Origin of the sequence: Streptomyces turgidiscabies Car8 (assembly GCF_000331005.1) — a bacterium.
GTDB lineage: Bacteria > Actinomycetota > Actinomycetes > Streptomycetales > Streptomycetaceae > Streptomyces > Streptomyces turgidiscabies.
Window position 1 is genome coordinate 1 of the sequence record NZ_AEJB01000106.1, and the last position, 53,635, is coordinate 53,635.

General features: G+C 69.5%; 48 protein-coding genes and 2 pseudogenes. 19 read left to right on the plus strand and 31 right to left on the minus strand.

The window, feature by feature from the left end; genetic code table 11:
• Window positions 1-20 precede the first annotated feature (20 nt).
• The 4 genes from STRTUCAR8_RS06055 to STRTUCAR8_RS06070 all read right to left on the minus strand — a co-directional run bounded on the left by STRTUCAR8_RS06055 (window position 21) and on the right by STRTUCAR8_RS06070 (window position 2,950).
• Window positions 21-791 carry an intradiol ring-cleavage dioxygenase gene (locus STRTUCAR8_RS06055; RefSeq protein WP_044471710.1) on the minus strand — a complete coding sequence of 257 codons (771 nt, stop codon included), beginning with the start codon at window positions 789-791 and terminating at the stop codon, window positions 21-23.
• Window positions 792-890: 99 nt separating this feature from the next.
• On the minus strand, window positions 891-1,814 hold the full coding sequence (locus tag STRTUCAR8_RS06060; protein ID WP_006374611.1) for a hypothetical protein: 924 nt from the start codon (window positions 1,812-1,814) through the stop codon (window positions 891-893).
• A 78-nt stretch (window positions 1,815-1,892) separates the two neighbouring features.
• Window positions 1,893-2,081 (minus strand): DUF397 domain-containing protein, encoded by a 189-nt coding sequence (locus STRTUCAR8_RS06065; protein WP_006374652.1) that lies wholly within the window; start codon window positions 2,079-2,081, stop codon window positions 1,893-1,895.
• The gene (locus STRTUCAR8_RS06070) at window positions 2,078-2,950 is read right to left on the minus strand and encodes a helix-turn-helix domain-containing protein (RefSeq protein ID WP_044471711.1); all 873 of its coding nucleotides are present in this window, start codon (window positions 2,948-2,950) and stop codon (window positions 2,078-2,080) included. Before STRTUCAR8_RS06070 ends, STRTUCAR8_RS06065 begins: the two co-directional genes overlap by 4 nt.
• A gap of 138 nt (window positions 2,951-3,088) precedes the next feature.
• Here STRTUCAR8_RS06070 and STRTUCAR8_RS06075 point away from each other — a divergent pair, with 138 nt between their 5' ends.
• Window positions 3,089-3,577: an ATP-binding protein gene (locus STRTUCAR8_RS06075; RefSeq protein WP_044471712.1), complete on the plus strand. Its 489-nt coding sequence runs from the start codon at window positions 3,089-3,091 to the stop codon at window positions 3,575-3,577.
• 59 nt (window positions 3,578-3,636) lie between these two features.
• Window positions 3,637-4,044: a hypothetical protein gene (locus STRTUCAR8_RS52345; RefSeq protein ID WP_143666495.1), complete on the plus strand. Its 408-nt coding sequence runs from the start codon at window positions 3,637-3,639 to the stop codon at window positions 4,042-4,044.
• Between the two features lie 232 nt (window positions 4,045-4,276).
• On the opposite strand, the gene STRTUCAR8_RS06080 is transcribed toward STRTUCAR8_RS52345, so the two are convergent.
• From STRTUCAR8_RS06080 to STRTUCAR8_RS06115, 8 genes are all read right to left on the minus strand, one after another.
• Window positions 4,277-6,028: a pyridoxal phosphate-dependent aminotransferase gene (locus STRTUCAR8_RS06080; RefSeq protein WP_006374638.1), complete on the minus strand. Its 1,752-nt coding sequence runs from the start codon at window positions 6,026-6,028 to the stop codon at window positions 4,277-4,279.
• A 183-nt stretch (window positions 6,029-6,211) separates the two neighbouring features.
• Window positions 6,212-7,330, minus strand: coding sequence for an aldose epimerase family protein (locus STRTUCAR8_RS06085; RefSeq protein ID WP_044471713.1), 1,119 nt, complete (start codon window positions 7,328-7,330; stop codon window positions 6,212-6,214).
• A 27-nt stretch (window positions 7,331-7,357) separates the two neighbouring features.
• The gene (mmsB, locus tag STRTUCAR8_RS06090; protein WP_044471714.1) at window positions 7,358-8,602 is read right to left on the minus strand and encodes a multiple monosaccharide ABC transporter permease; all 1,245 of its coding nucleotides are present in this window, start codon (window positions 8,600-8,602) and stop codon (window positions 7,358-7,360) included.
• The gene (gene mmsA, locus STRTUCAR8_RS06095; RefSeq protein ID WP_006374631.1) at window positions 8,599-10,149 is read right to left on the minus strand and encodes a multiple monosaccharide ABC transporter ATP-binding protein; all 1,551 of its coding nucleotides are present in this window, start codon (window positions 10,147-10,149) and stop codon (window positions 8,599-8,601) included. Before mmsA ends, mmsB begins: the two co-directional genes overlap by 4 nt.
• 32 nt (window positions 10,150-10,181) lie before the next feature.
• Window positions 10,182-11,288: a multiple monosaccharide ABC transporter substrate-binding protein gene (gene chvE / locus STRTUCAR8_RS06100; RefSeq protein ID WP_006374609.1), complete on the minus strand. Its 1,107-nt coding sequence runs from the start codon at window positions 11,286-11,288 to the stop codon at window positions 10,182-10,184.
• A 163-nt stretch (window positions 11,289-11,451) separates the two neighbouring features.
• Window positions 11,452-12,420 (minus strand): hypothetical protein, encoded by a 969-nt coding sequence (locus STRTUCAR8_RS06105; protein WP_006374649.1) that lies wholly within the window; start codon window positions 12,418-12,420, stop codon window positions 11,452-11,454.
• A gap of 166 nt (window positions 12,421-12,586) precedes the next feature.
• A complete protein-coding gene (locus STRTUCAR8_RS06110; RefSeq protein ID WP_044471715.1) occupies window positions 12,587-13,591 on the minus strand; it encodes a zinc-dependent alcohol dehydrogenase in 1,005 nt (334 codons plus the stop codon).
• Window positions 13,588-14,745, minus strand: a complete 1,158-nt coding sequence (locus STRTUCAR8_RS06115) for a mandelate racemase/muconate lactonizing enzyme family protein (protein ID WP_006374641.1) — start codon at window positions 14,743-14,745, stop codon at window positions 13,588-13,590. The genes STRTUCAR8_RS06110 and STRTUCAR8_RS06115 overlap by 4 nt, the downstream gene beginning before the upstream one ends.
• A 513-nt stretch (window positions 14,746-15,258) precedes the next feature.
• On the opposite strand from STRTUCAR8_RS06115, the gene STRTUCAR8_RS06120 reads away from it, so the two are divergent.
• From STRTUCAR8_RS06120 to STRTUCAR8_RS48685, 6 genes and pseudogenes are all read left to right on the plus strand, one after another.
• A complete protein-coding gene (locus tag STRTUCAR8_RS06120; RefSeq protein WP_044471723.1) occupies window positions 15,259-16,275 on the plus strand; it encodes a LacI family DNA-binding transcriptional regulator in 1,017 nt (338 codons plus the stop codon).
• A 237-nt stretch (window positions 16,276-16,512) separates the two neighbouring features.
• Window positions 16,513-17,513, plus strand: a pseudogene (locus STRTUCAR8_RS06125) (ABC transporter substrate-binding protein).
• A 143-nt stretch (window positions 17,514-17,656) separates the two neighbouring features.
• Window positions 17,657-19,195 carry a sugar ABC transporter ATP-binding protein gene (locus STRTUCAR8_RS06130; RefSeq protein WP_006374636.1) on the plus strand — a complete coding sequence of 513 codons (1,539 nt, stop codon included), beginning with the start codon at window positions 17,657-17,659 and terminating at the stop codon, window positions 19,193-19,195.
• A complete protein-coding gene (locus tag STRTUCAR8_RS06135; protein WP_006374650.1) occupies window positions 19,192-20,325 on the plus strand; it encodes an ABC transporter permease in 1,134 nt (377 codons plus the stop codon). The genes STRTUCAR8_RS06130 and STRTUCAR8_RS06135 overlap by 4 nt, the downstream gene beginning before the upstream one ends.
• Window positions 20,325-21,365, plus strand: a complete 1,041-nt coding sequence (yjfF, locus tag STRTUCAR8_RS06140) for a galactofuranose ABC transporter, permease protein YjfF (protein WP_044471716.1) — start codon at window positions 20,325-20,327, stop codon at window positions 21,363-21,365. Before STRTUCAR8_RS06135 ends, yjfF begins: the two co-directional genes overlap by 1 nt.
• 200 nt (window positions 21,366-21,565) lie before the next feature.
• Window positions 21,566-22,372, plus strand: coding sequence for an SCO2400 family protein (locus STRTUCAR8_RS48685; protein WP_006374648.1), 807 nt, complete (start codon window positions 21,566-21,568; stop codon window positions 22,370-22,372).
• A 104-nt stretch (window positions 22,373-22,476) separates the two neighbouring features.
• On the opposite strand, the gene STRTUCAR8_RS06150 is transcribed toward STRTUCAR8_RS48685, so the two are convergent.
• On the minus strand, window positions 22,477-24,102 hold the full coding sequence (locus STRTUCAR8_RS06150; protein ID WP_006374647.1) for a subtype B tannase: 1,626 nt from the start codon (window positions 24,100-24,102) through the stop codon (window positions 22,477-22,479).
• Window positions 24,103-24,275: 173 nt separating this feature from the next.
• Entirely contained in the window at window positions 24,276-24,713 is a 438-nt protein-coding gene (locus STRTUCAR8_RS06155) for a MarR family winged helix-turn-helix transcriptional regulator (RefSeq protein WP_006374645.1), read from the minus strand.
• A gap of 128 nt (window positions 24,714-24,841) precedes the next feature.
• On the opposite strand from STRTUCAR8_RS06155, the gene STRTUCAR8_RS06160 reads away from it, so the two are divergent.
• On the plus strand, window positions 24,842-25,870 hold the full coding sequence (locus tag STRTUCAR8_RS06160) for an NADP-dependent oxidoreductase (protein ID WP_006374614.1): 1,029 nt from the start codon (window positions 24,842-24,844) through the stop codon (window positions 25,868-25,870).
• Window positions 25,871-25,951: 81 nt separating this feature from the next.
• Here the strand turns inward: STRTUCAR8_RS06160 and STRTUCAR8_RS55580 are convergent.
• Together STRTUCAR8_RS55580 and STRTUCAR8_RS06170 are read right to left on the minus strand one after the other, a co-directional pair.
• A pseudogene (locus STRTUCAR8_RS55580) lies at window positions 25,952-27,087 on the minus strand (serine hydrolase domain-containing protein).
• Window positions 27,084-29,687 carry a M14 family zinc carboxypeptidase gene (locus STRTUCAR8_RS06170; protein ID WP_006374622.1) on the minus strand — a complete coding sequence of 868 codons (2,604 nt, stop codon included), beginning with the start codon at window positions 29,685-29,687 and terminating at the stop codon, window positions 27,084-27,086. Before STRTUCAR8_RS06170 ends, STRTUCAR8_RS55580 begins: the two are co-directional and overlap by 4 nt.
• Window positions 29,688-29,876: 189 nt before the next feature.
• Between STRTUCAR8_RS06170 and STRTUCAR8_RS06175 the strand changes: the two genes are divergently transcribed.
• Entirely contained in the window at window positions 29,877-30,677 is an 801-nt protein-coding gene (locus STRTUCAR8_RS06175) for an EI24 domain-containing protein (RefSeq protein WP_006374620.1), read from the plus strand.
• Here STRTUCAR8_RS06175 and STRTUCAR8_RS06180 read toward each other — a convergent pair.
• Complete coding sequence (locus STRTUCAR8_RS06180) at window positions 30,650-31,969, minus strand: pyroglutamyl-peptidase I (RefSeq protein ID WP_006374633.1); 1,320 nt, start codon at window positions 31,967-31,969, stop codon at window positions 30,650-30,652. The genes STRTUCAR8_RS06175 and STRTUCAR8_RS06180 overlap by 28 nt on opposite strands.
• A 120-nt stretch (window positions 31,970-32,089) precedes the next feature.
• Window positions 32,090-32,668 carry a TetR/AcrR family transcriptional regulator gene (locus STRTUCAR8_RS06185; protein ID WP_044471717.1) on the minus strand — a complete coding sequence of 193 codons (579 nt, stop codon included), beginning with the start codon at window positions 32,666-32,668 and terminating at the stop codon, window positions 32,090-32,092.
• Between the two features lie 100 nt (window positions 32,669-32,768).
• Here STRTUCAR8_RS06185 and STRTUCAR8_RS06190 point away from each other — a divergent pair, with 100 nt between their 5' ends.
• Window positions 32,769-35,249 (plus strand): beta-glucosidase, encoded by a 2,481-nt coding sequence (locus tag STRTUCAR8_RS06190; protein ID WP_006374615.1) that lies wholly within the window; start codon window positions 32,769-32,771, stop codon window positions 35,247-35,249.
• Window positions 35,250-35,326: 77 nt separating this feature from the next.
• On the opposite strand, the gene STRTUCAR8_RS06195 is transcribed toward STRTUCAR8_RS06190, so the two are convergent.
• Both STRTUCAR8_RS06195 and STRTUCAR8_RS06200 read right to left on the minus strand, forming a co-directional pair.
• Window positions 35,327-36,313: an aldose epimerase family protein gene (locus tag STRTUCAR8_RS06195; RefSeq protein ID WP_006374621.1), complete on the minus strand. Its 987-nt coding sequence runs from the start codon at window positions 36,311-36,313 to the stop codon at window positions 35,327-35,329.
• Window positions 36,314-36,323: 10 nt separating this feature from the next.
• A complete protein-coding gene (locus tag STRTUCAR8_RS06200; protein WP_006374624.1) occupies window positions 36,324-37,226 on the minus strand; it encodes an SGNH/GDSL hydrolase family protein in 903 nt (300 codons plus the stop codon).
• Between the two features lie 271 nt (window positions 37,227-37,497).
• Between STRTUCAR8_RS06200 and STRTUCAR8_RS06205 the strand changes: the two genes are divergently transcribed.
• Window positions 37,498-37,992 (plus strand): DUF3145 domain-containing protein, encoded by a 495-nt coding sequence (locus STRTUCAR8_RS06205; RefSeq protein ID WP_006374635.1) that lies wholly within the window; start codon window positions 37,498-37,500, stop codon window positions 37,990-37,992.
• Window positions 37,993-38,128: 136 nt separating this feature from the next.
• Here STRTUCAR8_RS06205 and fabF read toward each other — a convergent pair whose 3' ends face one another.
• From fabF to STRTUCAR8_RS06230, 5 genes are all read right to left on the minus strand, one after another.
• On the minus strand, window positions 38,129-39,400 hold the full coding sequence (fabF, locus tag STRTUCAR8_RS06210) for a beta-ketoacyl-ACP synthase II (RefSeq protein WP_006374606.1): 1,272 nt from the start codon (window positions 39,398-39,400) through the stop codon (window positions 38,129-38,131).
• 139 nt (window positions 39,401-39,539) lie between these two features.
• Window positions 39,540-39,788, minus strand: coding sequence for an acyl carrier protein (locus STRTUCAR8_RS06215; protein WP_006374616.1), 249 nt, complete (start codon window positions 39,786-39,788; stop codon window positions 39,540-39,542).
• A gap of 83 nt (window positions 39,789-39,871) precedes the next feature.
• Window positions 39,872-40,867, minus strand: a complete 996-nt coding sequence (locus tag STRTUCAR8_RS06220; protein WP_006374654.1) for a ketoacyl-ACP synthase III — start codon at window positions 40,865-40,867, stop codon at window positions 39,872-39,874.
• 15 nt (window positions 40,868-40,882) lie between these two features.
• Window positions 40,883-41,839 (minus strand): ACP S-malonyltransferase, encoded by a 957-nt coding sequence (locus STRTUCAR8_RS06225; RefSeq protein ID WP_006374612.1) that lies wholly within the window; start codon window positions 41,837-41,839, stop codon window positions 40,883-40,885.
• A gap of 89 nt (window positions 41,840-41,928) precedes the next feature.
• Complete coding sequence (locus STRTUCAR8_RS06230; protein ID WP_006374618.1) at window positions 41,929-43,134, minus strand: PucR family transcriptional regulator; 1,206 nt, start codon at window positions 43,132-43,134, stop codon at window positions 41,929-41,931.
• A 60-nt stretch (window positions 43,135-43,194) separates the two neighbouring features.
• Between STRTUCAR8_RS06230 and STRTUCAR8_RS06235 the strand changes: the two genes are divergently transcribed.
• Window positions 43,195-43,872 carry a pirin family protein gene (locus STRTUCAR8_RS06235; protein ID WP_086025724.1) on the plus strand — a complete coding sequence of 226 codons (678 nt, stop codon included), beginning with the start codon at window positions 43,195-43,197 and terminating at the stop codon, window positions 43,870-43,872.
• A gap of 98 nt (window positions 43,873-43,970) precedes the next feature.
• On the opposite strand, the gene STRTUCAR8_RS06240 is transcribed toward STRTUCAR8_RS06235, so the two are convergent.
• Window positions 43,971-44,801: a serine hydrolase domain-containing protein gene (locus STRTUCAR8_RS06240; protein WP_006374627.1), complete on the minus strand. Its 831-nt coding sequence runs from the start codon at window positions 44,799-44,801 to the stop codon at window positions 43,971-43,973.
• Window positions 44,802-44,819: 18 nt separating this feature from the next.
• The gene (locus STRTUCAR8_RS06245; RefSeq protein WP_044471724.1) at window positions 44,820-45,290 is read right to left on the minus strand and encodes a GNAT family N-acetyltransferase; all 471 of its coding nucleotides are present in this window, start codon (window positions 45,288-45,290) and stop codon (window positions 44,820-44,822) included.
• Between the two features lie 95 nt (window positions 45,291-45,385).
• Here STRTUCAR8_RS06245 and STRTUCAR8_RS06250 point away from each other — a divergent pair, with 95 nt between their 5' ends.
• Together STRTUCAR8_RS06250 and STRTUCAR8_RS06255 are read left to right on the plus strand one after the other, a co-directional pair.
• Window positions 45,386-45,919, plus strand: a complete 534-nt coding sequence (locus STRTUCAR8_RS06250; RefSeq protein WP_044471718.1) for a MerR family transcriptional regulator — start codon at window positions 45,386-45,388, stop codon at window positions 45,917-45,919.
• The gene (locus STRTUCAR8_RS06255; protein WP_006374625.1) at window positions 45,916-46,938 is read left to right on the plus strand and encodes an aldo/keto reductase; all 1,023 of its coding nucleotides are present in this window, start codon (window positions 45,916-45,918) and stop codon (window positions 46,936-46,938) included. The genes STRTUCAR8_RS06250 and STRTUCAR8_RS06255 overlap by 4 nt, the downstream gene beginning before the upstream one ends.
• 145 nt (window positions 46,939-47,083) lie before the next feature.
• Here STRTUCAR8_RS06255 and STRTUCAR8_RS06260 read toward each other — a convergent pair whose 3' ends face one another.
• The 3 genes from STRTUCAR8_RS06260 to STRTUCAR8_RS06270 form a co-directional block, all read right to left on the minus strand.
• A complete protein-coding gene (locus tag STRTUCAR8_RS06260) occupies window positions 47,084-47,941 on the minus strand; it encodes a DUF4429 domain-containing protein (protein WP_044471719.1) in 858 nt (285 codons plus the stop codon).
• A gap of 58 nt (window positions 47,942-47,999) precedes the next feature.
• Window positions 48,000-49,244 carry an alpha/beta hydrolase gene (locus tag STRTUCAR8_RS06265; protein WP_006374608.1) on the minus strand — a complete coding sequence of 415 codons (1,245 nt, stop codon included), beginning with the start codon at window positions 49,242-49,244 and terminating at the stop codon, window positions 48,000-48,002.
• A gap of 112 nt (window positions 49,245-49,356) precedes the next feature.
• A complete protein-coding gene (locus STRTUCAR8_RS06270) occupies window positions 49,357-50,025 on the minus strand; it encodes a TetR family transcriptional regulator (protein WP_044471725.1) in 669 nt (222 codons plus the stop codon).
• Between the two features lie 122 nt (window positions 50,026-50,147).
• On the opposite strand from STRTUCAR8_RS06270, the gene STRTUCAR8_RS06275 reads away from it, so the two are divergent.
• On the plus strand, window positions 50,148-51,767 hold the full coding sequence (locus tag STRTUCAR8_RS06275; RefSeq protein ID WP_044471720.1) for an MFS transporter: 1,620 nt from the start codon (window positions 50,148-50,150) through the stop codon (window positions 51,765-51,767).
• Between the two features lie 302 nt (window positions 51,768-52,069).
• The gene (locus STRTUCAR8_RS06280) at window positions 52,070-52,381 is read left to right on the plus strand and encodes a hypothetical protein (protein ID WP_006374613.1); all 312 of its coding nucleotides are present in this window, start codon (window positions 52,070-52,072) and stop codon (window positions 52,379-52,381) included.
• A 39-nt stretch (window positions 52,382-52,420) separates the two neighbouring features.
• On the opposite strand, the gene STRTUCAR8_RS06285 is transcribed toward STRTUCAR8_RS06280, so the two are convergent.
• Entirely contained in the window at window positions 52,421-53,176 is a 756-nt protein-coding gene (locus tag STRTUCAR8_RS06285) for a potassium channel family protein (RefSeq protein ID WP_044471726.1), read from the minus strand.
• Window positions 53,177-53,205: 29 nt separating this feature from the next.
• Here STRTUCAR8_RS06285 and STRTUCAR8_RS55075 point away from each other — a divergent pair, with 29 nt between their 5' ends.
• Together STRTUCAR8_RS55075 and STRTUCAR8_RS06290 are read left to right on the plus strand one after the other, a co-directional pair.
• Complete coding sequence (locus STRTUCAR8_RS55075; RefSeq protein WP_277814646.1) at window positions 53,206-53,334, plus strand: hypothetical protein; 129 nt, start codon at window positions 53,206-53,208, stop codon at window positions 53,332-53,334.
• A partial coding sequence (locus STRTUCAR8_RS06290) for a transcriptional regulator (RefSeq protein ID WP_044471722.1) occupies window positions 53,331-53,635 on the plus strand: 305 nt, incomplete at its 3' end. The genes STRTUCAR8_RS55075 and STRTUCAR8_RS06290, both read left to right, overlap by 4 nt.

The following is a 53,635-nucleotide window of genomic DNA, read 5'->3' on the forward strand; positions in this document are numbered from 1 at the left end:
TTACGCCGGTGAGGCCGGCGTCAGCTGCTTTCCACGCCCACGGTCAGTGTTCCCGCGTACCCCGCCGAGGTCGAACTCCCCAGCGCGGTAAGGGTGAGAAGGCCGGAGGCGGCGCCGCCCTCGTCGTAGATCGAGTCCTGGGCGAGGGTGGTGCGGGTGACCGTGTTGGCCGCGTAGGTCGAGAGCGCGGCGACCTTCGCGGTGATCGTCTCGTTGAAGAACAGCTGGCCGGTGTGGAGTTCCTGGCCGCCGGTGAACGAGCCGTCGGACGTGAGCGTGACGTTCGTGTGCACCTTGAGGTGGATGTGGACGCAGCGGCCCCGGTACCAACCGGGGTACACCGTGGTGATGTTGGCGACGCCGCTGGAGTTGGTCAGCACGCCGCCGCGCAGGAAGGTGCCGTTGTCCGGTTCGGAGTGGCCGTTGTTGCCGACGAAGCCGGAGTACTCGCCGAGGGCGTCGCAGTGCCAGATCTCCACGAGCGCGTTGCTCAGCGGCGCGCAGGTGTCGTCGTCGACGACGGTGAGGGCGAGCTTGAGCGGGATGCCGGTCTTCGTCTCGTGGATGTCGGCGCGGACGTACTGGCCGTCCAGGTAGTAGGGGCCTTCGGTCATCTCCTTCGTGAGGGTGCAGACGGCCGCTGCGGCGACGGGGGTGGTCGTGTCCGCGGTAGGGGCGGCGGATCCGGGCACGGCGGCGGCCACAGCCAGGGTGGCGGCGGTGGCGCCGGTCGCGATCAGTACGGTGCGGCGGCCGACCGAGGTGGGGGGAGTTTCCGAAATCTCTGTCATGGACACGGCAATCTAAAGAGGCTTGCTGTCCATGAGCTAGGGATTCGGCAAAGTGACGCTCCGTCAAGTCTGTTGTGAGACACAGAGCTTGCGCGGAGTTCAGCTCCAGCTCGCTGACGGCCAGCTCTGCTTGCCGAACGGCACCGGCCTTCCCATGTAGGCGTCCAGGACGATCCGGTCGCCCAGCGGCCGGTCCAGCGTGACCTTCACCTTCTTTTCGAGCATGACGGCGGCGCAGGCCCCCTCGTAGTCCCCGCCCGCGACGGTCGCGGAGAGCACCACGCTGCCGTCCGTCTCCAGAGCTTCCACACGCGGGCCGTCGTCGCAGGTCCCGTGATGCGCCACTACGGTGACGGTCCGCCCGTCCTCGGACACGTCCACCATCCTCTGGAGTTCGTAGAGTTCGGTGGGCGACTCCCCGAGCTGCCCGATCGGAGACTTCGGGAGCTTCGACGGTTCGACGGCGGCACGCTTCAGCGGCTCGTCGTACCCCTCCAGCGTGAACAGCCAGGCGGGTACGGTCGCCGGGCCACGACCGGTGGCCATGGTCATCTCCCCCAACTTGGCGCCGGTGACGGTGAGATGAGGCCCGTCGGAGCTGCCGTTGCGGCCCAGGGCGGTGTATGTCCGCCGCGCGTCCAGCAGGGGGAAGGTGAGCGAGCCGCCGCCCTCCCACTTCACCTGGCCCTTCTCCGGTGCGGTGGTGGGGAGTTGGCCGCTCAGTACGTAGTTCTTCAGGCCGAAGGCATGCTTGTCGGCGTCGCTGTGGAAGCCGTTGCCGGGAGCCTGGGCCGGTTCGCCCATCGGGTGGTAGCCGCTGCGCCACGCCTTGGCGGCCTCGGAACCGTCCCAGGCGCCGGCGACGTCCAGGGCGCGGCCCGCCGGCGGGGAGGGGCTGTCCGTGAAGTCGGGCGCGGTGCTGGTGTCCGCCTTCTCGCTGCCGCAACCGGCCGCGAACAGGGCGGTGGTGAGGGTGAGAACGAGGGCGAGTCGGGTCGTGGTGCGGGTGGTGTACGTACGCATGGGTCCCCCCGAAGCTGATGCTGTCGGGACTGTGACGCCTCGGGCCCGGGTTACGTTCGGTTGCGCGGTGAGACTGTCTCAGACCCTGACGGCGTACCCGACGAAGTCGGCCCAAGCGGCGGGGGAGAGGGCGAGTCGGGGACCGGCCTTGTCCTTGGAGTCCCGGATGTGGATGACGCCGGGGCAGGTGGCGACCTCTATGCAGTCGCCCTGGCTGCCGCTGCTGTAGCTGGACTTGAACCAGGTCAGGCTGGCCGACGTGCTCATAGTGATCCTCGCATTCGCTTCAGCAGGCCCCGCGAGTCCTCGGGGGTGAGTGCCTGCGAACGCAGTTTTGCATACCGATGGTGGAGGAGGCTGATCTCTTTCGAGTCGGAGATCAGGCGGCCGTTATTCTGCCCCTCCGAGTAGGCGAACCACTGGTTCTCCGGGGTCTCCAGGAGCTGCAACGGGCCGTCCAGGCCCGCGTGTACGGGCTGTCGCAGCGGCATGATCTGCACCTCCACGTTCCAGTGCCGGTCGATCATGTCGAGCAGGTGGTCGAGGAGTTCGCGCGTGACCTCCTCGCCGCCCGTCTGCCGCTCCAGCACCGACTGCTCGACGATGAAGCTGAACGCGCACATCGGCTTGCGCCGCGTCGACAGCAGCTCCTGGCGAGCCAGCCGTGCCGCGATCCGCTCGTTCAGCTCCTCCTCGTCCGGAATCGGCGGCACACTCAGCGACACGGCTCGCGAGTACGCCTCGGTCTGCAACAGGCCCGGCACCACCCGGCATTCATACGTGTACAGACTGATCGCCACCGCCTCCAGCCGCGCCCACTGCCTGAACCAGGCCGCCAGGCCCGGCTGCCGAGCCAGATGTGCCGCCGCCTTCCGCAACGCCCCCGTGTTGCCGAGGACCTCCTCCGCCCGCTCCACGAACACGGGATCCGGCATCCGACGCCCCTGCTCGATCGACGCCACCGTGTGCTTGGAGAACCGCACCAGTTCCGCGAACTCCTCCCTGCTCAGGCCGGCGTGCTCGCGCAGTGCCTGGACCACCGCCCCGAACGTCCGCAGGCTGTCCGACACCTCCGGCTCGCCGCCGCCGAACGTCCCCACCGTGCTGTCAGCCACCGTCGACCACCTCCCGCACATCCGCCCCGCCGGACCCACCCGATCCCTCCATGGTCACGTGCGGTGACGAGTACTGTCCAGTCCGTGACCGCGTACGCTGCCCCGGCGTACGCGGCTCCGACCTGGTGAAGTGGCCTTCCCGCCCGGCACATTGGGCCCATGAGCGCACCTTCGGCCCCTCAACACCCGGTTACCGTACGTATGTTCAGGCAGCGGCTGAGTGCCACCCCGCGTGGCGCCCGCCTCGCCCGGCACCTCGCGGTGGGTCAGCTGCACGCCTGGGGCATCCCGTACGGCTCGGACGTCTCCGAGGCCGTCGCGGTGATCGTCGCCGAGCTGGCCGCGAACGCCGTGACCCATGGACGCGTCCCCGGGCGGGACTTCGAGTTGCGGCTCGGGCTTGTCACGGGGAGCGTGCGCGTCGAGGTCACCGACAGCCGCAGCGGGCCGCGTCCGCCGGGCCCGAGGGACGTACGGGCCGCGCCGCCCCTGGCGGAGTTTGGGCATGGGCTGGTCGTCGTCGACGCGGTGGCGGACCGGTGGGAGGTGCTGGACCGGGATTCGCCGCCGGGGAAGACGGTGCTGGCCGAGGTGGACGTACCGGGGTGGCTGTCGCTCGTGAGGCGGCGGGTGCCGGAAGAGGGGTAGAGGGTGGCTCTCGTCGGCTGGATGATGGTGATCCATATCCGAGGGCGGAAGTTGGTGGGGTGGGGACGCTGGTCGAATTTGTCTTACTCGGGATTGGCGCGTGCGGAACACAGGTGCTGGCCCGTGCCGCGATCCGCAGACTGGCCGACAGTCGCCGCGCCGTATTGGCCGCATCAGGCACGGTCGGATTCCCGTGCCGTGTTTCCTGGGAGGCCGGCACCGGGAGGAAAGCGTTCGTGTACGGCAAGGTGGTGGCCAGCGCGGGCGCCGACGGCGAAATGGCCTTCTCCCGGCGGTGGAAGAAACCGGTGAAACTGCCCCGAAGTCAATGGGTCCATCGGGATGCGAGTTGGCGAGCCGGGCTGGTCAATCTGCGCTATGCCGCTCCGGGTAGGGGAGATGTCCGGATCCTGCTCGCCGAGCGGGACGCCGACACCCTTGAGGGCCTTCTGCGCGGTGCTGGATGACCGTCAACGGCGAGGCGACCGAGTTGGGGGCTCACCGGCCGTCACCGGCGAGCCCCCTGGCTGTTCCGGGCGGAGTTGAGGTAAAGGCGGGGCAGGTGATCTTTTCGTCCGCAATGGGAGGGACCGGGCGGCTGTGCTCGCCGACTCGCTTGGCGGCCGGGCGATCGAGCCCACCTGGATAACGATCACTGGCGTACGGCCTCGGCCCCGGACTGCTCCCCGAGGCGAGTGCTCAGCCCGCCTGCCCCATCCCCGCCGCGTTCGGCCAGCTCTGGGCGGCCGGCCAGCCCGTCGCGGGGGCCGGGGTGAGGCCCGGGCCGGTGGTGCCGCGGACCTGGGCGGCCGTGAGTCCGTTGCGGGCCGGGACGCCGGACGGGGTGGGCGGCTGCGGGACCATCGGTTGCTGGCCCATCGGCTGCTGAGGCTGCTGGGGTTGCTGCATCTGAGGCGGCTGCTGCTGCATCTGCATCTGCGGCTGGGGGATCTGGGGCTGCGGGACCGGCTGCGGTTGCTGCGGCTGCATGGGCGTCTGCATCTGCATGCCCTGGCCGCCGTAGCTCTGAGCGCCCCCGCCGCCGTAGCTCTGCTGCGCGGACATCGCCGCCGACATCTGCATGCCCGCGCCACCGGACTGCATGGCGGCCGGCATCTGCATGGGAGTCGGCATCTGCATCGGCGCGGCCATGGGGGTCGGCATGCCGGTACCGGCTGCCGCGGCGGCTGCGAAACCGCCGGGCATACCGGTACCGAGGGCCTGAGCGGCTAGGCCCGGCATACCGCCCCCGTTGGTGGCACTGACCAGCCTGTCCACCGCCGCCGTGCCCGAGCTGTAGTTGGTCCCTGCACTCAGCTCGGGTACGGCGGCTCCCTTCCTGGTCCCGTAGAGCACCTGTTCCAGGCCGGACACCAGGCGACGTACGTCCACCTGGGGGCGCACCACGAGGCGCAGGAAGCGACTGGACGAGCCGATCTTGTTGCCGCACTCGCGGACCAGGATGCGATGCTCGGTGAGCATCCGGTCCCGGACCACGGTGCCCTCGGCGCCGACGGGAAGGCGCACGAAGAGGAAGTTGCCCTGGGACGGGTAGACCGTCAGGCCGGGCAGGGAGGAGAGCTGGCTCGCCATGTCGAGGCGGTCACGGCGCACCTGGTGGAGGCTCTGCATGTACTCCTGGCCGTGCTCCTTGAGCATGAACACCACGTACTCGGCGAAGGCGTTGAGGTTCCACTTCGGCAGCATCGAACGGACGCGGCCCGCGAGCGACGGGTTGGCGACCATGTAGCCGAAGCGGATGCCGTGCAGACCGAAGTTCTTGCCGAGGCTGCGCAGGACGATCACGTTGGGGCGGATCATCGCCTCCTGCACGACGCTCGGTTCGGCCTCCGCGTCGGCGAACTCCAGGAACGACTCGTCGATGATGATCAGGTCGAGGTCGGCCATCGCGTCCATGAACTGCACCAGCGCGTGCTTGTGCAGGAAGCCGCCGTCGGGGTTGTTCGGGTTGCAGATGACGGCGACCCGGGTGCCGCGCGCCCGGATGAACTCGGCGTACTGGGCGAGGTCGAGGTTGAATCCGCTGGACTCCTGGAGCGGGAACATGTCGACCCGCTTGCCGGTCTCCATGGGCTGGTCGGTCCAGCGGCCGAAGGTGGGGACGGGGACGGCGAGGGACTCACGGACCAGCAAGTGGTCGATCCACGTGATCAGTTCGGTCGAGCCGTTGCCCATCGCCACTGCCTGCGGCGGCAGTTGGAGCAGATTGCACAGCTCGGCGGTGATCGTGTCGGCGCTGCTCGGGTAGTACGTGATGATGTCACGCAGCCGCGCCGACATGGTGTCCATCATGGCCGGAGTGGGGAAGTAGGGGTTACACGGGATACAGAAGTCGACCGGGCCGGTCCCGTCGCTCTCTCGCGCGAGCGCAGCCATCGAGGGGCTGTGCGCCGCCGTGCTGCGAAAGAGCGAGGTGACGTTGTCGGCCATGGAACCTCCGTATGTGGCGGACCCGTTGGGGAGGACGGGTCCTCCAGTTCTGGGTGGCCCGCGCGGGGGAGCACGGGCCACACCTGAATACGGATGGCTGTGAGGCGCTGTTCAACCGCTGTGGTTTCCACAGAAAATTGTGAAGCTCCTGTGAAACCGATCACTCGGGACGGGCTCGATCGGTCAGCTGCCGAACGAGTGGACCGTCGTCGTGCGGTAGGTCTCGCCCGGGCGCAGCACCGTGGACGGGAAGTCCGGCCGGTTCGGTGAGTCCGGGTGGTGCTGGGTCTCCAGGCACAGCGCGTCGCCCTGGCGGTGGACGGTGCCGCCGGTGCCGACGAGGGTGGCGTCGAGGAAGTTGCCCGAGTAGAACTGCAGGCCCGGTTCGGTGGTCGCGATCCGCAACGTGCGGCCGGACACCGGGTCCCTGAGGGTGGCGACGTGCTCGGGCTCCGCGGTGACGCCCTTGTCGAGCACCCAGTTGTGGTCGAACCCCTTGGCGTACAGCAACTGTCGGTCGGCCGTACGGAGGTCGGCGCCGACCGTCTTGGGCGTCCGGAAGTCGAAGGGCGTGCCCGCGACCTCGGCCAACTCGCCGGTGGGGATGAGGCCGGCGTCGACGGGGGTGTAGCGGGCGGCGGCGATCTCCAGCTCGTGGCCGCCGACCGAGCCGGCGCTCTCTCCGGCCAGGTTCCAGTAGACGTGACTGGTGAGGTTGACGACGGTGACCTTGTCGGTGGTGGCCTCGTAGTCGATGCGCCAGTCGCCGTGCTCGGTGAGGGTGTAGGTGACCTTCGTCCGCAGGGTGCCGGGGAAGCCCATCTCGCCGTCGGCGCCGGCGAGTCGGAGGACCAGGCCCACGTCGGACCCGTCGGTGAAGGGCTCGATGTCCCACACCTGCTTGTCGAAGCCCTCGGCGCCCCCGTGCAGGCTGTTCTCGCCGTCGTTGACCGACAGTTGGTGGACCGTGCCGTCCAGCGTGAACCGGCCCTTGCCGATGCGGTTGCCGTACCGGCCGATCAGGGCGCCGAAGTAGGGGCTGCCGGCGACGTAGTCCTCGATGGTGCCGAAGCCGAGGGAGACGTTGGCGTACCGGCCCTCGCTGTCCGGGATCTCCAGGGACTGCACGGTCCCGCCGTACGACAGGACCTTCAGACGGGTGCCGCCGTTCTCCAGCGACCAGCGGTGGACCGCCGTCCCGTCGGAGAGTTTGCCGAAGAGTTCCTTCACCGGGTGCTTCACCGGGTTCCTGCCTCTCGTGCTCGTGCTCGTGCGAAAAGCCGAAGGGCCCCGCGGACGCAGTGTCCGCGAGGCCCCCTCAGGACCTGCTTACGAACCGACCTTGCGCTTGTTCCACACGTCGAACCCGACCGCGGCCAGCAGGGCGAGGCCCTTGATGACCTGCTGCCAGTCGGTGCCGACGCTGAGGAGGTTCATACCGTTGTTCAGTACGCCGAGGACGAGACCACCGATGATCGCGCCGAGGACGGTGCCGACACCGCCGCTCATGGACGCGCCGCCGATGAACGACGAGGCGATCGCCTCGAGTTCGAAGTTGAGGCCCGCCTTCGGAGACGCGGCGTTCAGACGGGCGGCGACCACCAGACCCGCCAGGGCGGCGAGCACACCCATGTTCAGGAAGACGAGGAAGGTGACCTTCTTGTCCTTGACGCCGGACAGCTTCGCGGCCGGCAGGTTGCCGCCGATCGCGTAGATGTGACGGCCGAAGACCGCGTTGCGCATGACGTAGCCGTAGCCGACCACCAGTACGGCCAGGACGATCAGGATGATCGGCGCGCCCTTGTAGCTGGCGAGCAGCATCGTGACCGTGAGGATCGCGGCGACGATGGCGACGAGCTTGAGTATGAAGAGGTTCCTGGGCGCCACTTCGAGCGCGAACTCCTGCTGCCGCTTGCGGTCGCGGATCTCCTGGATGACCGAGAAGGCGATCAGCGTGAAGCCCAGCAGCAGCGTGAGGTTGTGGTAGTTGGTGTCCGGGCCGACCTCAGGCAGGAAGCCGTTGCCCATCTTCTGGAGACCGTCCGGGAACGGGCCGAGCGTCTGCCCCTTCAGGAGCATCTCCGTCAGACCGCGGAAGATCAGCATGCCCGCGAGGGTGACGATGAAGGAGGGGATGCCGAAGTACGCGATGAGGAAGCCCTGCGCCGCGCCGGCCGCCGCGCCGATGGCCAGGCACAGCAGCAGCGCGAGAGGCCACGCCATGTCGTGCTGCACCATCAGCACGGCCGCGAAGGAGCCGGTGAACGCCGTGAGGGAGCCGACCGACAGGTCGATGTGACCCGCGATGATCACCAGCATCATGCCGATCGCGAGGATCAGGATGTAGCTGTTCTGGAGCACCAGGTTGGAGACGTTGCGCGGCAGCAGCAGGTCGCCGTCGGTCCACACCTGGAACAGGACCACTATCAGGCCGAGGGCGAGCAGCATGCCGTACTGGCGCATGTTGCGGCGCAGGCCGTCCAGCACCAGCCGGAACAGTCCGCCGCCGGAGGCGGACCCGCCGCTCTTGCCGGGCGGCGCGTCGGCCGGGCTCTTGGTCACATCGGTGCTCATCGCGTTACCTCTTTGTCCTTCGTCATCTGACGCATCAGCACTTCCTGCGTGGCCTCGGCACGCGAGAACTCGCCCGTGAGCCGTCCGGCGGCCATGGTGTAGATGCGGTCGCACATACCGAGCAGTTCGGGCAGCTCGGAGGAAATGAAGACGACCGCCTTGCCCTCGGCGGCCAGTTGGTCGATGACCGTGTAGATCTCGTACTTGGCGCCGACGTCGATACCGCGCGTCGGCTCGTCCAGGATCAGCACGTCAGGACCCGCGAAGATCCACTTGCTGAGGACGACCTTCTGCTGGTTGCCGCCGGAGAGCTTGCCGACCCGCTCGAACACGGTCGGGGCCTTGATGTTCATGGACTTGCGGAAGCTTTCGGCGACCTTCCGCTCCTCCTGCTCGTCGACGATGCCGCGCTTGGCCACCTTGCCCAGTGCGGTGAGCGAGATGTTGCGGTTGATCGTGTCGATGAGGTTGAGGCCGTAGTGCTTGCGGTCCTCCGTGACGTAGGCGATACCGTTGTCGACCGCCTCCGCGACGGACTTCGTCCGGATCTCCTTGCCGTCCTTGAGGACCGTGCCGCCCGCGTACCGGCCGTAGGAGCGCCCGAAGACGCTCATCGCGAGCTCGGTGCGGCCGGCGCCCATCAGGCCCGCGATGCCGACGATCTCCCCGCGCCGCACCTGGATGGACACGTCGTCGACGACCTTGCGCTGCTGGTCGATCGGGTGGTGCACGGTCCAGTCGCGGATCTCCAGGGCCGGGGCCGCGCCCTCCTCCGGGTGGTGCGGAGTGCGCTCCGGGAAGCGGTGGTCGAGATCGCGGCCCACCATGCCGCTGATGATCCGGTCCTCGGTCGTCTCCGCCGATTTCACGTCGAGCGTCTCGATGGAGTGCCCGTCGCGGATGATCGTCACCGAGTCCGCCACCTTGCGGATCTCGTTGAGCTTGTGGGAGATGATGATCGAGGTGATGCCCTGATCCTTCAACTCCAGGATCAGATCGAGGAGTTTGTCGCTGTCCTCGTCGTTCAGGGCCGCCGTCGGCTCGTCGAGGATGAGGAGCTTCACCTTCTTCGACAGCGCCTTCGCGATCTCCACGAGCTGCTGCTTGCCCACACCGATGTCGGCGACGCGGGTCTCCGGGTGGTCGCTCAGACCCACCCGGCGCAGCAGTTCCGTGGCATGCCCGAGGGTCTGCCGCCAGTCGATGAACCCGCCCTTGGCGTGCTCGTTGCCGAGGAAGATGTTCTCCGCGAGGGAGAGGTACGGCGACAGCGCCAGCTCCTGGTGGATGATGACGATGCCGTGCTGCTCGCTCGCCCGGATGTCCTTGAAGGAGCAGATCTCTCCCTCGAAAAGGATGTCCCCCTCGTAGCTGCCGTGCGGATGGACGCCGGAGAGCACCTTCATCAAGGTGGACTTTCCGGCGCCGTTCTCACCGCAGATGGCGTGGACCTCGCCCTGCCGGACGGTCAGTGAGACGTCCGACAGCGCTTTGACACCGGGAAAGGTCTTGACGATCGAGCGCATTTCCAGGACGGGTCCCGCCATGGTCTTGCCTTCCAATCCTTAAGGTTCGACGCTTACTTGAGCTGGTCGGCCGTGTAGTAACCGTCGTCGACGAGTTCCTTCTCGTAGTTCGACTTGTCGACGCTGACCGGCTGCAGCAGGTAGGCGGGGACGACCTTGGTGCCGTTGTCGTACGACTTGGTGTCGTTGATCTCGGGCTTCTTGCCGTTGAGCGTGTCGTCGACCATGTCCGTCGCGACCTGGGCGAGCTTGCGCAGGTCCTTGTAGACCGTCATCGACTGCTGGCCGGCGATGATCGACTTCACCGAGGCCAGCTCGGCGTCCTGGCCGGAGATGACCGGCAGGGGCTTGGCCTTGGTGCCGTAGCCGTCCGACTTCAGCGCGGCGATGATGCCGATGGAGATGCCGTCGTAGGGCGAGAGGACCGCGTCGACCCGGCCGCTCGTGTACGTCGAGGTGAGCAGGTCCTCCATGCGCTTCTGGGCGGTGGCACCGTCCCAGCGCAGCGTGGTGACCTTGGTGAGCTCGGTCTGACCGGACTTGACGACCAGCTTCTTGCTGTCGATGTACGGCTGGAGCACGCTCATCGCGCCGTTGAAGAAGTACTTGGTGTTGTTGTCGTCGTTGGAGCCGGCGAACAGCTCGATGTTGAACGGGCCCTTGCCGCTGGCCAGGCCGAGCTTGTCGGCGAGGTAGGTGGCCTGGAGCTTGCCGACCTTCTCGTTGTCGAAGGACGCGTAGTAGTCGACGTTCTTCGTGCCGAGGATCAGGCGGTCGTAGGAGATGACCGGGATCTTGGCGTCGGCGGCCTGCTGGAGCACGTTGTTCAGGGACTTGTTGTCGATGGCGGCGATGATCAGCGCCTTGACGCCCTGCGTGATCAGGTTCTCGATCTGCGAGACCTGCTGGTCGGGGTCGTCCTCCCCGTAGACCAGCTTGGTCTTGTAGCCCTTGGCCTTGAGGTCCTTCACGACGTTGGCGCCGTCGGTGATCCAGCGCTCGGAGGACTTGGTCGGCATCGCGATGCCGATCGTCCCGCCCTTGGCGCTGTCCGTGGAGGCGTCGCTGCCACCCTCGCTGCTCTGGCCACAGGCGGTGAGCGAGAGCGCGAGGGCGGCGGAGGAGGCTATGGCGGAAAGTGCGGCTCTGCGAGTACGCATGATCATCATCCTTGATGTCTTGATGTCTTGAAGTCTTGAAGCCTGGAGCGAGCTGTCCGGGGCGCCCGCTGAGCGGAGCGGGACGGGACAGAGATGGGACAGACGAGTCGTGTCGGAGTCTGTGCGACTGCGTCGGCTTTTGTTAAGGGCGTTGTCCGTAACGTTATGCAGGTGTTTCGAACCGCTTAAGATCGCCGGGCAGTCGCGAGCCGAGCGGCGCCATGTCGCCGTCCGCTCCGTGGCGTGCGAGCAGGTCCAGGGCGAGCCGGCCGCGCCGCACTCTTTCCTTGGCCGTGTTCAGGGCCAGATCCCGCATGTGGTTCCCGTAGGGGTAGATCCCGGGAGCCTTGGACAGCCCGAACTTCAGGTAGAGCGGTGCGCCGCGCCGGATCAGCTCGGCGACCTCGTACATCCGGATGTAGCCGCCCAGATCGTCGGGGGCCTCGATGTACATGTCCATGGGAGCGGCGGAAACCCGCCGGATCTCGGTGAGGTGATCGAGCGTCAGGTCGCTCGGCACGTTGATCGAGTCACCGCCGAGGTTCTCGTACACGGCGTACGCGGCCGGGTTCACCGGGCCGATCAGCGCCGACACCTTCAGCGTCGTCCCGGCCGGGATGATCCCCGCGAGCCGCGCGCGGTGCAGGGCCCACAGCACGCCCTCGTCGGCGACGAGCAGGCACTGCACGCCCAGCTCGGTCGCGCGCACCGCGTCCTCGACACAGCCGGCGACCGCGTCGTGGCCCCGGGCGCGCAGCCCGCCGCCCTTGGAGTCGGTACGGGTGGAGCCGCCGATGTCCCAGGTGCCGCGCGGACCGGTGAACAGGCAGAGCTCGATGTCACGCTCGGCGGTCGCCTCGACCATCTCGGTGATCTCGGCGTCGGTCAGCATCCAGACACCGCTGCCCTGGCTGACCCGGTGGATCGGCACGTCGAGCCGCGAGGACTCCTTGAGGACCACACCGAGGGCCTCGGGACCCTCCACGGAGGGCACCTCGGTACGCCAGCGGCCGCCGCCGGGGAAGGAGTGCGGAGAGGCGTCGGAGGGATCGAGGGCGGGCGCGCCCAGGCCGAGCGCGGCGAGCGCCGGCTCTCCGGGGCGTCGGGCTGCGGAGGCGGTGGTGTCGGTCACAGTCTGTCCTTCAGGATCGGCAGGTCCGGCGGATTCGCGAGGTCCGGCAGGTTCAGCAAGTTCGGTATTTCGGACAAGGTTCGCGGCTCTGGTTGCACAAGACTTTGGATGTACGCCGGTACGGAGTCGTCAGGTACCCCGTACCGGCGTACGGCTCAGGGGTGTGTCATGGCCGGAGCAGGACCTTTCCGACCTTCGGGTCGCCCGACCCCACCAGCTCGATGGCCTGCGGAAACTCCTCCAACGGCAGCTCGTGTGTGACGAGCGGCAGCGGGTCGAGGAGCCCGGCCCCGAAGACCCGCACCGTGTGCGCCCAGGCATCCGGCGCCGCACCGAACACGGTGTGCACCTCCAGCTGCCGTACGACGAGATCAGTCGGGTCGAGCCCGTCCGCACCCGCCGCCGGGATCCCCGTGAGGACCAGCCGGCCGCCGCGCCGCAGCAGGGCGGCGGCGGTGACCGCCGCGTCCGCGGACCCGGCGGTCTCGATGACGACGTCGAAGTCGCCGGGGAGTTCCTGGTCCTTCGTGAGGAAGGCCGTGGCACCGAACCTCTTCGACAGCTCGGCCCGGTCCGGACGTGTCCCCACGACCAGCAGCTCGGACGGCGAGCCCGCCTTCAGGAACTGAATGGCGAACATCCCGAGCGTGCCCGTGCCCACCACGGCGACCCGCTCACCCGGAACGGCGTTCGCCTTGAGCGCGGCGGCCGCGATGCACGCGGCCGGCTCCAGCAGCGCCGCCGCCGTGAGATCCGCGTCCTCGGGCAGAACGTGCAGCAGACGGGCGGGCAGCGTCAGGGTGGTGGCCATCGCGCCGGGCTCGGTGAACCCGGTCTCCTCGTACCCGGCCGTGCACAGCGTGGTCTCGCCCGCGTGACAGCGGTCGCACACCTGGCAGTTGCGGAAACCCTCGCCGACCACCTTGCGGCCTACGAGAGTCGAAGGAACCCCCGCCCCGACCGCAGCGACCGTGCCGGACCACTCGTGACCCGGCGTGAGGGGGTAACGGACGTACCCCTCCGGCCTGTTGCCCTGGTAGACCTCGCGGTCGCTGCCGCAGATCCCGACGGCGTGAACCCGTACGAGGGCCTCGCCGGGCTCCGGCTGACGAGGTTCGTGCGGCACCACTCGGTGCACGCCCGGAGCCTCGATCACCACGGTGCTGCTCACTCGGTCCCCTTGGGCTTGCGCTGCTCCCAGCCCTCTGCCCAGAGGTCGAACCGCGCCTGCTGCTGCGGGAACTCCGCCGCCGCGTCCACGTCCAGCTCGACACCGAGGCCGGGCTTGTCGGAGAGGTGGAAGTAGCCGTCCACGACCTCCGGGGCGCCCTTGACGACCTTCTTGATCTCCGCGTCCGCGAAGTCGTTGAAGTGCTCGAGGATCTTGAAGTTCGGGGAGGTGAAGCCGACCTGGAGGGAGGCCGCGGTCAGGACCGGTCCGCCCACGTTGTGCGGCGCGACCAGCGTGTAGTGGGTCTCGGCGGTCGCGGCCAGCTTGCGGGTCTCCCAGATGCCGCCGATGTGGCCGACGTCGGGCTGGATGATGTCCACGGCCTGGCTCTCGAAGAGCTCCCGGAACTCGATCCGGTCGTGGATCCGCTCACCCGTGGCGACCGGGATGTCGACCTTGGCGGCGACCTTCTCCAGCGCCTTCAGGTTCTCCGGCGGGCACGGCTCCTCCAGCCACGCGGGCTTGAAGGGCGCCAGGTCCTTGGCGAGACGGACGGCGGTGGACGGCGAGAAGCGGCCGTGCATCTCCAGCATCAGCTCGGCGTCCGGCCCGATGGCGTCACGAACGGCCTCGATCAGCGAGACGGCGTACATGCTCTGCTCGTGGTCCAGCTCGAAGTGGCCGGTCCCGAAGGGGTCGATCTTGAGCGCCTTGTAACCGCGCTCCATGACCCCCTGCGCCGCCTTGTGGTACGCCTCCGGGGTGCGCTCGGTGGTGTACCAGCCGTTGGCGTACGCCTTGACCTTGTCGGTGACCTTGCCGCCGAGCAGCTGCCACACCGGGACGCCGAGGGCCTTGCCCTTGATGTCCCAGCAGGCCATCTCGATCACGGCGATGCCCGACATCACGATCTCGCCGGCCCGGCCGTAGTCGCCGTACTTCATGCGCTTGACCAGATCCTCGACAGCGAACGGGTCGGAGCCGAGAATGTGATTGGTCTGCGCCTCGTGCAGATAGCCGAGCAGCGCGTCGGTGTGGCCCAGCATGCGGGTCTCGCCGACGCCGGTGAGCCCCTCGTCGGTGTGCACCTGGACGTAGGTCAGGTTCCGCCACGGCGTACCGACCACGTGCGTGCTGATTCCCGTGATGCGCACGGTACTCCCTCGTCCTCTTGGTCTGTTCGAGATTTCGTCACTTGTTCGAAATGCTGTCGCGACAGTAAGGATGCTTCGGGCAGAGTGTCAATGGGTCGAACCAACAACCCTGCGCGTGTCTTGGACAACAGCCATCCGTTCCCACATCTTCGCGGCGACACCCCTCCTGGCCTTGGCGGGCCGCGTTATCCAACCGTGACAGCCTCCCTTGCGCAGCCCTCTTGACCGCCGTCGATTGTTAGCGCTCACAATGACCTCCGCATTCATCAGTCGTCGACCGACGGCATCCGGGGGAGGTACGAGCGTCATGTCGGCAGTGCCCCAACTTGCCGTTCCGCCCGTCGTCTTGGGGCTTCCCGGAAGCCCCGCGTGAGGCCGGCGGCGCGGCGACGACCGCCCGCATCGAAGGACTTATCCGCGAAGGACCTATCCGCAGACGACCGCCAGGGAGGTGCAGCCGTGACCCAGTTCCAGACCAGTTCCCAGCCCCACTCACAGCTCCGGCCGCCCACCATGGCCGACGTGGCACGCCAGGCCGGCGTGTCCCACCAGACCGTGTCCCGCGTACTGGGCGACCACCCCAACGTGCGGGACGAGACACGGGCCAGGGTGCTGCAGGCCATCGAGGAGATGGGCTACCGCCGCAACTCCTCCGCACGGGCGCTGGCGACCCGGCGCACCCTCACCCTGGGTGTGGTCGCCTCCAACACCACGCTCTACGGACCCGCCAGCACGCTGTTCGCCCTGGAGGAGGCCGCACGCGCCGAGGGGTACCTCGTCTCGACGGTCAGCCTGCGCGAACTGAACGTCGAGACGGTGTCCGAGGCCATGCACCGGCTCAGCGAGGGCGGGGTGGAGGGAGTGATCGCCCTCGCCCCGCAGCGGTCGGCGGTCGAGGCCCTCACCGAACTCCGCCACCCCTTCCCGGTGGTGGCCGTGGGCACCGGCTCCGGCGTGGAGATCCCCAGCGTCAACGTGGACCAGCGGCTGGGCGCGCGGCTCGCCACCGGCCATCTGCTGGCCACCGGCCACCGCACCGTCTGGCATCTCGCCGGGCCCGAGAACTGGCAGGAGGCGGTCGACCGGGCCGACGGCTGGCGTACGACTCTCGAAGCGGCGGGCATCGAACCTCCGGCGCCGCTGCGGGGAGACTGGAGCCCGCTGTCGGGCTATCGTGCCGGCCAGGAACTCGCCGGCTGGGTGGGCCGCGGTCTGACCGCCGTCTTCGTCGCCAACGACCAGATGGCGCTGGGGGTGTTGTGGGCGCTGCGTGAGGCGGGCGTACGCACTCCCCAGGACGTCGCGGTGGTCGGCTTCGACGACATCCCGGAATCGGAGTTCTTCGCTCCGCCGCTCACCACCGTCCGGCAGGACTTCTCGGCGGTCGGCAAGCAGAGCATCGCCCTGCTGCTCGACCTGATCGAGGGCCGGCCCCCGTCCGGGACGTCCCGGGTCGCCATCGAACCCCAACTCCTCGTCCGCGCCAGTACTTTCCCCTACGCCCCTCAGCCGGCGACCGCTCCCGGCTGAGGGGGCACCGACCGGTTCGACGATCATCCCCGCCCCATCAATGCGGCCGATATCTCGAACAATGATCGACAGGTAGGACGTATCGCGACCTGTCGCACCGAGCCCCACGAGTACCAAAAAGAACCACCAGCCCCACCTGCACGACCAGCACCCCCCATGAGCACCACCAGCACCACGAGCACCACGAGTACCAGCGGGCCCATCACCGGGCCGGCGGCTCTTCAAAGGAGAAGACACATGCTCAACAGAAGGAACTTCCTCACCGCGGCGGTCGGCGTGGCGGCTGCGACGGGCCTGGCGGCTGCGCCAAGAAGGACGACGGCGACTCCACCAGCTCCGGCGGCGACGGCAAGATCGTCCTCGGCTTCTCCCAGGTCGGCTCCGAGAGCGGCTGGCGCAGCGCCAACACCGACTCGGTGAAGGCCGCCGCCAAGGAGGCCGGCTACAACCTGAAGTTCTCCGACGCGCAGCAGAAGCAGGAGAACCAGATCTCCGCGATCCGCAACTACATCACCCAGGGCGTGGACGTCATCGCGTTCTCCCCGGTGGTCGTCACCGGCTGGGACGCGGTGCTCAAGGAGGCCAAGGCCAAGAAGATCCCGGTCGTCCTCACCGACCGCAGCGTCGAGACCTCCGACGAATCCCTGTACGTCACCCTGGTCGGCTCCGACTTCACGGACGAGGGCCGCCGCGCAGGCAAGATCCTCGAGAAGGTCCTGGAGAAGGCCGGCCACAAGGGTGCCGTGAAGATCGCCCAGCTGGAGGGCACCACCGGTGCCGCCCCCGCGATCGAGCGCGCCAAGGGCTTCAAGGAGGTCATGGACGCCGACCACGCTTCCGACTGGAAGATCGTCGTCAGCCAGACCGGTGACTTCACCCGCGCCGGCGGCAAGCAGGTCATGGCCGCCTTCCTCACGTCCAACCCGGACATCAACGTCCTCTTCGCGCACAACGACGACATGGCCATCGGCGCCATCCAGTCCATCGAGGCGGCCGGCAAGAAGCCCGGCAAGGACATCCTGATCGTCTCGATCGACGGCGTGAAGGACGGCTTCGTGGCCATGTCCGAGGGCAAGATCAACGCCATCGTCGAGTGCAACCCGCTGCTCGGCCCCCAGCTGATGGAGGTCGTGAAGAAGGTCAAGGACGGCGAGACGGTCGAGCGCTGGATCAAGACCAAGGAGGGCGACTTCATGCAGGACCAGGCCAAGGCCGCCCTGCCCACCCGTAAGTACTGACCCACCGCACCCATCGGCAGGGAGCCCCCCACCCGACCGGACCCTCCGTACGGAGGACGGTCCCGGGGGCTCCCTGCGGGCCTGAACGAAATCGCGGGCCCGACCGAACAACCGTGGGCCTGAACGAGATTAGGAGCGCTGCCATGGCAGAGCCGCGGCCCGTCCTGGAGATGACGGGCATAGTCAAGGAGTTTCCGGGGGTACGGGCTCTGTCGGGTGTCGACTTCCGGCTCTTCCCCGGTGAGATCCACGCCCTGATGGGCGAGAACGGAGCCGGGAAGTCCACCCTCATCAAGGTGCTGACCGGCGTCTACACGCTGGACGGCGGCACGATCACCCTCGACGGGACGACCGTGCGGATCGGCAGCCCGCTCCAGGCGCAGCAGGCCGGCATCAGCACCGTCTACCAGGAGGTGAACCTCTGCCCCAACCTGTCGGTGGCGGAGAACATCTTCATCGGACGTGAACCCACGCGCTTCGGCCGCATCGACTGGAAGCGCATGCGCAAGGACGCGGCGGAGCTGGTCGACCGGCTCGGCCTCGACATCGACGTCACCGCGCCACTGTCCTCGTACCCGCTGGCCGTGCAGCAACTGGTCGCGATCGTACGGTCGGTGGGCACCGGCGACAGCGACGGCGCCGGAGCCGGCACCAAGGTGCTGGTCCTGGACGAGCCGACCTCCAGCCTCGACCGGGACGAGGTCCTCGAACTGTTCCGCCTGATGCGGCAGCTGAGGGACGAGGGCGTGGCGATCCTGTTCGTCTCGCACTTCCTCGACCAGATCTACGAGATCTGCGACCGCATGACCGTCCTGCGCAACGGCACCCTCGTCGGCGAGCACCTGGTCAGCGAGCTCGACCAGGTCGGACTGATCCAGCTCATGATCGGCAAGGCGATGGACCAGCTGGAGGGGCTCCACGAGCACCAGCTGCACGCCGAGGTCGGTGAGCCGCTGCTCGAAGCGGAGGGCCTCGGCCGGACGGGCGGTATCGCCCCCTTCGACCTGGAGATCAAGAAGGGCGAGGTCCTGGGCCTGGCGGGCCTGCTCGGCTCCGGCCGCACCGAACTCGCCCGGCTGCTCTTCGGCGCCGACCAGCCCGACAGCGGCACCCTCACCATCGGCGGCAAGCAGGTCTCCATGAGCGCCCCGAACGACGCCATCGGCGCCGGGGTCGCGTTCTGCTCGGAGAACCGCAAGTCCGAGGGCCTGGTACCCGACCTGACGGTGCGTGAGAACATCATCCTCGCCCTGCAGGCGGCCCGCGGCTGGACCCGGCCCATCCCGGCCGCCCAGCGCGACGAACTCGTCACCAAGTACATCAAGGCACTGGACATCCGCCCCGCCAACCCGGAGGCCCGGGTCGGCCAGCTCAGCGGCGGCAACCAGCAGAAGGTGCTGCTCGCCCGCTGGCTCATCACCCAGCCGAAGCTGCTGATCCTGGACGAACCGACGCGCGGCATCGACGTCGGCGCGAAGGCGGAGATCCAGAAACTCGTGGTCTCGCTCTCCGAGGAAGGCATGTCCGTGCTGTACATCGCGGCCGAACTGGAGGAAGTACTCCGGCTCAGCCACACCATCGGCGTGCTGCGCGACCGCAAGCTGGTCGCCCGGATCGCCAACGGGCCCGAGATCACTCCCACTCGGATCCTGGAGACCATCGCGAGCGGAGAGCACCAGTGACCACCCCTGCGACCCCGACTCCGGCCCCCGCTGCCCGTCTGCGGGCGCTGACCCAGCACAACCTGTTCTGGCCGGTGGCCGTGCTGGTCGTCCTGCTGCTGATCAACGTTCCCTTCACCCCCGGCTTCTTCTCGATCAAGATGACGGACGGCCACCTCTACGGCAGCCTCGTCTCGATCGTGCTGTTCGGCTCGCCGCTCATCCTGGTGGCGGTCGGTATGACCCTGGTCATCGCGACCGGCGGCATCGACCTCTCCGTCGGCGCCGTGGTCGCCATCACCGGCGCCCTGACCTGCTCGTACATCAGCGACCAGGCCGACCAGGACTCCCTGGCCGGAGTCTTCCTGGCCATGGGCATCGGCCTGGTGGCAGCGGTCGTCTGCGGTCTGTGGAACGGCTTCCTGGTGGCCCGGATGGGCATCCAGCCCATCATCGCCACCCTCATCATCATGGTCGCGGGCCGAGGCGTGGCCCAGCTGATCACCGACGGCCAGATCATCACCATCAACAGCGAGCCGTACAAGCTGATCGGCGGCGGCTACTGGCTGACCCTGCCCTTCTCCATCTTCGTGGTCGCGGCGGTCGTGGCCATCACGGTGGCCCTGACCCGCCGCACCGCCCTCGGCCTGCTCGTCGAGTCGGTCGGCGGCAACGCCGAGGCCAGCCGCCTGGTCGGCATCAGGTCCCTGCGCATCAAGATCATGGTGTACGTGTTCTGCGCCCTGTGCGCCGGCATCGCGGGCCTGATGATCAGCTCCAACACCTCGGCTGCGGACGGCAACAACGCCGGTCTGTGGATCGAGCTGGACGCGATCCTCGCCGTCGTCATCGGCGGTACGTCACTCACGGGCGGCCGGTTCTCGATCGGCGGCACGGTGGTGGGCGCCCTCGTCATCCAGACCCTGACCACCACGATCTACACCATCGGTGTACCGACCCAGACCAACCTGGTCTTCAAGGCCGCCGTCGTCATCGTCGTCTGCCTGCTGCAGTCCCCGAAGTTCCGCACCAAGGTCTTCGGCGGGAAGTTCGGCTCCGGGTCCGGCGCGAAGGGCGGCGGCACGTCGGCCGCCACCCCGGCGGACACCGCCCCGACGACCGCGGCAGCCCCGAAGATGGAGGTGTCGTGATGAGCACGACCGCCCAGCCCCCCAAGACCCAGAGCAGCCCCGGGACCTCGTCCTCCTCCACGGCGTCCAGGGCGGCCCAGCTGCTCGGCGACCGGCGACTGCCCGTCGTGGTGACCGCCACGCTCTTCATCGTGATGTACCTGGTGGGCCTCGGCCGTTACCAGAACTACGGTTTCGGCGAAGCGCAGGTCTTCCTCAACCTGTTCATCGACAACGGCTACCTGCTGGTCGCCGCGGTGGGTGCCACCTTCGTCATCCTCTCGGGCGGCATCGACCTCTCCGTGGGCTCGGTGATCGGCTTCACGACCATGCTCACGGCGTGGCTGGTGGAGAAGCAGGGCCTGCCCATCCTGGTGGTCATCCCCATCGCGCTGGGCGTCGGAGCCCTCGGCGGCTTCCTGATGGGCTATGTGATCCACAACTTCGAGATCCAGCCCTTCATCGTGACCCTCGCCGGCCTGTTCCTCTTCCGGGGTCTGTGCCTGGTCATCAGCAAGGAGTCGATCGCCATCGACGACTCCTCGGTGAGCAGCATGGCGCAGGCGCAGGCACAGCTGGGGGTGGGCTTCCTGTCGATCGGCGCGATCGTCGCGCTGGTGGTGCTGGCCATCGCCTTCTACGTCCTGCACTACACGCGCTTCGGCCGCCGTGTGTACGCCATCGGCGGCAACGAGCACTCGGCGATGCTGATGGGCCTCCCGCAGGGCGGCACCAAGATCGCCGTGTACACGGTGAGCGGCTTCTGCTCGGCGCTGGCGGGTCTGCTCTTCACCCTGTACATCCAGTCCGGTGACCCGCTGCACGCGACCGGCATGGAGCTCGACGCGATCGCCGCGGTCGTCATCGGCGGCACACTGCTGACCGGCGGCTCGGGCTACGTCATGGGCACCCTGTTCGGCGTCCTCGTCCTGGGCCTCATCAAGAGCATCATCCAGTTCGAGGGCACGCTCAGCTCCTGGTGGACGAAGATCGCGACGGGCGTGCTGCTCTGCGCGTTCATCCTGATCCAGCGGGCCATGACGGCCCGTAAGAAAACCTGAGCCGCAGGAGAGAACCCCTTCGGCTCCGGAGCGGTCTGTCGCACGTACGCCGTGCGGCAGACCGCTTCGGCGTGTCAGAAGTTGGCACGGAATGATCGGCCTTGACCTCAACCGGGCAAACCCAAAACGCAAGTTCCGCACCGAATATTCACAGCGACCCCTAGGAACGCTCCCCGTACGGAACTTATTCTTCCCGCGTCATGGACTACTGCCAGCAGTGCCAACGGCACCTCAACGGCGCACTCGCCTGCCCGGGGTGCGGCTCATCGATCGCACCTCTCCATACGTACCCGGAGGAGATCGTCGCGCGCCCGGAACCGGACGACTCCGTGGGCGCTGTCGAGGAGGCAGGGCGTCCCGGGCGGGCGGCGGCCCGTAAGGCGGGTCGCGGACGCGGACGGGAGACGGCCTTTGCCGCCCCGGCCGCGGAGGACACCGACGAGTACGAGGCCGGCACCGATGACGACGCCGACGCCGAGGCCGATGACGCCGGACAGACGGCCGGCAGCCGGCGGGACCGCAAGGCCGCCGCGCACCGGCGGCGACGGAAGCGGACGCTGCTCGTCGTCGCGGGGTTCGTGCTCGCGGCGGGCGGGCTGAGCCTCGCCGAGCTGGGTACGGACGCCCCGGGTTCGAACCCGAACGCCGCGGCGGCGGACGGCGAGACGACGGACGGCACGGGGGCGAAGACCGGCGCCACGGAGACGCCCCTGTCCGACGAGCGGTCGGCCTCGGCGGGCGAGGACGCGTCGGACTCGCCGTCCCCGGACGCGTCGGCGTCGCCGTCCGCGTCGGAGAGCTCGGGATCACCGTCACCGTCGGTCTCACCGAGCAGAAGCAAGGACGCCCAGTCGGCGCCCATCGGTACGGCGCCCACGCCGACGAGGGACGAGTCCTCGACCCCGACGGACTCGACGACCCCGTCCACGGACCCGACCGCGGCGGACCCGACGCCGGAACCGTCACCTTCGGAGACGTGCGAGCAGTTCCTCTGGTGGTGCACCTGAGCGGGTGCGGGCCGTGGCGCCGAGCATGACAGAGATGGGGCTCGACGCCACGGCCGCGGACGCCGGGACGGGAAGAACCGGCGCCGCGTCTTGGGGTGCGGGAGCTACTTGCCGGACCTGGCCCTGCGGCCCGTCACCTCGGCGATCCAGGTGATGAAGTCCGCCGCGTCGTCGTTCGCCCCGTGCCCCGAGTCCCAGTACATCGCCGCGTTGACGTCGTCCCCGAGCCCATCGAGGCTCGCGGCGAGGTTGCCCACCACCGACAGCGACGTGTCGCTGTCCTTCGTGCCGACCCGGATCCACCAGTGCTTCGCCCGCCCCGGATTCCGCTTCGCGAGGAAGGGCATCGGGTTCATCAGCGTCAGCTTCTCGGGCAGGTCGGCCGCCAGCCGCGCACTGGTGCTGCCCTCGTGCCGCAGGCTGTAGAGCGTGAAGTGCCGCTTCTCCGTGGTCCCGGCCCCGAACAGGTTGTTCTCCCCGGCGGACAGATCGAACGCGTCGAACGCCGGTGTGTCCTTCTTCCGGGCCCCCACATGCGTCAGGAAGTCGGCCCACGTGAACGTCGCCTTCCCCCCGGTCCACGTGATGAAGGTGTTCGCCGCGAGATACGTCGAACGCGCCGACTCCGAAAGGGACTTGAGGTACTTGGTCGCGGCCGGCTGGAGGTAGGTCTCCAGCAGGTGGTCGTCGAGGTTGCGCGCGGTCAGCGAGCCGAACCCCTTCGCCCGGAGCCTGAGCGACGCCTGGTAGTCCGTGAACGCCGTGCTCAGGTCCTTCGACACCGACTGGTCCACCAGCGAGCCCGAACTCAGCTTGTTGGCGCCCCAGTTCCACTCGTACGCCATGTCGGCGTGCTCGAGATCGGTGATCGGGCACCAGTCACCGCTGGCGAAGATCGCGTCGCTCGCGTCCGCCGCGCCCAGCGCCTTCAGGTACCTGGAGTACAGCGGGCTGTCGCCGGACGCGCCGAGCAGCGCGGACAGGGCGCCGCCGGCACTCGTACCGGAGGACACGATCCGGTCGGTGTTCCCCGGGATACGGCCCTTGTTGAAGCGGACGTACCGCACCGCGGCCTTCAGGTCCACGATCGCGGCGGGCGCCGTGCCGTAGTACGTGCCGGACGAGTCGACCAGCGTACGGCCGCGCGCACCCGGCTCCACCACCACGTACCCCGCCGCGAGCCCCAGCTTGGCGTTGCTCACCATCCCGCCCTGCTGATCCACCTGCGCGTCACCGCCGGACGGGACCTCTCCCGAGGCGGACGCGGACGCCGACGCGGAGGCCGTGGGAGCCCCGCCGCCCGGCGCCCCGCCCATCCCGCCGGCCCCGACCCCCGTGGCGTCCGCCACCGACGACGGCATGTATCCGCCCACCGAGTTGGCGAACAGGATGGGCGCGTCGGTGGCGTCGACCGCCGTACCGTCGATCTCGACGGGAACGCTGACGTTCAGGCTCTGGTACTTCTCGTCGACGGGGTTCGTGACGTACGTGATCGCCTTGTAGAAGTGGTACGTCACCGACCTGTCGCCGGCGTCCGTGGTGATCGTCGTGGTCAGCTCGGTGTACGCGGTCTTGTCGAAGACGAGCGCACCGGACGCGTCCGACGAGGACGACGAGGAGGATGCCGCCGTGGATTCCGTGCCCGCCATGGCCTCGTTGTTCACGAACGTGGCGATCGCCGGGACGGCGACGGCCGCGCCGAGTCCTCCGATTACGGTCCTGCGCTTCACGATGTCTCCTCGGGTCCGTGAGGGGGGTGTGCCTGCGCATGTGAACGTATTTTGATGGCGGCAAAATCGTCAACAATTTCGTTCAACTCATCGCCAACACACAGGTGCCTCTCATGGAACGTGAAGCCGCCCCCGGCCCGTGGCCCCGCCCGTGGCCCCGCCCGAGCCCGCGGTTACGCCTCCAGCATCCGCAGCAACAGCCCCCGCAACAGCTCCCGCTCCTCCTCCGACAGCCCGGCCAGCGGCTCCCGGGCGAAGTCCAGGGAGTCGCGCAGACTCCGCGCGACCCGGCGCCCCTCGTCCGTGCACGCGGCCAGCTTCACCCGGCGGTCCGACGGGTCGGGGCGGCGCTCGACGAGGTCCCGGGACTCCAGGCGGTCGACGATCCCGGTGACGTTCGACGGCTCGCAGCGCAGCTTGCGTGCCAGCTGCCGCATCGGCAGCGGACCCAGTGAGAGCAGGCTCAGCAGGCGTGCCTGTGCCCCGGTGAGGGAGTGCCGGGTGGCCGCCTCCTCGTACTCCTCGTGATAGCGGGCCACGACCGCGCCGATGAGGTCGACGACCTCCAGGCTCAGGGGGTCCATGCGACGGGTCTTCTCCGGTGTGGCCATGCTCTCCAGGCTACCCCTTTACTTGACACCCTGAAATATTCAAGAGCATTATTGTTTCACGTACTGAATCATCTGAGTCGTACATCACGTAGATCAGATAGATACGCAGCCGCACCGGAAGGCTCCTCATGTCCGACACCCCCACCCCCGCCCTTCCCGCAGTCAACCGCGAATGGCACCTGCGCAGCCGTCCCGTCGGCCGACCCGAGGCCGAGGACTTCGCGCTGGTCGAGGCCGAGGTCCCGCAGCCTCGTGAGGGCCAGGTGCTGGTGCGGAACCTGTACGTCTCCGTGGACCCCTACATGCGTGGCCGGATGAGCGACGCCAAGTCGTACGTCGCCCCCTTCGAGCTGGACAAGGTCATGCAGGGCGGGGCCGTCGGCGAGGTCGTCGTCTCCAACGCCGAGGGCATATCGGTCGGCGACCACGTCCTGCACTTCCTCGGCTGGCGCGAGTACGCGGCGGTCAACGCCAAGGACGCCGTCAAGGTCGACCCCGACGCCGCGCCCCTGTCGACGTACCTCGGTGTGCTCGGCATGACCGGCCTCACCGCCTACGCGGGCCTGCTGCGCACCGCCTCCTTCAAGGAGGGTGACGTCGTGTTCGTGTCCGGCGCCGCCGGCGCCGTGGGAGGCCAGGTCGGGCAGATCGCCAAGCTCAAGGGCGCCTCCCGGGTCATCGGCTCCGCCGGGTCCGACGAGAAGGTCAAGCTGCTGGTGGAGGAGTACGGCTTCGACGCCGCCTTCAACTACAAGGACGGGTCGGTCGCCTCACAGCTGCGCGAGGCCGCCCCCGACGGCATCGACGTGTACTTCGACAACGTGGGCGGCGACCACCTGGAGGCGGCCATCGGCTCCCTCAGGCACGCCGGCCGGATCGCCGTCTGCGGCATGATCTCCGTCTACAACAACACGGAGCCCGCCCCCGGCCCCAAGAACCTCGCCCGCCTCATCGCCACCCGCGGCCGTATCGAGGGCCTCCTCGTCAACGACCACTACGACCTCCAGTCGAAGTTCGTCGAGGAGGTCGGCGCCTGGGTCCGCTCCGGCGAGCTCAAGTACCGCGAGACCGTCGTCGAGGGCATCGAGAACAACCTGGAGGCGTTCTTCGGGGTCCTGCGCGGCGACAACACCGGCAAGATGATCGTCAAGCTCTGAGCTTCGACACCTGAGCCGCCGACGACCGGCCGCACCCCTGGACGTGGGGTGCGGCCTTCGTCGCCGGGACCGGTACGCGGGTCAGCCGCGCAGCGCCGCCGTGTGCACGGCCCGCACGAACCGCTCGTTCTCCGGCGCCGATCCGCCCGGGAAGGCGTACCGGCGCCGGGCGTAGCCGTAGGCAAGACCGCTGCGCGGGTCGGCGAAGGCCTGCGAGCCGCCCGCCCCGCTGTGGCCGATCGTGCCCGCGCCCAGGAACGGGTAGGCCACGTCCGCGGTCATCTGGAAACCCAGGCCGAACGACTTGTGCGCCCGGGGGCCTCTGGCAGACCCGGGTAGAAGCCGAAGCTGTAGGGGGCACACCCGCTCCTCGTTGACGTCCTGGAGCGTACAGCCCGTGGCGCGCCGTACGCTCCAGGAGGCCAACGCGCCGATCACGAGGGCGTGTTGACGCCCTCTCCCGCCCGAGGGTGGGAGATTCCGGTCCGCACCGCTTCGCGGTGCCACCGTGGGTTCCTGCTTCACTGGCCCTCGCCGGTCTCCGGGGAGCTCGGTCTTACAGTGGCCTCCACAGGCGTCACTTCCCGCCCGTCCGGCGGTAGATCCGACAACTTCGTCGTCGGATGAGGCGATCTTAGCCATGCCGCTGCGGCCCTCCGGGCCGCAATGGACAGGATGTCCTACGCCTCCACCCTCAAGGATGGAACTCTGGGCAAGCGTTCGATAGTCGAAGGCGCTGCCCGGCCGCCAGAACGGGCGCGCTGGTCCGCGAGGCGTTCGGCGACCAGCTGGTCGCAGGCCAGCTCCTCCAGGGTGAACCCGGCGTCGCTGCCGACCAGCCCGGCCCGGTGCGCCATCAGGTCGCGCAGGGTCAGCGCCGCCTTGCCCTCGGGGGCGAACTCCGGCCAGTAGTAGGTGACTTTGCGGTCCAGCTCCAGGGTGCCCTCCTGGACCAGCAGGGCGACCACGAGATGGGCGGCACCCTTCGTGGACGAGTACACCCCGTAGAGGCTGTCCGGCCCGAAGTCCGGCTCGCCGGCCGGGCCCGCCCACAGGTCGACGACCCGCCGGCCGTGCACGTACGCGCACAACTGGCCCTCGTAGTCGGGCGGTTCACCGGCGACGAAGGCGGCGAACTCCTTCCGCACCGCCTCGAACCCCTCGGCGACCGTGCCCTGGACGGGTCGTCCCACGGCCTCGGTGGTCTCCTGCGTCATTCGCTCTCCTCGCTCGATGTGCTGATCGGCACGCTCAGCAGAGCACGTGCCACCTGCGCGAACTCCCCCTTGGGGTGGTCCCGGAACAGCGGTTCGGTGCCGAACAGCACCGCGTGCGGCCCGCTGACCACCGCCGCCTGTCCCGCCGCCGCCCCCGGCCCTCCGGACCCGTCCGCGAACGGCCGCCAGTGCCCGGAGACAAGAGGGTTCCCGCTCCCGTACGACTGGTCGACCCGCACTCCGGGGCCCAGGTCCGTGAACCAGACGGGCGCGTACACGAACCCGTGGTCCGGCGCCCCGCCGGTGACCGGGCTGCGGCCCGAATTCACCACCCGCACAACGCCGTTGGCGTCCCCGTTGCCCTCGACCGGCTTGACCGCCAGCAGCCCGGCGGCGGAGTTCAGCGCGGCCCCGGAGGCACCCCGGCCGACCAGTCCCCGGGAGCCGAGGAAGGCGTCGAGCGCCTTACGGGCGGCCGGGTTCAGGTCCTCGTACTCCATGTCCTGCGACACGAACAGCACATCCGTCCCGGCCCAGTCGAAACCGGCGTCGAGGACGGCCGTCGACACCGGCGTCACCTCGAAGTTCATCTCACGCAGCGCGAACAGCTCCCCGGGCGTGACGGCCGCCGCGACCCGGGTGCGACGCAGGTCGGAGACTCCGGTCGCCTTCGTCGCCTCGAAGGCCACGTCGTACGTACGGGCCGCCGCCAGCGCCTGCCTACGCGCCGACGCCGGGACGATCGCACTGCCGTCCACCGCCCGCCGTGCCGAAACCCCGTTCCGGAGAAGGGAGTTGAGGGCGGCGATCTCGCGCGGGTCGTCCAGCCGCAGCCGCAGCTTCCCCTGCGGAGCGACGTACCCGACCCGCGTCGCGGCGGTCACCGCCCGCAGCGGCAGGCCCGACAGGCTGCCGCCGCCGACCGGCCGGACGGTCGCGCCCCACAGTCGGCCCAGGCTCCAGCCCGAGATGTCGTACATCACCGACACCTTGTCGCTGATGTCCCGCCCGTCGGCGAGCAGCACGTTGGCGAGCCCGCGCTTCGGCTGGCGCATGTCGACGACGTACGAACCCTTCGCGTACGTCCGTCCGTCGAGCCGGAAGGCGTGGCTCGCGCGGCCGACCCTGATGTCGTTGGCGAGCAGATGGTCGACGAGCCGGGCGGCGGCGGGCGTGGACCGCCGGCCGGAGGCGCCCGCCGGAATGACGTACGCACGGGGGAAGGTGGTCGTGTAGACGTCCTCCGGCCCGATACCCGGAACACCCGGAACGCTCTTGGCCGACACCGGCACCTGCGCGGCCCCCGTGGCACCGCGCCGGAAGACCTCGATCTGGTCGGCGACGAGCGAAGTCCGGTGATCCTGCACGTAGTCGAAGGTCGCGTCGATGGCCGCCCCGGCCACGGCGACGTTGATCGCGCTGCGACGGCGCAACTCGGCGACCGAAAGGGTGTCGTAGGCCCGGTTGTTGACCGTCATCGGGATCTCGACGGTGTGCGCGGCGACCGTGCCGTGGAAGGCCGCGTACTGCGGGGTGAAGATCGGCGGCCAGTCGTCCCAGCCCTCCTGCTGGTCACGGAACGGGATCTGGGCGGGCTCGACACCGTCCTTCGCCGGCGTGTAGCCGAGGTCGTTGACGGCGGCCTCCATCCCCAGGGCGTTGGCGTAGGTGTTCTTGAGGAAGAGGTCGTACTCGTAGTTCTCGCCGTGCGGGGGAGTGGTCGGCTCGATGAGGGTGCCGTTGACGTAGCCGTGCAGGTCGAGCATGACCGTCGGCTGCTTGTCGATCTCGATCTGCCGCATCGCCCGCCCCTCGGGCTGCGAGGAGGTGACGAAGTCCCGGTTCAGATCGAACCCGTTGGCGTTGGCACGGGTGCCGGCGATACGGCCGTCCGGGTTGGCGGTGATGTTGAAGTAGAGCCGGCTGTGCGCGAGCAGCTCCCGGGTCCTGGCGTCGGTCGCGGTCGCGAGCCGCTCGACGATCTTCAGGGAGGCGTCGGTGCCCTCCCACTCGTTGCCGTGGATGTTGTTGTTGACGAAGACGGGCGCCTTGTAACTCCGTTTGATCGTGCGGCTCTTGGCGGCGGCCGCGGGCGCGTTCTCGATCAGCTCGCGCATGTCCTCCTGGGCGCGCGTCTGGGCCGCGCTCTCCGGCGCGGTGACGGTGACGAGGTAGAGCCGGTGCCCTCCCGCCGACCGGCCCGCGACCTCGACGCTCACCCGGTCGCCCAGCCGCTGAAGGGCGTTCAGCTTCGGGGCGATGGCGTGGTACGGGGTCAGGCCCAGCTTGATGGACCTGTCCGCCGGGTTCACCGGGTCGGGGGACAGGGTCTGCTCGCGGGGGTAGCCGCGTCCCTTGTCGCCGAGGCCGGTGACGGGGGCGGTGAGGGCGCGGGCGGCGGCGCTCGCCGGGGCCGTCGCGGCACGCCGGTCGACAGCGGACCGCTCGCCCGGCGCCCCCGGGCCCTCCGCCTCCTCACGGGTGACGGGCTTGCGGTCGGCGGTGGCGGTGTGGGGGGTGAGCAGGAGCGAGCCCGCCGTGGTGACGGCGAGGACGGTGAGCAGAACAGGGCTCGGTGGAACGGGTCTTGTGCGACGCACGCGTACCTTCTCCCATGCTTCCTGTTACGTCCGGTACTTCCTTGCTGCCTGTGCTACCTGTGTTTCCTGAGATCGGTACGGCGAGATGTACCTTCTCGACTCAACGCCGACAAGAGGGTCTCCGCGCCATGGACGCCCCGGACGGCGGATGCCGTGAGGGCCGAAAGAGGCCCCCGATAGAGTTCCCCCATGAGCGATCTCGCGACAGGTTTCCGCTATCTCCTGAAGGGCCAGCGCTGGGTCGCCCGACACGGCAGGAGTTACGGCTTCGGGCTGCTGCCAGGCCTCCTCACCCTTGTCCTCTACCTCGCCGCCCTGACGGCCCTCGCCCTCTACGGCACCGACCTCACCGCGTGGGCCACCCCCTTCGCGGACGACTGGTCGAGCCCCTGGCTCGGTCTCTTCCGCGGCTTCCTCACCGCGCTTCTCTTCGCCCTGGCCCTGCTCCTGTCGGTCCTCACCTTCACCGCGATGACCCTCCTCATCGGTCAGCCCTTCTACGAGAACCTCTCCGAGAAGGTCGACCGGGACGTGTCCCCCGACGGCACGGCCCCCGAGTCGGGCCTGCCGCTGCACCGGGAGTTGTGGATCTCGGCCCGCGACAGCCTCCGGGTCCTCGTACGGGCCCTGTGCTGGGCGCTGCTCCTCTTCGCCCTCGGCTTCGTTCCGGTCGCCGGGCAGACCGTCGTACCCGTGCTCGGCTTCATGGTCACCGGCTTCTTCCTCACCGAGGAGCTGACCGGGGTCGCCCTGCAGCGGCGCCGGGTCGAACTCCGCGAGCGCCTCGCCCTGTTGCGCTCCCGCAAGCCGCTGGTGTGGGGCTTCGGCACGCCGCTCGCCGTGGCCTTCGTGGTGCCGTTCGTGGCCGTCTTCCTGATGCCGGGCGCGGTCGCGGGCGCCACGATGATGGCCCGCGACCTGCTCGGCGAGGAGACCGACGAGTCCTCACAGGTCTCCGAGGATCAGGAGGCGCCGGCCTCGGCGTCCTGACCGGAGGAGCCACCGGCAGAGTCGCCTGAAGTTCCGGCGGACGCGTCCACGGCCACCGCCAGGATCGAGCGCACCTGGGCGATGATGTCCAGCCGGTTGCGCACGAACTCGGGGTCGGTCACGGCCCCGGTCGCCGGGTCGGTGTTGCCCGTCCCGAACTGCAGCACCGGCGTGTGCACATGCCCGCCGGGGAGCGTGGCGCCCAGACCGAGGCGGTCGCGCAACAGGGTCGCCCGGTAGGCGATCTCGTTGGACAGATAGTCCCCGCCGCCCCCGGCCCGAGCCGTCGACCCGGCGGTGGGCCCGTCCGCCCGGACGACGGGAACGGTGCCGCCCGCCGGTATCTCCGTCACGCTCGTGTTGTCGTACACGGGGAACCGGCCGGTGTCGGCGGCGACAATCGCCTTGTACGGCAAGGTCGTTGACGTCCACTGCGGCTGCGAGGCCGGGTCCGTGACCGGCACGGTCTCCGTCCGGCCGATGTTCTCGTTGTCCCCGAAGCCGCCCCGCCAGGCCCCGTTGGTCCGCTCCACGTCGAACCGCCCGACCCGCCCCTGGCTCACGGTGGTGAACAGATCGACCTTCGGCAGATACGGCTTCAGCGTCCGCTCCACCGTGCCCTCCGTGAAGTCCTGCCAGCGCACCGGGAACACCGCGGTCTCGACCCTGGCCGGCCCGTCCGCCGTCTCGATCACCGTGCCGTCGAGGGCGAGCGCGGTGGCCCCCGACGGGTTGGAGATCCGTATGTCCCGGTCGAGCGTGAACGGATCGAACCCGGTGACGAGAACACGCTTCAGCGTCCCACCGCACGGATAGCGGATCGACGTCTGTCCGCGCGAGTTCCGCTCCAACTCGCCCGACAGCGAAGCCCGCTGGTCGCCCCTGACCCCGAACGACGGCTCCCACAGCCGGAGTTCACGGGTCATCCCGAGCCGCGCCCAGTACAGCGGCCGGTCGTCGTCCCGGCTCAGGTCACCGCCGGCCGGCCCGCGCCCCTGTGCCCGGTCGACGGCCCGCCGCCACAGCGCCGCCCCCTGCCGTACGACGACTCCGCGGGCGTCCGCGTACGAGCGCGCCTTGCCGAGTGCCCGCGCGAACTCCGGTGCCACGGAGTCGAATCCGGAACGCCGGAGGATCTCCTGAGGCGCCGCCTTGTCGAGTCGCAGCTCCTCGACGGTGGGCGCGACGGAGGGCGAGGCCGGGGCGTCGGCGGCCGAGGCGGTGGCGGGTGCGGAGAGCCCCGCCAGCAGTGCGAGTCCGAGGACACCGATCCGTACACGTGGATAGCTCAAGGGAGTTCAGGCCTTCCGTCGCCGTGGGGGAGCCAGCAGTGAGCTGCTGTGCTGTCGACGGCGGCAGTATCGCGTGACGGAAGTGGTCTACGCCATAGCGCGTGACGCGGGTGAGGATCTTCAGTCCTCGCCGCCCAGCAGCGTGAGGAAGTCCCGGAACGCGGCCGGCATGTCCACCGCCTCCGGATCCAGCAGCCACTGGTACTGGAGCCCGTCCATCACCGCGACGAGCAGGGGAGCGGCCCGCTCGGGGGTGAGTCCGCTCGGCAGCCGGTCGCCGTACTCGACGCGCAGGGCCGCCGCCATGGTCGTACGGACGTCGGTGTACCGCCCGGTGAAGAACTCGCGCGCCGGATGCCCCTCCGTGACGCTCTCGCCGAGCAGCGCGGAGAAGGTCTGGATGATCCCGGGCCGCATGGCGTTGTACTCGACGAGTGAGGCCAGCAGGTCCATCCGCCACCGGGTCTCGGGCATCGCGTCCCACTGGTCCCGTTCCCTGAGGACGGCGACCAGCAGCGCGTCCTTCGTGGGGAAGTGGTGCAGCAGCCCCTGCTGGGTCAGCCCGACCCGCTCCGCGACCGCGGCCATGCTCGTGCCCCGGTATCCGCGCTCCGCGATCACGTTCAGGGCGGCCCGGACGATCTCCGCGCGCCGCTCCTCGGTCCTCGCTCTGATCGCCATGCCGTCACCGTACGGTATGTGCCCACAGCAAATATAACGTCAATGTAACAAAACCTACCGCTCTACAGGTGTCGCGTGCAGGATGGGGGAGACAACTTGGACTCAGCGAGGAGGCACCATGGTGACGGGATCCCCGGGCACTGACCCGACGTCGGCCGACGCGGCCCGTGAGGCGGCCGTCGAGGCGGCTCTCGGCAAGCTCGACCTGGACGCCAAGGCCCGGCTCCTGGGCGGACAGGACATGTGGTCGCTGCCCGAGCTGCCCGAGATCGGGCTGAGCTCCCTGGTGATGTCCGACGGCCCCATCGGCGTCCGCGGCGTCCGCTGGACCGCCGACGACCCCTCCGTCGCCCTGCCCTCCCCGACCGCCCTCGCCGCCACCTGGGACCCCGAACTAGCCCGCAGGGCAGGCGTGCTGCTCGCCCAGGAGGCCCGCCGCAAGGGCGTCCACGTCCTCCTCGCGCCCACCGTAAACCTGCACCGCTCCCCGCTCGGCGGCCGGCACTTCGAGGCCTACAGCGAGGACCCGTACCTCACCGGACGGATCGGCACCGGCTATGTGAACGGCGTCCAGTCCGGCGGCGTCGGCACCACCGTCAAGCACTTCGTCGCCAACGACGCCGAGACCGACCGCTTCACCGTGGACAACCTGGTCTCCGAACGCGCCCTGCGCGAGCTGTACCTGGCCCCCTTCGAGGCCATCGTCGAGAACGCCCACCCCTGGGGCATCATGACCGCCTACAACACGGTCAACGGCACGACGATGAGCGAGCACCGCTACCTGGTCAACGAGGTCCTGCGCGGCGAATGGGGCTTCGACGGCTACAACGTCTCCGACTGGATGGCCGCCCGCTCCACCACCGGCGCCATCGACGGCGGCCTCGACGTCGCCATGCCCGGCCCGAGGACGGTCTACGGCGCCCCCCTCGCCCGGGCCGTACGGGACGGACACGTGGCCGAGGCCACCCTCGACGGCGCCGTGCGCAACGTCCTGCGCCTCGCCGCCCGCGTCGGCATCCTGGAGGGCGCCGAACCCGCCGTCGCCCCCACCGGCCTCCCCGCACAGGTCGACGGCGAGGCCCTGGCCCGCGAGATCGCCCACCGCTCCTTCGTCCTGGTCCGCAACGAGGGCGCCCTCCCGCTGCCCGCAGGGGGTACGGTCGCCCTCATCGGCGCCGCCGCCCGCGACGCCCGCGTCCTCGGCGGCGGCTCCGCCATCGTCTTCCCGGCCCATGTCGTCTCCCCGCTCGACGGACTCACCGCCGCCCTCCCCGAAGGCACCCTGACCTACGCCCTCGGCGCCGACCCCAACACCGAACTCGCCGTCGCCGAGAAGGGGTTCGCCCTGCGCGCCGTCTGCCGCGACGCCGACGGCACGGTCATCGGCACCGGCTCCGCGCCCAACGGCCAGATCAACTGGATGGGCTCGGACCTCCCCGAAGGTGTCACCCACGACCGGCTCCACACCGTCGACCTCACCGGCACATTCACCCCACGCCACACCGGCCCGCACGCCTTCGGCATCAAGGGCCTCGGCCCCTTCACCCTCACCGTCGACGGCACCACGTACTACGACGACGTCCAGACCACCGACAGCGACGACCCCTTCATCTCGTTCTTCGGGGACCCCGAACTCCGGGCCGAGGTCCAACTCGCCGCAGGCACACCGGTCGAGGTGTCCCTCACCCACGGCGTCACCTTCCCCGACGACGTCGCGATGAAGTCCGTCGGCTTCAGCCTCTGCCACCAGGAACCGCGGCGCGACCCCGACGAACTGATCGCCGAGGCCGCCGAGGCCGCCCGCGCCGCCGACACCGCCGTCGTCGTGGTCGCCACCACCGAGCGCGTCGAGTCCGAGGGCTTCGACCGCGTCGACCTCGAACTCCCCGGCCACCAGGACGACTTGGTGCGCGCCGTCGTCGCCGCCAACCCCAACACCGTCGTGGTCGTCAACTCCGGCTCCCCGGTGGAACTGCCGTGGCGCGACGAGGTCGCCGCCGTGCTGCTGAGCTGGTTCCCCGGCCAGGAGGGCGGCGCGGCCCTGGCGGACGTCCTCACCGGCGCCCACGAACCCGGCGGCCGACTCCCCACCACCTGGGGCTCGTTCACCGACGCCCCGGTCACCCAGGTGACCCCGGCCGAAGGGCAACTCACTTACACCGAGGGTGTGTTCATCGGCTACCGCGCCTGGGAGAAGGAAGGCCGCACCCCCTCGTACGCCTTCGGTCACGGCCTCGGCTACACCGACTGGTCGTACGAGACGGCCGAGGCGGAAGGGACACGGGCCGACGGAGTGACGGTCACCGTCCGCGTCACCAACGCGGGCACGCGCCCCGGCCGCGAGGTCGTACAGGCGTACCTCGCACCGACCGGCCAGGAAGCCCCGGCCCCCGACCGCCCGGCCCGCTGGCTGGCCGGCTTCGCCGGAGTCGAGGCCACCCCCGGCGAAACAGTGGAGGTGACCCTCGAACTCCCGCGCCGCGCCTTCGAGATCTGGGACGAGGCCGCGGGCGCGTGGGCCTTTGTGAAGGGTTCGTACGAAATCCAGGTAGGCCGCTCGATCACCGACCGCCGGCTCACCGCGCCGATTACGGTCTGACCGAGGGCAGTCCGCCCCACCAGCCGGCCCCGGCCCGGGACCTGACCCCCGGACCGGGGCCACCGGCGGCCCGCCCCTCAGCCCCGTACGCCGAACCCGTACACCGTCTCCGAGCGGAACACGTCGCCCGGCCGCAGCTCGGTGCTCGGGAAGTCGGGCCGGTTGGGGGAGTCGGGAAAGTGCTGGGTCTCCAGAGCGACGCCACGCCTGGGACCGAACGGCTCGCCCAGATGGTCGGCGGTGTAGAGCTGAAGGCCGGGCTCCGTCGTCGCCACGGTCAGGAACCGACCCGAGGCCGGGTCGTACAACTCGGCGGCCTCCAGCGCGTCAGCCGTCCGACCCTTGTCGAGGACGAAGTTGTGGTCGTACCAGGCACCCACCTCCCGCTCCTTGCGGAAGTCGAAGCGGGAACCCGCCACCGACTCGACCCCCGTCGGGATCAGGTCCGAGTCCACCGGGGTGTACCGCGAGGCGTCGATGCGCAGATCGTGCCCGGACGCGCTCCCGGACGCGTGCCCTGACAGGTTCCAGTACGTGTGGTTCGTCAGGTTGATCACCGTCGGCGCGTCCGTGACCGCCTCGTACGCGATCCGCAGCGCCCCGGCCGCGTCCAGCGTGTACGTCGCCGAGAGCTCCAGGCGCCCCGGGAACCCCTCCTCGCCGTCCGGGCTCACCCGGGACAGCCGCACCCCGTGCTCGACCGGCTCCGCGTCCCACACCCGCTTGTCGAAGCCGACGACGCCGCCGTGCAGACAGTTGGGCGCGTTGTTCCGCGCGAGCCGGTACGTCCGGCCGTCCAGCGCGAAGGCACCACCCGAGATGCGGTTCGCGTACCGTCCCACCAGCGCCCCGAAGTAGGGCTCCGGGTGCGCCAGATACCCGGCCACGTCCGCGAACCCCAGCACCACGTCCACGAGCCGCCCGTCCCGGTCCGGGACCTCGACGGACTGCACGATCCCGCCGTACGTCAGCACCCGCGCCCGGACCCCGGCGCGCTCAAGCGTCCAGCGGTGGACGGGGGTGCCGTCGGAAAGTGTGCCGAAGAGTTCGTATCTGTGGGCCATACGGAAAACCCTAGGTCACCGCCTTCTTGCCGGTGACTCCGCGGTACGCCATCTCGGCCAGCCGCGCCTGTCCGTCGCGGCTCGGATGGAACCAGTCCCAGGGGCTCAACTGCCGCGTCCCGAAGTCGTAGTCGAAGACCGCGCCCCCGTCGGACCGGCACAGCCGGTCCGTGGCACACACCGACTTCAGCACCGAGTTGTACGCCTCCACCCGCTCCCGCACCTCGTCGCGCCGCGTGGTCGCCACCGCGTCGACCGCGTCCGGGTCGGCCAGCATCGACGGGCAGATCCCCAGCTTCCACACCGCCTTGCCCAACTCGTTGCCCCGCCCCTGCGACCAGAGCCGCTTGAGATCCGGCACGCTGGCCACGTACACCTGACTCCGGGGTGAGGCCTTGCGCAGAGTCCGCAGCGCCTGTTCGAACGACGTCCGGAAACCGGCCACCGACGTCATCTCCGACACCGACGTGCGGCACGCGTCGTTGGCCCCCGTCATCACCGTGACCAGCGCGGGCCTACGCGCGGCGGCCTTCGTCATCTGGGCGGGCAGGTCCGCCATCCGGGACCCGCTGACCGCGTAGTTCCAGCTGCGCGCGGCGACCCCGGACGCCCCCAGCAGCCGTACGGCCAGACTGTTCACGTCGGTGGCGGTGCCGGTCGCCCACGACACCTCGGGGCAGTCGGACAGCACCGAGCACGCGTCGAAGCCGCGCGTGATGGAGTCGCCCACGGCGGCCATCGAGGCCGGACTGCTGTCCCAGCCGGGCGTCGGAGTCGCGGACGGCTTCGTCTTCGCCCGCGCACCGTCCGGAGCGGGGGAAGCGCCACCGCCGGCGTCACACCCGGCGACACCCAGCAGGGCCGCCGTCACGACGGCGACGACGGCCCGCGAACGGCGACTTCGATTCCGCATCCTTCGGGTCCCTCCGGTCGGCGTGCAACGGCTCTCGCCCATAACAACGCACGACAGTTCCCGAACCGAAAACAACTAATGCCACAAACACTGCAACGTCGCACACCCGTACAAGCGTCCCCCTGGGTGAATGGCGGGCGTTTCATGGCATCGGGACCGACGGTACGTCACACTCCTTGCGCCGCCGCACGGTAGCCTCGCCATCAACGCGGCTGCCTGCCACCGCCGCTCAGCCAGTCCGCAAGATGTCCCGCTCTGTCCGGAGGTCCCAGTGACGACACGTGGAGTTCTGTACGTGCACTCCGCGCCGCGCGCGCTGTGCCCGCACGTCGAGTGGGCCGTCGCCGGAGTCCTCGGCACGCGCGTCAGCCTCGACTGGATCCGCCAGCCCGCCGCACCGGGCACCTGGCGCTCCGAGTTCTCGTGGAAGGGCCAGGTCGGCACCGCCTCCAAGCTCGCGTCGGCCCTGCGCGGCTGGCAGCTGCTCCGCTTCGAGGTCACCGCCGAACCCTGCGCCACCGCCGAGGGCGAGCGCTACAGCTGCACCCCCGACCTCGGCATCTACCACGCCGTCACCGGCATCCACGGCGACATCCTCATCCCCGAGGACCGCCTCCGCGCCGCCCTGACCCGCTCCCAGCGAGGCGAGACGGACCTGGAGGCCGAACTGGCCAAACTTCTGGGCAAACCCTGGGACGACGAACTCGAACCCTTCAGATACGCGGGCGAGGGCGCCCCGGTGAGATGGCTCCACCAGGTGGTGTGAAGGGCCTTTAGGGGCGCGGGGAACTGCGCGAGAAGCCCCACAGGCCGACACTCGGCACTCAACACAAGCCAGAACGACGAGTGGCCCGAACTCCAGTCAAGGAGTCCGGGCCACTCGCCGTTCACGGCGGAAAAGATCAAACAGACCTGAACGCCAGCACCACGTTGTGCCCACCGAACCCGAACGAGTCGTTCAGCGCTGCGATACGCCCGTCGACAGGCAGCTTGCGAGCCTCACCGCGCACGATGTCCGCATCGGCCTCGGGGTCGAGGTTCTCGACATTGATGGTCGGCGGAGCGACCCGGTGATACAGCGCGAGCACGGTAGCGACCGTCTCCACCCCGCCCGCACCACCGAGCAGATGCCCGGTCATCGACTTCGTCGCGGACACGGCCATGTGGTCGACGTCGTCGCCGAACACATTGCGCAGCGCCTTCAGTTCGGCCACGTCACCCGCCGGCGTCGACGTCGCGTGCGCGTTGACGTGCACGATCTCGGCAGGGTCGAGTTCGTTGTTGGCCAGCAGATTCCGCAGGGCCGCCGAGATACCGCGCCCCTCCGGCTCCGGCTGCACGATGTCGTGGGCGTCGGCCGAGATGCCCTGGCCGACCGCCTCCGCGTAGACCCGCGCACCACGCGCGGCGGCGTGCTCGGCGGACTCCAGGACGACCACACCGGAGCCCTCACCCATCACGAAGCCGTCGCGGCCCGTGTCGTAGGGCCGGGACGCGGCCTGCGGGTTCTCGTTGTTCTTGGACATCGCCATCATGTTGCCGAACGCGGCGATGGGCAGCGGATGGATGGCCGCCTCCGTGCCACCGGCGATCACGACGTCGGCGCGGCCGGTGCGGATCATCTCGATGGCGTACCCGATGGCCTCGGCGCCCGACGCGCAGGCGGAGACCGGGGTGTGCACCCCGGCGCGGGCACCGACGAGCAGGCCCACGTTGGCGGAGGGGCTGTTGGGCATCAGCATCGGGACGGTGTGCGGGGAGACGCGGCGGACGCCCTTCTCCTTCATCACGTCGTACTGGTCGAGCAGAGTCGTCACTCCACCGATGCCGGAGGCGATGACGGCGCCGAGCCGGTCGGGGTCGACCGCCGGGCCCTCGCCCTCGCCGGCCCGGTCGGTGTAGCCCGCGTCGGCCCACGCCTCCTTGGCGGCGATCAGCGCGAACTGCGCCGACCGGTCCAGCCGGCGGGCCTGCGGACGCGGAATGATCTCGGACGGTTCCACGGCGATCTGTGCGGCGATACGGACGGCCTGCTCGGCCGCCCACTCCTGCTCGAGGGCACGGACACCGGACTTGCCGGCGACCAGACCCTCCCAGGTCGAGGCCGCGTCGCCACCCAGCGGTGTGGTTGCGCCGATACCGGTGACGACCACGGTGCGATTGGTCGGGCTCACGGGAATTCCTTCTCCAACTGATACGGGAGGACAACCCCCGCGCAGGCGGGGAGAACGGCGCCACCGCCGGGTGGCGGGGCTGAGGGACCGACCAGTGGATCAGTCCCCACGACCGGCCCTGGCGACCAGGGCCGGCGAATCAGTCCTGGTTCTTGAGGATGTACGCGGTCGCGTCGCCGACCGTCTTGAGGTGCTTGACGTCCTCGTCGGGGATCTTGACGTCGAAGCGCTCTTCGGCGGCGACGACGACCTCGACCATGGACAGCGAGTCGACGTCCAGGTCGTCGGTGAAGGACTTGTCCAGCTGGACGTCCTCAACCGGGATGCCGGCGATCTCGTTCACGATGTCGGCGAGACCGGCGACGATCTCTTCCTGAGTGGCGGCCATGGCAGGCGCTCCTTCTTGTGTATCTATCCAGAGAGGGTTGGCAGTTGTCCCCGTCCCGGATCCGAGGATCCGGCGCGAGGTGCCTAGGGGAGGGTAACGACCGTCGCGGCGTACACGAGACCCGCCCCGAAGCCGATGACGAGCGCGGTGTCGCCGCTCTTCGCTTCGCCGGTCGCCAGAAGCCGCTCCATAGCGAGCGGGATCGAGGCGGCCGAGGTGTTGCCGGTGGTGCGTACGTCACGTGCGACCGTGACGTGCTCCGGCAGTTTCAGCGTCTTCACCATCGAGTCGATGATCCGCTCGTTGGCCTGGTGGGGAATGAAGACATCCAGGTCGTCCGGGGTGATCCCGGCCGCGTCCAGCGCCTGCTGGGCGACCTTCGCCATCTCGAACACGGCCCAGCGGAACACCGCCTGGCCCTCCTGCGTGATCGCAGGAAACTTGCCGGAACTGTCGTACTCGTTCCACGGAACCGTCTGCTTGATGGTGTCCGACTTGTCGCCCTCGGAGCCCCATACGGTCGGACCGATGTGCGGTTCGTTGGAGGGACCCACGACGACCGCGCCCGCGCCGTCACCGAAGAGGAAGGCGGTCGCCCGGTCCTCCAGGTCGGTCAGGTCGGACAGCCGCTCGACGCCGATGACGAGGACGTACTCCGCCGAACCGTCGACGATCATGCCCTTGGCCAGGGTCAGGCCGTAGCCGAAGCCCGCGCAGCCCGCCGAGATGTCGAACGCGGCGGCCTTGGCGGTGCCGAGCTTGTCGGCGATCTCCGTGGCCACGGCCGGAGTCTGCTTGAAGTGCGAGACGGTGGCGACGACCACGCCGCCGATCTGCTCGGCGGTGATCCCCGCGTCGGCGATCGCCTTGCCGGACGCCTCCAGGGACATCGCGGCGACGGTCTCCTCGTCGGAGGCCCAGTGCCGGGTCTCGATGCCGGAGCGGGAGCGGATCCACTCGTCGGACGAGTCGATCGTCTCCAGGATCACGTCGTTGGGCACGACCCGGACCGGCCGGTACCCACCCACACCCAGGATGCGCGCGTACGGGGCACCCTTACTGGGCTTGATCTTCGACATTGCTCGGGGCTCCTTTCAGGCGCCCGCCGCGTCGGCGGCAGCGGTCGAGGTCAGCGACTCGGCGATGAGCTCGCGAGCGGCGTCGAGGTCGGCGGGGGTCTTCAGGGCCAGCGTCTTCACGCCGGGCAGCGCACGCTTGGCGAGACCGGTGAGGGTGCCGCCCGGGCACACCTCGATGAACGCGGTCGCACCCAGCGTCTGGAACGTCTCCATGCACAGGTCCCAGCGCACCGGGTTGGCGACCTGTCCGATCAGGCGCGCGAGCACCTCGGAGCCGTCCGTGACCGTCCGGCCGTCCTTGTTCGAGACGTACGTGATCTTCGGGTCACCGGGCGTCAGTGAGGCGGCGGCGGAGGCGAGGGCGTCCACGGCGGGAGCCATGTGGTGCGTGTGGAACGCACCGGCCACCTGCAGTTTGACGACCTTGCGCACACCTTCGGGCTTGTCCTCGACGAGGGCGTCGATCTGCTCGACCGTCCCCGCGGCGACGATCTGGCCGGCGCCGTTCATGTTCGCCGGAGTCAGCCCGAGCTTCTCCAGATGTGCCACGCTCACCTCGGGGTCACCCCCGAGAAGCGCCGCCATGCCGGTCTTCGTGACGGCCGCGGCCTCGGCCATGGCCAGACCGCGCTTGCGTACGAGGGTCAGCGCGGCGGTGTCGTCGAGCACGCCCGCGAAGGCGGCGGCGGTGATCTCGCCGACACTGTGACCAGCGACGGCGCCGGGCGTGAGGTCACCGCCCATGGCACCCAGTGCCGAGGCGGACAGTATTCCGGCCGCGACCAGCAGCGGCTGGGCGACAGCGGTGTCGCGGATCGCGTCGGCGTCGGCCTCGGTGCCGTAGTGGACGAGGTCGAGCCCGATGGCGTCGGACCACGCGGCGACGCGCTCGGCGGCACCGGGCAGTTCGAGCCAGGGAGTCAGGAAGCCGGGCGTCTGGGCGCCTTGGCCGGGAGCGACGAGTACGAGCACTCTCACACTCTCTCTTGGGTACGGGCACGGCCGCCCGTGGGGACAGGGACGAAGAACAGGAGGGGGTTTTGTAGACCCCCGACAAAACCCTAGGGCTGAAGATCCCCATCGGCCAGGCGCCCCAGGATCAGCGCGATCCGCAGTGTGAATGCGGATCGTACATCTGAAGGTGACCATCCGGTGACGTCAGTCACACGTCGGAGCCGGTAGCGCACGGTGTTGGGATGAACGAAGAGCATCCGCGCGGCCCCCTCAAGACTGCTCGCCTGTTCGAGATAGACGGCGAGGGTCTCCAGCAGCGCGGACCCTGCCTCCTCCAGCGGTCTGTAGATCTCCTCCACCAACTGTTCACGCGCCGCCGGGTCACCGGCGATCGCGCGCTCCGGAAGGAGATCGTCCGACAGCACCGGACGCGGCGCGTCCTGCCAGGCGGAACAGGCCTTGAGCCCCGCCGCGGCGGCCTGCGCGGACCGGGTGGCGGCGAGCAGATCGGGCACGATCGGCCCCGCGACCACGGGCCCGGCGGCAAAAGGCCCGATCAGGGACTTGGCGACGGCGAGCGGATTGTCGTCGCCCCCCGCGATGACGACGAGCCGGTTGCCCAGGACGCCGGTCAGCACCTGGAGCTTGGCGTGCCGGGCGGCCCGCCGGATCGCCTCGACGGTCAGCTCACTGTCACCGTCGGGCGCGGTCCCCAGCACCACACACACATGGTCCGGGGAGTTCCACCCGAGCGCGGCGGCCCGTGAGACGGCCCCCTCGTCGGCCTCGCCGCTCAGCACGGCGTTGACGACGAGCGACTCCAGCCGGGCGTCCCAGGCACCGCGTGCCTCGGCTGCCTGGGCGTACACCTGTGCGGTGGCGAAGGCGATCTCACGGGCGTAGACGAGCAGGGCCTCCCGCAGCACGGACTCGTCACCCGGAGCGGCCACCTCGTCGATGGCGCTCTCCATGACCTCGATGGTCGTACGGACCATCTCGACGGTCTGGCGCAGGGTGATCGCCCTGGTCAGCTCACGGGGAGCGGTGCCGAAGACGTCGGTGGAGATGGCCTGGGGAGCGTTGGGATGCCGGAACCACTCGGTGAAGGCGGCGATACCGGCCTGGGCGACCAGCCCGATCCAGGAACGGTTCTCCGGTGGCATGGCCCGGTACCACGACAGCGTCTCGTCCATGCGCGTGATCGCCTGCGCGGCGAGACTCCCGGACGACTTCTCCAGCCGCCGCAAGGTCCCCGGGTGCGGGTGCTCGGGACGGTCGTTGGGCTCGGGGCGGTGGGATTCGGGTTCGGGCACGGAACAAGACTGCCTTATCGGGACGGGAGCGTGCGGCGTCGGGTCTACCGTGGGTGCGTGATGGACGTACGGCGCGCGGACGCGCGCTATCCAGGGGGTGACCCGGCGGCCGGTATCGAATCCTGGCACGCCTTCTCCTTCGGCCCCCACTACGACCCGGACAATCTCCGCTTCGGCGCGGTGATCGCCTGCAACGAGGAGCACCTCGCGCCCGGCGCCGGTTTCGACGAACATCCGCACAGCCACACGGAGATCGTGACGTGGGTGACGGAGGGCGAGCTGACCCACCGCGACTCGACGGGCCACGAGACGGTGGTGCGCCCCGGGGACGTGCAGCGGCTGAGCGCGGCGGCAGGCGTACGGCACGTCGAGCGCAACGACGGCGAGCTTCCCCTCACCTTCGTCCAGATGTGGCTGGCCCCGCTCACCCCCGGCGGCACCCCGGCCTACGAGACGGTCCACGGCATCGCGGACTCCACGCCGTACGCGGTCCCGGAGGCGGGCGCGATGCTGCACGTACGCCGCCTGGCAGCGGGGGAGCGCACGGCCGTCCCGGACGCGCCGTACGTGTACGTCCACGTAGTACGGGGCGAGGTGCGCCTGCACACGGAGAAACTGGGCCCGGGAGACGCGGCCCGCATCACGGAGGCAACGGCCCTGGAAGCGACAGCGGTAACGGCGGCGGAACTGCTGCTCTGGGAGATGAGCCCGTCGCCTCCCGGCCCGTCCGGCGCTTGAGGACGAGGCCCCTTCAGGGCCGAAAGCGGGGGTCTGGGGGCGGCAGCCCCCAGGGACGGGACGGGTAGGGGCGGCGGGGGCGAAGAACCGCTACGACCTCAGTCCCGCACCTCCGCCAGCACCGCGTCCGTGAACCCCGGCCACACCTCCACCGCCCACGCCCCGAACGCCCGATCGGTCAGCGCGACACACGCCACCCCCACCACCGGGTCGATCCACAGGAACGTACCGGACTGCCCGAAGTGCCCGAACGTCCGCGCCGACGACGAACTCCCCGTCCAGTGCGGCGACTTCGCGCCCCGGATCTCGAACCCGAGCCCCCAGTCGTTGGGGTTCTGGTGTCCGTACCCCGGCAGGACACCCTTCGTCCCCGGGTACTGAACCGTCATCGCCTCCGCGACCGTACGCGGATCGAGCAGCCGGGGCGCCTGCACCTCGGCGGCGAACCGCACCAGGTCCGCGACCGTCGAGACGCCGTCCTTCGCGGGCGACCCCTCCACCCCCGTCGACGTCATCCCGAGCGGCTCCAGCACCGCCTGCCGCACGTACTCCGCGAACGGGATCTCCGTCGCCTTCGCCAGGTGGTCCCCCAGCACCTCGAACCCGGCGTTGGAGTACAGCCGCCGCTCGCCGGCCGGAGCCGTCACCCCGTGCTCGTCGAAGGCGAGACCGGAGGTGTGCGCGAGGAGATGGCGGACCGTCGATCCGGGCGGCCCGGCCGGCTCGTCGAGTTCGATCGCGCCCTCCTCGTACGCGACGAGCGCGGCGTACGCGGTGAGCGGCTTGGTGACGGAGGCGAGCGGGAACCGGTGGTCGAGGGGGCCGTGGCTACCGAGAACGGCACCGTCCGCCCGTACGACGGCCGTGGCGGCGGTGGGCACGGGCCAGTTCTCGATCAGCGCGAGCGACTTCAACGACTTCGACGACATGCGTCGAGCTTAAAAGGGTCAGAACCGCAGCCGCATGAAGGGGTCGGGTTGGCGGACGAAGCCCAGTGACGCGTAGAGCGGTTCCGCGTCCGCGGAGGAGGTGAGGTCGATCTGCCCGACCTCCTGCTCCCGGAACCAGTCCACCAACGCCTCCATACAGGCCCGCGCGTACCCCTGGCGGCGAGCGTCCGGGTCGGTGGCGACGCTGAAGACGTATCCGATCCGCCCGTGCGGATTGCCCGCCCGCCCGATCCGGTACTCGACGGTCCCCACCGCCAGGGCCGCCAGCGAGGCGGCCCGGTCCGGACGGTCGACGACGAACGCGGCGAAGTCCCCCGCGGGTTCGGCGAGCCGGGCGGTCACGGTGGCCAGGGACGCGGACTGCCAGCCCGGATCCGTGTTCGCCCCGGTCATCGAGTCGATCATCACCTGGCGCAGCCGGAGCAGCTCTGCGGCATCCTCGGTCGTGGCACGGCGTACGAGAGTCATGATCCGCACGGTAGTGAGCCCGACCCGGCCAAGTCTCCGCAATATCGCGGTATCCGCTTGCTTGGAGTGCACTCCAGGGTTTTAGCGTGGGGGTCATGACGGTGCTGGAGACCACCCACCCCACCCCGAACACCCCCACAGCCCCCGCAGTTCCCGCCACGGCCGACAGCTGTGCGGGTCCGCGGCAGCCAGACCGGCGCCCGGACGGAGCGGACCGCTACACGATCAGCGAGGTCGTCGTCTTCACCGGGCTGACCGCGCACACCCTGCGCTGGTACGAGCGCATCGGCCTGATGCCGCACATCGACCGCTCGCACACCGGCCAGCGCCGCTACAGCAACCGCGACCTCGACTGGCTCGACCTCGTCGGCAAGCTCCGGCTCACCGGTATGCCGGTCGCGGACATGGTGCGGTACGCCGAACTCGTGCGCGAGGGCGACCACACGTACGGCGAGCGGTTCGAGCTGCTCGAGTCGACCCGCGGTGCCGTCCTGGACCGGATCGCCGAGCTCCAGGACACCCTCGCGGTACTCGACCGGAAGATCAGTTTCTACGCGGAAGCGGACCTGGACGCGGGCCTTGCCCGCGATGTCCGTCAGGAAGTCCGTCAGATGGAGAGGGTTCGATGACGAACGACGACAGCAGGCTCACGACGGCCCCGCTGGGCGCAGGCGGCCCCGAGGTGGGTGTCCAGGGCCTCGGCTGTATGGGCATGAGCTTCGCGTACGGCCCCACGGACGCCGACGAGGCCCGAGCCACGCTGGAACGCGCCCTCGAACTCGGCGTGACCCTCTACGACACGGCGGACGCCTACGGCGAGGGCGAGAACGAACGTTTCCTGTCCCCGTTCTTCAAGGCCCACCGGGACGAGGTCGTCGTCGCGACGAAGTTCGCCCTGGCGATCCCGCCGGGTGAGCCGATGCGGCGGATCGTCCGCAACGACGCGCCGTACATACGCCAGGCCGTCGAGGCGAGCCTGAAGCGCCTGGACCTGGACGTCATCGACCTCTACTACATGCACCGGCGCGATGTGAACGTGCCGATCGAGGAGTCGGTCGGGGTCATGGCCGACCTGGTCCGCGAGGGCAAGGTCAAGCAGCTGGGCCTGAGCGAGGTCACGGGCCCGGAGCTGCGCGCGGCCCAGGCCGTGCACCCGATCGCCGCCGTCCAGTCGGAGTGGTCCCTGTTCAGCCGGGACATCGAGGCGGGCGTGGTCCCGGCGGCCCGCGAACTGGGCATCACCCTGGTCCCGTACTCCCCGCTCGGCCGAGGCTTCCTGACCGGTTCCTTCACCGACGCAGACCAGGAACTGACCTCGGACGACTTCCGCCGCCACCAGCCCCGCTTCACGGGCAGCAACGCCACGGCGAACGCCGCCCTGCTGGCCCCCATCAGGACGGTCGCCGAAGCCCACGGCGCCTCTCTGGGCCAGATCGCCCTGGCCTGGGTCCAGCAGCAGGCCACCACCCACAAACTCCCGGTCGTCCCGATCCCGGGCACCCGCAAGCGTTCCCGGGTGGAGGAGAACACGAAGGCGACGACCATCACCCTGACCGACGAGGACCTGGCCTCCCTGGACCCCATAGCAGCAAAGGTGACAGGCACCCGCTACGCGGACATGACCTTCACCTCGGCAGGCAGGGAGTAAGGGAGTAGTCGCTGGTGGCGCCTTTCAGGGGCGCGAGGCTGTGACATTTGCGGCTCCCGCCGTCTTTCAGGGGCGCGAGGAACTGCGCGACAAGCCACATCGGACCCGCAGCCGCCAACGCACAAGTCTCGCCCCCCGTTAGGCGCTACAACTCCGCCAACAACTCGGCCTTCTTCGCGGAGAACTCCTCATCCGTCACCAACCCGGCCGAGTGCAACTCCCCCAGATGCCGGATCCGTTCAGCCACATCAGCGGGAGCACGCCGAACCGAGCTCACGCCGTTCACCGCCGAACCTCCGGAGGCACGCCGCACCGCGGAAAGCACCGCCGCCGCGAACGGCAACGACTCATGCACCGGCCCGTACCCCAGCCCGAAGACCACCGACGCGGGGTCCTGGTCGACCGGCGTGACAGAAGAATCGGTACGCCTCAGCAGCCGCAGATGGCCTTCGAACACCTCGGGCGACCGCCACTCCACGCCGATCAGGTCGGCGACCGGGATCGTCTGGTCGCCGGCCTTCCACTTCGCCGACGACGCGCCCGTCCAGAACCACCGGAAGGACACCGCCTTGCCGTCGAAGGACGCCTTCGCGTCGTACGCCTTGAACGCCCGCGGCACCTCGGGAGCGTCCACCAGGAACCTTTCAGCAGGTCCCTGCCCGGTCAGCTGGGCCCGCAACTCGTCCGCGTAGTACTCGGCGAGCGTCTCCCGCTCGGCGGGCAGCACCAGCCGGTACGGATCGCAGCCCTCCTTGAGCTGGCCGTCGGCCGCCTCCATCAACGGGTCGGCGCCCGGGCGGGGTTCGGCACGCAGAACCACCGTTCCCCGCTTGCCCGGGGTCAGTGTCACCCCCGCGATCGCCTCCAGGGGGATACGGCGTTCGCCGAGCGCCTGAAACAGCTTCGGCGTGCGGAGCCCCCGTTCGAAGCGGATGAGCACGGAGTCGGACTCGAACTCCCAGGCGGCATGAAATCCGGCCAGTACGTCACCCATGCGGCTCATCGTATGTGGCGCGAGCTTCATAGTCCCCTCCCCGGGCACACCGTGAATTCTGCGTCCTCTACGCGCGTCCGGCCATAGCCCCGTCGGACAAACCCTTCAGACACGCGTCATCCTTGCGGTTCTGCTGATCCTGCTGATCCCGTTCGGCACACAGCACGGCGTCGTAGGCGCCGACGCCGATCTCTGCGAAGTTGTCCAGACTCTCCGTACCCGGCTCGAAATAGCCGCCGTGCCCCTGCGCGCCCCGCGAGGACAGCACGCGTGCGCCGAACGCCGACGACATCGGATCGGCGCCGTGTCCGAGGCCGCCGACCTCCAGATGCGGTACGTCCTGGATCCAGTCGTCGGCGTCCCGCATCGCCCACACCCGGGCGGAGGTGTGCAGTTGCTCGGAGTTCTCGACCCGCATGCCGGGGCTGCCCGCCACCGCGATGTCGGTCACCCGGCGCGGCAGGGCGTGCGCGGCGACGCCGCACACCACCGAGCCGTAGCTGTGGCAGTACAGCGCGACCGACGCCCGGCCGGGCAGCCCGCGCACCAGCGCGTTCAGCCGCACCGCGCCGGAGTTGGCGCGCATCGCCGTCGCCGCGTCCATCCCGAGCCCGTTGGGCGCGGTGTAGTCGGCCCAGGCGATCACGGCGGTACGGGTCGTGGAGCTGGCCTCCCGCTCAGCGCCGTACAGGGCCGAGGCCATGCCGACGGGCGCCGTGTACCTGCGGTTGGTGCGCTGGAAGGTGAGGAGGTCGGTGTCCACGCCGGGGACCACGACCGAGACGCGCCGCGCCTTGTCGAGGTCGCCGAAGACCTCGGCCACGCGCCCCGAGCCCTCGGGGTCGAAGGCCAGGATCTGGCGGCCGGTCGCCAGCAGCGCGTCGTAGCGGTGCATACGGCGCCCCGCCTCGTACTGGCCGACGGGCGAGAGCCGGTCGTCGTGCATGCGCACACGCTCGGTCTCGCGGGCCGTGTACAGCGCGACGCGGTTGGCGCGGTAGCGCAGGCCGACGGGTGCGCCGTTCATGTTGCCGAGCGCCAGCGGGTAGCGCCGGACGAGCCGGTCACGCTGGTGGTCGGTGAGCGAGGCGAAGAACCGGGTCAGCCGGCCGGGCGTCTCGTCCGGGTCGGGCAGCGCGTGGCCGCCGATCCGTCCGTGCTCCCACGCGGAGAGCGACGCCTGGAGCGGCGAGGGCGTGCGATGGCTGCGGACCGCGGTCCAGCCGGTCGTCGCGAGCATCACGAAGACCACGGCCAGCGCGAGCAGTGCGCGCCAGACGTTCAGTTGCGGGGAGGTGTCGAAGGAAGTCACTGAAAGGACACACTAGGAGAACGAGAGGGTCTCGCGTTAACGGAGTGACGGGGATCACGTTTCGATAACCGAGGCTGGGTATGCCCTTACGTGCGCACGCCCGCACGGGGCGTCACGGCCGTTCCGTACGCCAGTTCCCCACCAGCGCCGGACCCATCGCGTCGAGGTATGTGCTGGTCAGGTCGCGCATCGCCGCCACGCTCATGTCCGAGCCCGCGCCCCACCGCCGTTCCGTCAGCCGCATCAGCCCGCTGAACAGGGCCACCACGACCCGCGGCCGGAGGTCGCCGTCCACGTCGACGCCCTCGCGCTCGGCGATCAGCCGCGCCACCGCCTCCTCCGTCTCGGCCGAGCGGCGCATGTGCGCGGCCAGCAGCATCGGCGTCGACTCGATGAGGTGGTACATACGCATCTGCAACTCCGCCGGTACGACCGACTCCACGGCCTCGTGGATGGTGGGCCAGCCCTCCAGTACGGCCTGGCGCAGCGCCTCCAGCGGGGCCTCGTGCGGCGGGCGTTCGCGTACCGCCTGGATGAAGCGCGCCTCCGCGATGCGGTGCACGGCGAAGGCGGCGTCCTCCTTGCCGGCGAAGTAGCGGAAGAAGGTGCGCTGCGAGACGTCGACAGCCTCGGCGATCTCGTCGACGGTCGTGTGCTCGTACCCCTTGCTGGTGAAAAGGGCGAGGGCGGCGCGCACCAGGGCGTCGCGGGTGCGCTGCTTCTTGAGCTCACGCAGGCCGGGCCCGGAGGCCGGACCCACCTCGGTTTCGGCGGCGCTCATGACGATCGGGCCTCTCCGTTCCAGGACTCTTCTGTAGTGGTTCTTCTCGGTGAGTGACGTGTCAGTCACCGACTTGTGAACCCGTTTGTCAATTGTCAGCGGCTGTCACTAGCCTCGAACGCATGACTAGTCAGACCACCATCGAGACGACCGGGCCGGGGGACAAGGCACCTGTCTCCCCCTCGGGTCCCACGCCTGCCAAAGGACTGCGCGGCCACCCGTGGCTGACCCTGATATCCGTGGCCGTCGGGGTCATGATGGTGGCCCTGGACGGCACCATCGTGGCCATCGCCAACCCGGCCATCCAGAAGGACCTGGGCGCGAGTTTCGCGCAGGTCCAGTGGATCACCAACGGTTACTTCCTCGCGCTCGCGGTCACGCTGATCACCGCGGGCAAGCTCGGTGACCGGTTCGGGCACCGGCAGACCTTCCTCATCGGCATCGTCGGCTTCGCGTCCGCCTCGGCGGCCATCGGCCTGTCCAGCAGTATCGCCCTGGTCGTCACCTTCCGGGTGTTCCAGGGGCTGTTCGGCGCGCTGCTGATGCCGGCCGCGCTCGGTCTGCTGAGGGCCACGTTCCCCGCCGACAAGCTGAACATGGCCATCGGTATCTGGGGCATGGTCATCGGCGCGTCCACCGCGGGCGGTCCGATCCTCGGCGGACTGCTCGTGGAGCACGTCAGCTGGCAGTCGGTGTTCTTCATCAACGTGCCGGTGGGTGTCCTGGCCCTCGTCATCGGCCTGGTGATCCTGGTCGACCACCGCGCGGAGAACGCCCCGCGCTCCTTCGACCTCCTCGGTATCGCGCTGCTCTCCGGCGCGATGTTCTGCCTGGTGTGGGCGCTCATCAAGGCCCCGGCGTGGGGCTGGGGGGACGGCAAGACCTGGCTGTTCCTGCTGGTGTCGGTGGCGGGCTTCGCGGTCTTCGCGTTCTGGGAGCAGAAGGTCAAGGAGCCGCTGATCCCGCTCAACCTGTTCCGTTCGGTCCCGCTGTCGGCGGGCGTGGTGCTGATGGTCCTGATGGCCATCGCCTTCATGGGCGGCCTCTTCTTCGTCACCTTCTACCTGCAGAACGTGCACGGTATGAGCCCGATCGACGCCGGTCTGCACCTGCTCCCGCTCACCGGGATGATGATCGTCGGCTCGCCCCTGGCCGGCGCCATGATCAGCAAGACGGGCCCGCGCATCCCCCTCGCGGGCGGTATGGCCTGCGTGGCGATCGCCATGTTCGGCATGTCCACGCTGGAGACGGACACCGGCAGCGGCATCATGTCGGTCTGGTTCGCCCTGCTCGGCCTCGGCCTCGCCCCCGTCATGGTCGGCGCGACGGAGGTCATCGTCGGCAACGCCCCCATGGAGCTCTCCGGTGTCGCCGGCGGTCTCCAGCAGGCGGCGATGCAGATCGGCGGCAGCCTCGGTACGGCGGTCCTGGGTGCGGTCATGGCCTCGAAGGTCGACAACGACCTCGCCGGCAACTGGACGGCCGCCGGCCTTCCGCAACTCACCCCGGAACAGCAGGCCCAGGCCTCGGAAGCGGTCCAGGTCGGTGTGCCCCCGGTGGCGCCGGGAACGCCGGAGTCGGTCGTCGCCCAGATCACGAAGGTCGCCCACGACACGTTCATCTCCGGCATGAGCCTGGCCTGTCTGGTCGCGGCCGGCGTGGCCGTGGTCGCCGTCCTGGTCGCGCTGCTGACGAAGCGAGGCGTGAACGCGGAGATGGGCGCGGGCGCGGCGCACATCTGAGACGCATATTTCGCGCATATATCTACGGCCGACGCGGGGGAGTTCCCCTATCCGGGTGACTCCCCTAAAGATTCCTCCCCTTCGGCCCACGGGGCAGGTCACAGTTAGTCAAGTCCTCCGCACGACATGGTCTTCACGACAGGGTCGGCACCACGCGGGAGGACGGCCGGGCCGCGGCGCGCTGCCGGAGGGGGACAGCGCGCCGGCGGGCCCGCCGAAAGCGGGAAGGCTAGAACCACGCGGCGGGGGTACCCGCCTCATCGACCCCGAACTACCGACAAGTTCCAGGGAGTTGATGAATCATGGCGGCCTTCGGACGGCAGCACACCACCCGCAGGCACCCCGGCTCACGCGGCGGCGGCTGGCAGCGCTCCGCTCCCGACAGCGCGACTCTGGGAATCATCGGGCTCGTCTGCGCCGTCGCGGGCTTCTTCGTCCTCGGCATAGTCCTGGGCCCCGTGGCCATCATCTGCGGCTGGCTGGCGATGGGCCGGAGCTGGAAGGGCCCGCACGCGATCCCGCCTCTGGTGGCCGTGGTCCTCGGTGCGATCGACACCCTGCTGGCCATCATCTGGCTGGCGAGCGCCACCGGCCCGACGACCGGCTTCTTCTGACCCACCGCCTCACGAGGGGCCTCTCGACACGAGGGGCCCCTACTGAGGCTGTTCCTCACCCACCCGGTCCCTCGTGCCGGCCAGGGCGGCGACCTCCGCCCGGAGCGCCCGCACCTCCTCCGTCAGCGCCGTGATCGCCGCCGTCTGCCGCCGCTCCTCCACGTCGTCCATCTCGAACCGGGCGATGAACCAGGCGGCGATGTTCGCGGTGACGAGACCGAGCAGCGCGATCCCGGACAGCATCAGTCCGACCGCGAGTATCCGGCCCACTCCGGTCGTCGGCGCGTGGTCCCCGTACCCCACCGTGGTCATCGTCGTGAACGACCACCACAGCGCGTCATCCAGCGTGCGGATGTTCCCTTCCGGCGACGCGCGTTCCACCGACAGCACGGCCAGCGACCCGAACATCAGCAGACCCACCACGGCCCCGCCGACATACGTCGTCAGCCGGACCTGGGACGCCATCTGGGCCCGTCGGCCCACCAGCATCAGCGTGGAGACGACCCTCAGCAGCCGCAACGGCTGGAGCAGCGGCAGCAGCACGGCGAACAGGTCCAGCCAGTGCCGCCGCACGTACTCCCGGCGCCGGTCGGCGAGCGCGATCCGGACGAGATAGTCGACCGCGAACGCCCCCCACACCGTCCACTCCGCGACCGTGCAGGCGATCGACACGCCCCGCCCGGCGGGATTGTCCACGATGGGCACCGCGTAGGCGACGGCGAACACGACCGCGAGCGCCATCAGGGGCCGTTGAGTGTGCCGCTCCCAACGAACCTGCGCCGACGCATCCTTCATGCCCCGCATCGTAAGCGCCCCTGGCGCTGGTGGGGTCGGCGTTCGCGTTCCGGGTCACGGGACGGCCGGCGTGGCTGATCGCGGCCTCGCTGATCGGCGCCGCCGTGTCCGTCGGCTTCCACCTCGCCTTCGTCCGGCTGCACCGGAAGACCGCGTGAGCGCCGAGGCCGACGACGGGCCGGCGGGTTTCGACGCCACCATCCACGCCCCGAACCGGCTGCGCGTCTGCGCCCTGCTGGACGCGGCGGGCGAGGCGGAGTTCGGCCTGGTCCAGAAGCAACTCGCCCTCTCCGCCTCCGTGTTGAGCAAGCACGTCACCGTCCTGATGGACGCAGGCTACGTCGAGCAGCGCAAGGCCGTCCGCGACACCCGCCAACGCGTATGGCTCCACCTGACCGACCGAGGCCGCGCCGCGTACCGGGGCCACCTGGCTGCACTGCGGGCGATCGTGGGACCGTC

Coding starts and splice junctions, on each gene's coding strand:
- STRTUCAR8_RS06080 (WP_006374638.1), bottom strand. CDS start 6,028: ATGGCCGACAACGTCACCTCGCTCTTTCGCAGCACGGCGGCGCACAGC.
- STRTUCAR8_RS06130 (WP_006374636.1), top strand. CDS start 17,657: ATGGCAGAGCCGCGGCCCGTCCTGGAGATGACGGGCATAGTCAAGGAG.
- yjfF (WP_044471716.1), top strand. CDS start 20,325: ATGAGCACGACCGCCCAGCCCCCCAAGACCCAGAGCAGCCCCGGGACC.
- STRTUCAR8_RS06220 (WP_006374654.1), bottom strand. CDS start 40,867: ATGTCGAAGATCAAGCCCAGTAAGGGTGCCCCGTACGCGCGCATCCTG.
- STRTUCAR8_RS06235 (WP_086025724.1), top strand. CDS start 43,195: ATGGACGTACGGCGCGCGGACGCGCGCTATCCAGGGGGTGACCCGGCG.
- STRTUCAR8_RS06070 (WP_044471711.1), bottom strand. CDS start 2,950: ATGTGCGGGAGGTGGTCGACGGTGGCTGACAGCACGGTGGGGACGTTC.
- STRTUCAR8_RS48685 (WP_006374648.1), top strand. CDS start 21,566: ATGGACTACTGCCAGCAGTGCCAACGGCACCTCAACGGCGCACTCGCC.
- STRTUCAR8_RS06240 (WP_006374627.1), bottom strand. CDS start 44,801: ATGTCGTCGAAGTCGTTGAAGTCGCTCGCGCTGATCGAGAACTGGCCC.
- STRTUCAR8_RS06280 (WP_006374613.1), top strand. CDS start 52,070: ATGGCGGCCTTCGGACGGCAGCACACCACCCGCAGGCACCCCGGCTCA.
- STRTUCAR8_RS06195 (WP_006374621.1), bottom strand. CDS start 36,313: ATGGCCCACAGATACGAACTCTTCGGCACACTTTCCGACGGCACCCCC.
- STRTUCAR8_RS06285 (WP_044471726.1), bottom strand. CDS start 53,176: ATGAAGGATGCGTCGGCGCAGGTTCGTTGGGAGCGGCACACTCAACGG.
- STRTUCAR8_RS06055 (WP_044471710.1), bottom strand. CDS start 791: ATGACAGAGATTTCGGAAACTCCCCCCACCTCGGTCGGCCGCCGCACC.
- STRTUCAR8_RS06120 (WP_044471723.1), top strand. CDS start 15,259: ATGGCCGACGTGGCACGCCAGGCCGGCGTGTCCCACCAGACCGTGTCC.
- STRTUCAR8_RS06155 (WP_006374645.1), bottom strand. CDS start 24,713: ATGGCCACACCGGAGAAGACCCGTCGCATGGACCCCCTGAGCCTGGAG.
- STRTUCAR8_RS06215 (WP_006374616.1), bottom strand. CDS start 39,788: ATGGCCGCCACTCAGGAAGAGATCGTCGCCGGTCTCGCCGACATCGTG.
- STRTUCAR8_RS06075 (WP_044471712.1), top strand. CDS start 3,089: ATGAGCGCACCTTCGGCCCCTCAACACCCGGTTACCGTACGTATGTTC.
- STRTUCAR8_RS06260 (WP_044471719.1), bottom strand. CDS start 47,941: ATGAGCCGCATGGGTGACGTACTGGCCGGATTTCATGCCGCCTGGGAG.
- STRTUCAR8_RS06060 (WP_006374611.1), bottom strand. CDS start 1,814: ATGCGTACGTACACCACCCGCACCACGACCCGACTCGCCCTCGTTCTC.
- STRTUCAR8_RS06200 (WP_006374624.1), bottom strand. CDS start 37,226: ATGCGGAATCGAAGTCGCCGTTCGCGGGCCGTCGTCGCCGTCGTGACG.
- STRTUCAR8_RS06245 (WP_044471724.1), bottom strand. CDS start 45,290: ATGACTCTCGTACGCCGTGCCACGACCGAGGATGCCGCAGAGCTGCTC.
- STRTUCAR8_RS06175 (WP_006374620.1), top strand. CDS start 29,877: ATGAGCGATCTCGCGACAGGTTTCCGCTATCTCCTGAAGGGCCAGCGC.
- chvE (WP_006374609.1), bottom strand. CDS start 11,288: ATGCGTACTCGCAGAGCCGCACTTTCCGCCATAGCCTCCTCCGCCGCC.
- STRTUCAR8_RS06275 (WP_044471720.1), top strand. CDS start 50,148: ATGACTAGTCAGACCACCATCGAGACGACCGGGCCGGGGGACAAGGCA.
- STRTUCAR8_RS06270 (WP_044471725.1), bottom strand. CDS start 50,025: ATGAGCGCCGCCGAAACCGAGGTGGGTCCGGCCTCCGGGCCCGGCCTG.
- STRTUCAR8_RS06160 (WP_006374614.1), top strand. CDS start 24,842: ATGTCCGACACCCCCACCCCCGCCCTTCCCGCAGTCAACCGCGAATGG.
- mmsA (WP_006374631.1), bottom strand. CDS start 10,149: ATGGCGGGACCCGTCCTGGAAATGCGCTCGATCGTCAAGACCTTTCCC.
- STRTUCAR8_RS06190 (WP_006374615.1), top strand. CDS start 32,769: ATGGTGACGGGATCCCCGGGCACTGACCCGACGTCGGCCGACGCGGCC.
- STRTUCAR8_RS06255 (WP_006374625.1), top strand. CDS start 45,916: ATGACGAACGACGACAGCAGGCTCACGACGGCCCCGCTGGGCGCAGGC.
- STRTUCAR8_RS06250 (WP_044471718.1), top strand. CDS start 45,386: ATGACGGTGCTGGAGACCACCCACCCCACCCCGAACACCCCCACAGCC.
- mmsB (WP_044471714.1), bottom strand. CDS start 8,602: ATGAGCACCGATGTGACCAAGAGCCCGGCCGACGCGCCGCCCGGCAAG.
- STRTUCAR8_RS06065 (WP_006374652.1), bottom strand. CDS start 2,081: ATGAGCACGTCGGCCAGCCTGACCTGGTTCAAGTCCAGCTACAGCAGC.